The sequence below is a fragment of the Streptomyces sp. NPDC051555 genome (assembly GCF_044454405.1).
In the GTDB taxonomy this organism is placed as follows: domain Bacteria; phylum Actinomycetota; class Actinomycetes; order Streptomycetales; family Streptomycetaceae; genus Streptomyces.
In genome coordinates, this window is sequence record NZ_JBITDP010000035.1 from 1 (window position 1) to 56,393 (window position 56,393).

Annotated in this window: 56 protein-coding genes (1 of these 56 running past the window's edge); 14 read left to right on the forward strand and 42 right to left on the reverse strand. The window is 70.6% G+C overall.

Annotated features, from left to right (window positions below):
- Positions 1-1,544: TniQ family protein (locus ACIBEA_RS39600; protein ID WP_399268449.1), on the forward strand; the 1,544-nt coding region annotated here is incomplete at its 5' end.
- A gap of 258 nt (positions 1,545-1,802) precedes the next feature.
- On the opposite strand, the gene ACIBEA_RS39605 is transcribed toward ACIBEA_RS39600, so the two are convergent.
- The 3 genes from ACIBEA_RS39605 to ACIBEA_RS39615 form a co-directional block, all read right to left on the reverse strand.
- A complete protein-coding gene (locus tag ACIBEA_RS39605) occupies positions 1,803-2,741 on the reverse strand; it encodes an LD-carboxypeptidase (RefSeq protein WP_399268451.1) in 939 nt (312 codons plus the stop codon).
- A 117-nt stretch (positions 2,742-2,858) separates the two neighbouring features.
- A complete protein-coding gene (locus ACIBEA_RS39610) occupies positions 2,859-3,719 on the reverse strand; it encodes an endonuclease/exonuclease/phosphatase family protein (RefSeq protein WP_399268453.1) in 861 nt (286 codons plus the stop codon).
- Positions 3,716-4,816, reverse strand: a complete 1,101-nt coding sequence (locus ACIBEA_RS39615; protein WP_399268455.1) for an aldo/keto reductase — start codon at positions 4,814-4,816, stop codon at positions 3,716-3,718. Before ACIBEA_RS39615 ends, ACIBEA_RS39610 begins: the two co-directional genes overlap by 4 nt.
- Before the next feature lie 107 nt (positions 4,817-4,923).
- Here ACIBEA_RS39615 and ACIBEA_RS39620 point away from each other — a divergent pair, with 107 nt between their 5' ends.
- Positions 4,924-5,514 carry a hypothetical protein gene (locus ACIBEA_RS39620; protein ID WP_399268457.1) on the forward strand — a complete coding sequence of 197 codons (591 nt, stop codon included), beginning with the start codon at positions 4,924-4,926 and terminating at the stop codon, positions 5,512-5,514.
- A gap of 58 nt (positions 5,515-5,572) precedes the next feature.
- Here ACIBEA_RS39620 and ACIBEA_RS39625 read toward each other — a convergent pair whose 3' ends face one another.
- From ACIBEA_RS39625 to ACIBEA_RS39735, 23 genes are all read right to left on the reverse strand, one after another.
- Positions 5,573-7,723 (reverse strand): B12-binding domain-containing radical SAM protein, encoded by a 2,151-nt coding sequence (locus ACIBEA_RS39625; protein WP_399268459.1) that lies wholly within the window; start codon positions 7,721-7,723, stop codon positions 5,573-5,575.
- An 83-nt stretch (positions 7,724-7,806) separates the two neighbouring features.
- Positions 7,807-8,463, reverse strand: a complete 657-nt coding sequence (locus tag ACIBEA_RS39630; protein WP_399268461.1) for an HAD family hydrolase — start codon at positions 8,461-8,463, stop codon at positions 7,807-7,809.
- A 2-nt stretch (positions 8,464-8,465) separates the two neighbouring features.
- Positions 8,466-10,436: a hypothetical protein gene (locus tag ACIBEA_RS39635; protein WP_399268463.1), complete on the reverse strand. Its 1,971-nt coding sequence runs from the start codon at positions 10,434-10,436 to the stop codon at positions 8,466-8,468.
- Positions 10,433-11,224: a class I SAM-dependent methyltransferase gene (locus ACIBEA_RS39640; RefSeq protein ID WP_399268465.1), complete on the reverse strand. Its 792-nt coding sequence runs from the start codon at positions 11,222-11,224 to the stop codon at positions 10,433-10,435. Before ACIBEA_RS39640 ends, ACIBEA_RS39635 begins: the two co-directional genes overlap by 4 nt.
- On the reverse strand, positions 11,221-11,685 hold the full coding sequence (locus tag ACIBEA_RS39645) for a hypothetical protein (RefSeq protein WP_399268467.1): 465 nt from the start codon (positions 11,683-11,685) through the stop codon (positions 11,221-11,223). Before ACIBEA_RS39645 ends, ACIBEA_RS39640 begins: the two co-directional genes overlap by 4 nt.
- Positions 11,678-13,180, reverse strand: a complete 1,503-nt coding sequence (locus ACIBEA_RS39650; RefSeq protein WP_399268469.1) for a hypothetical protein — start codon at positions 13,178-13,180, stop codon at positions 11,678-11,680. Before ACIBEA_RS39650 ends, ACIBEA_RS39645 begins: the two co-directional genes overlap by 8 nt.
- Before the next feature lie 50 nt (positions 13,181-13,230).
- The gene (locus ACIBEA_RS39655; protein ID WP_399268471.1) at positions 13,231-14,109 is read right to left on the reverse strand and encodes a GNAT family N-acetyltransferase; all 879 of its coding nucleotides are present in this window, start codon (positions 14,107-14,109) and stop codon (positions 13,231-13,233) included.
- Positions 14,102-15,424: an MFS transporter gene (locus ACIBEA_RS39660; protein WP_399268473.1), complete on the reverse strand. Its 1,323-nt coding sequence runs from the start codon at positions 15,422-15,424 to the stop codon at positions 14,102-14,104. The genes ACIBEA_RS39655 and ACIBEA_RS39660 overlap by 8 nt, the downstream gene beginning before the upstream one ends.
- A gap of 47 nt (positions 15,425-15,471) precedes the next feature.
- On the reverse strand, positions 15,472-16,461 hold the full coding sequence (locus ACIBEA_RS39665) for a hypothetical protein (protein WP_399268475.1): 990 nt from the start codon (positions 16,459-16,461) through the stop codon (positions 15,472-15,474).
- Positions 16,458-17,021, reverse strand: coding sequence for a hypothetical protein (locus tag ACIBEA_RS39670; protein WP_399268477.1), 564 nt, complete (start codon positions 17,019-17,021; stop codon positions 16,458-16,460). Before ACIBEA_RS39670 ends, ACIBEA_RS39665 begins: the two co-directional genes overlap by 4 nt.
- Positions 17,018-17,368 (reverse strand): hypothetical protein, encoded by a 351-nt coding sequence (locus tag ACIBEA_RS39675; RefSeq protein ID WP_399268479.1) that lies wholly within the window; start codon positions 17,366-17,368, stop codon positions 17,018-17,020. The genes ACIBEA_RS39670 and ACIBEA_RS39675 overlap by 4 nt, the downstream gene beginning before the upstream one ends.
- Before the next feature lie 222 nt (positions 17,369-17,590).
- Entirely contained in the window at positions 17,591-17,971 is a 381-nt protein-coding gene (locus ACIBEA_RS39680; RefSeq protein ID WP_399268481.1) for a helix-turn-helix domain-containing protein, read from the reverse strand.
- On the reverse strand, positions 17,968-19,038 hold the full coding sequence (locus ACIBEA_RS39685; protein WP_399268483.1) for a hypothetical protein: 1,071 nt from the start codon (positions 19,036-19,038) through the stop codon (positions 17,968-17,970). Before ACIBEA_RS39685 ends, ACIBEA_RS39680 begins: the two co-directional genes overlap by 4 nt.
- Positions 19,032-19,376, reverse strand: coding sequence for a hypothetical protein (locus ACIBEA_RS39690; RefSeq protein ID WP_399268485.1), 345 nt, complete (start codon positions 19,374-19,376; stop codon positions 19,032-19,034). Before ACIBEA_RS39690 ends, ACIBEA_RS39685 begins: the two co-directional genes overlap by 7 nt.
- A gap of 269 nt (positions 19,377-19,645) precedes the next feature.
- Positions 19,646-20,422 carry an SAM-dependent methyltransferase gene (locus tag ACIBEA_RS39695; RefSeq protein ID WP_399268487.1) on the reverse strand — a complete coding sequence of 259 codons (777 nt, stop codon included), beginning with the start codon at positions 20,420-20,422 and terminating at the stop codon, positions 19,646-19,648.
- A 14-nt stretch (positions 20,423-20,436) separates the two neighbouring features.
- Positions 20,437-21,399, reverse strand: coding sequence for a hypothetical protein (locus tag ACIBEA_RS39700; RefSeq protein WP_399268489.1), 963 nt, complete (start codon positions 21,397-21,399; stop codon positions 20,437-20,439).
- The gene (locus ACIBEA_RS39705) at positions 21,396-22,169 is read right to left on the reverse strand and encodes a hypothetical protein (protein ID WP_399268491.1); all 774 of its coding nucleotides are present in this window, start codon (positions 22,167-22,169) and stop codon (positions 21,396-21,398) included. The genes ACIBEA_RS39700 and ACIBEA_RS39705 overlap by 4 nt, the downstream gene beginning before the upstream one ends.
- Entirely contained in the window at positions 22,166-22,486 is a 321-nt protein-coding gene (locus ACIBEA_RS39710; RefSeq protein ID WP_399268492.1) for a hypothetical protein, read from the reverse strand. Before ACIBEA_RS39710 ends, ACIBEA_RS39705 begins: the two co-directional genes overlap by 4 nt.
- 206 nt (positions 22,487-22,692) lie before the next feature.
- A complete protein-coding gene (locus tag ACIBEA_RS39715; RefSeq protein WP_399268494.1) occupies positions 22,693-23,610 on the reverse strand; it encodes an SAM-dependent methyltransferase in 918 nt (305 codons plus the stop codon).
- Positions 23,607-23,912: a helix-turn-helix domain-containing protein gene (locus tag ACIBEA_RS39720; RefSeq protein ID WP_399268496.1), complete on the reverse strand. Its 306-nt coding sequence runs from the start codon at positions 23,910-23,912 to the stop codon at positions 23,607-23,609. The genes ACIBEA_RS39715 and ACIBEA_RS39720 overlap by 4 nt, the downstream gene beginning before the upstream one ends.
- A 190-nt stretch (positions 23,913-24,102) precedes the next feature.
- Positions 24,103-24,633, reverse strand: coding sequence for a hypothetical protein (locus tag ACIBEA_RS39725; RefSeq protein ID WP_399268498.1), 531 nt, complete (start codon positions 24,631-24,633; stop codon positions 24,103-24,105).
- Between the two features lie 12 nt (positions 24,634-24,645).
- Complete coding sequence (locus ACIBEA_RS39730) at positions 24,646-25,164, reverse strand: ATP-binding protein (RefSeq protein WP_399268500.1); 519 nt, start codon at positions 25,162-25,164, stop codon at positions 24,646-24,648.
- Between the two features lie 59 nt (positions 25,165-25,223).
- Positions 25,224-25,418: a DUF5999 family protein gene (locus ACIBEA_RS39735; protein WP_399268502.1), complete on the reverse strand. Its 195-nt coding sequence runs from the start codon at positions 25,416-25,418 to the stop codon at positions 25,224-25,226.
- A gap of 223 nt (positions 25,419-25,641) precedes the next feature.
- Between ACIBEA_RS39735 and ACIBEA_RS39740 the strand changes: the two genes are divergently transcribed.
- Together ACIBEA_RS39740 and ACIBEA_RS39745 are read left to right on the forward strand one after the other, a co-directional pair.
- Entirely contained in the window at positions 25,642-27,024 is a 1,383-nt protein-coding gene (locus ACIBEA_RS39740) for a Tat pathway signal protein (RefSeq protein ID WP_399268504.1), read from the forward strand.
- A gap of 117 nt (positions 27,025-27,141) precedes the next feature.
- Entirely contained in the window at positions 27,142-27,582 is a 441-nt protein-coding gene (locus tag ACIBEA_RS39745; RefSeq protein WP_399268577.1) for an SAM-dependent methyltransferase, read from the forward strand.
- 244 nt (positions 27,583-27,826) lie between these two features.
- Here the strand turns inward: ACIBEA_RS39745 and ACIBEA_RS39750 are convergent, their stop codons facing one another.
- The 3 genes from ACIBEA_RS39750 to ACIBEA_RS39760 all read right to left on the reverse strand — a co-directional run bounded on the left by ACIBEA_RS39750 (position 27,827) and on the right by ACIBEA_RS39760 (position 30,549).
- Positions 27,827-28,444: a hypothetical protein gene (locus tag ACIBEA_RS39750; protein ID WP_399268506.1), complete on the reverse strand. Its 618-nt coding sequence runs from the start codon at positions 28,442-28,444 to the stop codon at positions 27,827-27,829.
- 80 nt (positions 28,445-28,524) lie between these two features.
- Positions 28,525-29,769, reverse strand: a complete 1,245-nt coding sequence (locus ACIBEA_RS39755; protein ID WP_399268508.1) for a helix-turn-helix domain-containing protein — start codon at positions 29,767-29,769, stop codon at positions 28,525-28,527.
- Between the two features lie 333 nt (positions 29,770-30,102).
- Positions 30,103-30,549 carry a hypothetical protein gene (locus ACIBEA_RS39760; RefSeq protein ID WP_399268510.1) on the reverse strand — a complete coding sequence of 149 codons (447 nt, stop codon included), beginning with the start codon at positions 30,547-30,549 and terminating at the stop codon, positions 30,103-30,105.
- Between the two features lie 155 nt (positions 30,550-30,704).
- Between ACIBEA_RS39760 and ACIBEA_RS39765 the strand changes: the two genes are divergently transcribed.
- The 4 genes from ACIBEA_RS39765 to ACIBEA_RS39780 all read left to right on the forward strand — a co-directional run bounded on the left by ACIBEA_RS39765 (position 30,705) and on the right by ACIBEA_RS39780 (position 34,307).
- Positions 30,705-31,808: a helix-turn-helix domain-containing protein gene (locus tag ACIBEA_RS39765; protein ID WP_399268512.1), complete on the forward strand. Its 1,104-nt coding sequence runs from the start codon at positions 30,705-30,707 to the stop codon at positions 31,806-31,808.
- Between the two features lie 16 nt (positions 31,809-31,824).
- Positions 31,825-32,490, forward strand: coding sequence for a YdcF family protein (locus ACIBEA_RS39770; protein WP_399268514.1), 666 nt, complete (start codon positions 31,825-31,827; stop codon positions 32,488-32,490).
- Positions 32,435-33,298, forward strand: coding sequence for a WbqC family protein (locus ACIBEA_RS39775; RefSeq protein WP_399268516.1), 864 nt, complete (start codon positions 32,435-32,437; stop codon positions 33,296-33,298). Before ACIBEA_RS39770 ends, ACIBEA_RS39775 begins: the two co-directional genes overlap by 56 nt.
- A 385-nt stretch (positions 33,299-33,683) precedes the next feature.
- Positions 33,684-34,307, forward strand: a complete 624-nt coding sequence (locus ACIBEA_RS39780) for a hypothetical protein (RefSeq protein WP_399268518.1) — start codon at positions 33,684-33,686, stop codon at positions 34,305-34,307.
- Positions 34,308-34,671: 364 nt separating this feature from the next.
- On the opposite strand, the gene ACIBEA_RS39785 is transcribed toward ACIBEA_RS39780, so the two are convergent.
- The 3 genes from ACIBEA_RS39785 to ACIBEA_RS39795 all read right to left on the reverse strand — a co-directional run bounded on the left by ACIBEA_RS39785 (position 34,672) and on the right by ACIBEA_RS39795 (position 36,972).
- Entirely contained in the window at positions 34,672-35,391 is a 720-nt protein-coding gene (locus ACIBEA_RS39785) for a prepilin peptidase (protein WP_399268520.1), read from the reverse strand.
- Between the two features lie 708 nt (positions 35,392-36,099).
- Positions 36,100-36,360: a hypothetical protein gene (locus tag ACIBEA_RS39790; protein ID WP_399268522.1), complete on the reverse strand. Its 261-nt coding sequence runs from the start codon at positions 36,358-36,360 to the stop codon at positions 36,100-36,102.
- Positions 36,361-36,630: 270 nt separating this feature from the next.
- Positions 36,631-36,972 (reverse strand): hypothetical protein, encoded by a 342-nt coding sequence (locus ACIBEA_RS39795; protein WP_399268524.1) that lies wholly within the window; start codon positions 36,970-36,972, stop codon positions 36,631-36,633.
- Between the two features lie 681 nt (positions 36,973-37,653).
- On the opposite strand from ACIBEA_RS39795, the gene ACIBEA_RS39800 reads away from it, so the two are divergent.
- Entirely contained in the window at positions 37,654-38,757 is a 1,104-nt protein-coding gene (locus ACIBEA_RS39800; protein WP_399268526.1) for a S8 family serine peptidase, read from the forward strand.
- A 171-nt stretch (positions 38,758-38,928) separates the two neighbouring features.
- On the opposite strand, the gene ACIBEA_RS39805 is transcribed toward ACIBEA_RS39800, so the two are convergent.
- Entirely contained in the window at positions 38,929-39,168 is a 240-nt protein-coding gene (locus ACIBEA_RS39805; RefSeq protein ID WP_399268528.1) for a hypothetical protein, read from the reverse strand.
- 638 nt (positions 39,169-39,806) lie between these two features.
- Here ACIBEA_RS39805 and ACIBEA_RS39810 point away from each other — a divergent pair.
- From ACIBEA_RS39810 to ACIBEA_RS39830, 5 genes are all read left to right on the forward strand, one after another.
- On the forward strand, positions 39,807-42,317 hold the full coding sequence (locus tag ACIBEA_RS39810; protein ID WP_399268529.1) for a hypothetical protein: 2,511 nt from the start codon (positions 39,807-39,809) through the stop codon (positions 42,315-42,317).
- Between the two features lie 744 nt (positions 42,318-43,061).
- Positions 43,062-43,289, forward strand: a complete 228-nt coding sequence (locus ACIBEA_RS39815) for a hypothetical protein (protein WP_399268531.1) — start codon at positions 43,062-43,064, stop codon at positions 43,287-43,289.
- A 392-nt stretch (positions 43,290-43,681) separates the two neighbouring features.
- Complete coding sequence (locus ACIBEA_RS39820) at positions 43,682-44,341, forward strand: expansin EXLX1 family cellulose-binding protein (protein WP_399268533.1); 660 nt, start codon at positions 43,682-43,684, stop codon at positions 44,339-44,341.
- A 638-nt stretch (positions 44,342-44,979) separates the two neighbouring features.
- Positions 44,980-45,210 (forward strand): hypothetical protein, encoded by a 231-nt coding sequence (locus ACIBEA_RS39825; protein WP_399268535.1) that lies wholly within the window; start codon positions 44,980-44,982, stop codon positions 45,208-45,210.
- A gap of 448 nt (positions 45,211-45,658) precedes the next feature.
- On the forward strand, positions 45,659-46,225 hold the full coding sequence (locus ACIBEA_RS39830) for a PP2C family protein-serine/threonine phosphatase (protein ID WP_399268537.1): 567 nt from the start codon (positions 45,659-45,661) through the stop codon (positions 46,223-46,225).
- Between the two features lie 89 nt (positions 46,226-46,314).
- On the opposite strand, the gene ACIBEA_RS39835 is transcribed toward ACIBEA_RS39830, so the two are convergent.
- The 9 genes from ACIBEA_RS39835 to ACIBEA_RS39875 all read right to left on the reverse strand — a co-directional run.
- Positions 46,315-47,613, reverse strand: coding sequence for a hypothetical protein (locus ACIBEA_RS39835; RefSeq protein WP_399268539.1), 1,299 nt, complete (start codon positions 47,611-47,613; stop codon positions 46,315-46,317).
- Positions 47,614-47,715: 102 nt separating this feature from the next.
- The gene (locus tag ACIBEA_RS39840) at positions 47,716-49,317 is read right to left on the reverse strand and encodes a DUF2637 domain-containing protein (RefSeq protein WP_399268541.1); all 1,602 of its coding nucleotides are present in this window, start codon (positions 49,315-49,317) and stop codon (positions 47,716-47,718) included.
- Between the two features lie 193 nt (positions 49,318-49,510).
- Positions 49,511-53,317, reverse strand: a complete 3,807-nt coding sequence (locus tag ACIBEA_RS39845; protein WP_399268544.1) for a LysM peptidoglycan-binding domain-containing protein — start codon at positions 53,315-53,317, stop codon at positions 49,511-49,513.
- A gap of 5 nt (positions 53,318-53,322) precedes the next feature.
- Positions 53,323-53,760, reverse strand: a complete 438-nt coding sequence (locus ACIBEA_RS39850; protein ID WP_399268546.1) for a hypothetical protein — start codon at positions 53,758-53,760, stop codon at positions 53,323-53,325.
- 12 nt (positions 53,761-53,772) lie between these two features.
- Positions 53,773-54,210 (reverse strand): TadE/TadG family type IV pilus assembly protein, encoded by a 438-nt coding sequence (locus ACIBEA_RS39855; RefSeq protein ID WP_399268548.1) that lies wholly within the window; start codon positions 54,208-54,210, stop codon positions 53,773-53,775.
- On the reverse strand, positions 54,207-54,626 hold the full coding sequence (locus ACIBEA_RS39860; protein WP_399268550.1) for a TadE family protein: 420 nt from the start codon (positions 54,624-54,626) through the stop codon (positions 54,207-54,209). Before ACIBEA_RS39860 ends, ACIBEA_RS39855 begins: the two co-directional genes overlap by 4 nt.
- Positions 54,626-54,823, reverse strand: a complete 198-nt coding sequence (locus ACIBEA_RS39865; protein ID WP_399268552.1) for a hypothetical protein — start codon at positions 54,821-54,823, stop codon at positions 54,626-54,628. Before ACIBEA_RS39865 ends, ACIBEA_RS39860 begins: the two co-directional genes overlap by 1 nt.
- 26 nt (positions 54,824-54,849) lie before the next feature.
- Entirely contained in the window at positions 54,850-55,749 is a 900-nt protein-coding gene (locus ACIBEA_RS39870) for a type II secretion system F family protein (RefSeq protein WP_399268554.1), read from the reverse strand.
- Positions 55,746-56,393: the 3' portion of a type II secretion system F family protein gene (locus ACIBEA_RS39875; RefSeq protein ID WP_399268556.1), read on the reverse strand. It continues 279 nt past the right edge of the window; the window shows 648 of its 927 coding nt (coding positions 280-927); its start codon lies beyond the right edge, outside the window — the gene reads right to left on this strand; its stop codon occupies positions 55,746-55,748. The genes ACIBEA_RS39870 and ACIBEA_RS39875 overlap by 4 nt, the downstream gene beginning before the upstream one ends.

The window sequence follows — 56,393 nt, forward strand, 5'->3', positions numbered from 1 at the left end:
GGGTCCTGTCGACGTTCACGCGCTACTGCCCCCAGTGCCTCGCCGGAGACGGGTCCGCGATCCAGCAGCGACATGGCGGACCCTGGAAAACGGAATGGCGTCTGGCCGTCAGCTTCGTCTGCCGTGACCACCGCGCCTTCCTCCGGCATCTCTGCCCCAGCTGCCGACGTCCTGCCCACAAATTCGACGCCAGGGCAGGCTCCAGGCTCCTGCCGTTCATGCAGTTCAAGGACCTCCACCCCGGCCAGTGCCGCAATCTCGCGACCGACGAAGAGGTGCTCGACCTCTTCTGCGGGGCCCGCCTCGACGCTCCTCCGGCAAGCCCGCGGCTTCCAGCTGCCCCGTCGGCCCTCCTGCACCTGCAGGACCGCATCGGGGCCCTTCTCGACGGCGCCGGCAGCTCTCAGGCGGCTCGCACATACTTCACCGACCTGCGGATCTTGTCCGCGATCGTCCTCGCGACCTGGCCACTGGCCATGGAATTCAACCCCGCACCACTCTCGAAGGCCATCGAGAGTGATCTCTCCAGGCACCACCGCAAGCTCAGCGTCATGCCCGTTGAGCGACGCAATCACACCTGGGACCGGCCTCCGGAGTCGGCCATCGCCTCAGCGGCTCTTCTCCACACCGCGGACCAGATCCTCGCACTTGACCAGAACGAGCGCGATGAAGCCATCAGATCCATGATTCGCTCAGGGCCCGCCCCGGACTCCGGGCGATGGGGACGGACGAACCTCGCCCTGGTCCAAGCATCGGCTCCCTTCCAGAAAGCGGTCAGACAGGCGCAAGAGCACCGGTCACGGAACCTGGGGCGTGGCCCCGGCCGCCGCCTCGATCCGAACCTCTACCGCCCAGAACATGTCCCTCAGTGGCTCCCAGACCACTGGCTGCAGCATCCCAATGGCGAGCGCCTCACTGCACACCTCCACCGCCCCATGCATCGTCGAGCAGCCGCCGTCCAGCTCATTCAGATGATGTCGGACATGAGCGTCCAGGAAGCAGAACTCTTTCTCGGGATCCAAGGCACATACCTTGAGCTTGGAGACGGCGACCACCGCCTGCCCGTCGCCCTGCTCCTTAACGACCGGGAGCTCGAAGTCCTGGCGAACCGGAGCAGGGAGGCAATCTGCCCAACCGACTACCGTCACCGCCGGAAAAGCCTGCCATCGTGGACGCTACCCCAGTCACACTGGGCCACAATCTGGCAGCAGATCGCACCGAGGCCCGGCACGACCCCGCCACACGACGGCCCCCGGAAGCACCAGGCCGCTTCGGAATTCGTCTGGGCACGCGTCACCGGCAGTGAGCGACCGCTCGCCCCCAGAATCCCAGTCCTCCCGCCCCAGCTAAGGCACCGCAAATCCTGGGCATCGCTCGCAGACGCCCTCGCAACCCCAGGCCCAAACACCCACTACTCCCAGCTCAGCTTGCTCCTGGCGAACTACGCCGACGAACTGGCCGCCGTCGTTGACCGGAACCCACATGGCCACATACGCGCCGACACAATGGCCAACTACGAATCGTCACAGCCGTCTGACCAGTGAGAACGGCAAGGCCGCTGGCCACCTAGCGATCGTGGTCACATCGGGGGGTGGAGGCGTTTGAACTCACACGTTGGAGCGACAGGAGTTTCAGGGCACCCGATCAGGGCCTTGCGCAGTGGTTGTTCGATGTCCACCGACAGGCCCGCACGATCGGCTGGCGTAGATGCGTGACGAGGTTCGCCCGCCTTGTGGGGGAGAGGGGACGTGAGCAAGCAGCCACCGCGGGGAGCTGAAGTTGCAGGCGCCTGAGCCAGCTCCTCACACGGCGACCCAGGGTGAGACGAAGGTGAGCGGGTGCTCGGCGGCGGAGTCCATCCGCATGGTGGCGCCGACGGGGAGGGTGTATTTGTGGGGGGTGTGCCCGTACGGGAGGTCGTGGGCGAGGGGCCAGGCGTACTCGCGGCACAGGTCCTCGACCATGTCGGTGACCGTGATGCCCGCGGTGGCCTCGCAGCCGACGCTCTGTCCGACGATCAGGCCGGCGATCTTGTCGAGGACTCCGCAGTCCCGCAGGTGAGTGAAGGTCTGGTCGAGGAGGTCTGTGGTCTTGAAGGCGTCCTCGACCGCCAGGATCGCGCCGTCCCAGCGCGGCTCCCACGGGGTGCCGAGCAGGCAGCGCAGCGAGGAAAGGCACCCCGCGATCAGGGGGCCTTCGGCGACGCCCGGTCGGGTCCAGGTCAGGGGTGCGTCGATCCGGGCGGCGGCGCTCTGGCCGGCGAGCATCGCGGTGAAGTGCTCGGCTGTCTCAGCTGGGCTGGACGGGTCGGCGACGTCCCACATCAGCGACGGACCGTGGAGGGTGACGAGGCCGGTGCGCGCGCTGATCGCGTTCAGGACGAGGCTGGGATCGCTCACGCCGACGATCAGCTTCGGGTTCATAGCGATCAGCGGGAGGTCGAGTCCCGCCAGGAGTCGGTTGGAGTTCCTCCCGCCGCCCGCGCATACCACAGCGGCGATCGACGGGTCGGCGATCATCTGGTGGAAGTCGTCCAGGAGGTCGTCGGTGGCGCCGGCGCGGTATCCGGACCGGCCGGTGGCGTGGGGGCCCACGGCTACATCGAAGCCGAGGCCGGTGAGCGCTTGGACGCCGCGGGCGAAGACGTCCGGAAGTTCGGCGGGTTCCGGGGCCGAGAGGGTGACGATGCCAATCCGATCTCCCTTGGAGACGGGTGCCGCGAGCCGGAGGGCTGTGCTCATGTGGGGGACTCCATTCGCTGGTTGCTTGGATGACGGTGGGACTCCACGGCACGCCACGCCGAAGGCGCGTGCGGGGACGGCCCACGGCGTCCTGGATGGCGGCCGGTGCGCGGTGCGTCAGCCCCGGATCTGGCCCTTGGAGGACTCCTCGGGGTCGGTCAGGCGCAGATGAAGGGTCATGACCGCATGGTCGGAGAGCCCGCTCTCCCGGGGTTCGTGCCGGTAGCCGCAGGCGAGGATCCGGGCAGTACGGGAGCTGGTGAGGTGGATGTGGTCGAAGCGGAATCCGTTGCCGCTGTGCCCGTACCAGGAGTGGGCGTTCTCCTCGGGGTGGAGGTGGCGGAACGCGTCGGTGAGGCCGGCCTTCTCGAAGGAGTCGTAGAAGTCGTACTCCCACGCGCCGAACACCTTGTGCGGCGGCTGGTGCCCGGGCTCGATGACGTTGAGGTCCCCGGCCACGATCACTGGCATCCCAGGGAAGAGGGAGTCCAGTTTCGGCAGGGCCTCGGTGACTGCGCTCTGGAACGCCTTCTTGGCCTGGTTGCGGCGCTCCACCGGCCCGCGGGAGGGCACGTACAGGCCCAGGATCCCGATGTCGCGGCCGCCGATGGTGACGCGGGCGGCCGGGGCCCGGTGGGGGGTGAGGGTGACCGGGCTCTCCACCTGCTGGGCGTCAGGGGTTCGGCAGGCGATGACGGTGCGGTAGTCGGGGGTCTTCGGCTGCGGCGCGATGACGGTGGCGTACCCGCGTTCGGTCAGTGCGGTGACGAGTGCGTCGCCGCCTTGGGTGGAGGAGACCTCGGTCAGGACGACGATGTCGGCGTCCTGCTGGCCGGCGATCCATTCGGCCTGGCGGCGGGAGCGGTCCGGGGAGGCGTGCTGGGCGTTGAACAGCACCAGGCGTGCCGTGTCGGCGGACGGCTGGTGGACGGGCGGATCGGAGTCGAGGAGGGACAGCTGCCCGGCGGGGAACGTCATCGGGTGGCGCCCTTCTCGTCGAGGAACACCTCGCCGCGGGCGTCCAGGTTTTGCTGGAGCCGACCGAGGGTGTCGCGGACGTAGCCGAGTTCGGCCTCGGTGAGGGGCGTGCCGATGGCGTTCAGGTTCTCTCGGATCTGCTCGGGCCGGGTGAAGCCGACGAGGACGGCGGCGTGCTCGGCCTGCTGGAGGCAGTACTGCAGGGCCAGGCGGGTCAACGCGGCCGGGGTGTCACCGAAGCGCCGGCGCAGCGGCTCCAGCCCGTCCTGGATGATCTTCAGCGCGCCGGGGGTGAACCACGCCTTGCGCAGCCGGTGGTCGCCGGGAGCGAAGACCGGAGGATGCGCGGGGTCGTACTTGCCGGTGAGCAGGCCCTGGGCGAGGGGCTTGTTGATCAGGACGCTCGCGCCGAGGGACGCGGCCAGGGCGAAGATGTCCGGGCGGCCGTCGGCCGGCGGCGGGGTCAGCGCGTTGAAGCGGGCCGCGAGGTAGTCCGGGCGGATCCGCTCGGCGAGGTAAGCGAAGCGCGCGTACTTGTCGCCGCGCTGCTCCTTGGCGACGGTGACCCGCTCGGTGGCGTAGCGGTGCGGGCCGCGCATCCCGATCGCGGTGATCAGGCCCTGGCGCTGGAAGTCGTGCATCTGCGCGACGGCCTCTTCCAGGTAGAGGTCGCCCGGGCCGAAGTCTGCGTTGTGGAAGAAGTAGATGTCCAGGCGGTCGGTACGCAGGTTCTCCAATGTCGTCTCGAGCTGGCGGCGCATCGCCGAGGGCAGGTAGGCGTGGGCGGCGGTGCCCCGGTGGTAGCCGACCTTGGAGGACAGCACGAGCGTGGAGCGGTCGACGGCGGCGACGAGGTCCCCGATGATCCGCTCGGAGTGGCCGTGCCCGTACACGTCGGCGGTGTCGATGAGGTTGGCGCCGAGCTCGTAGCCGGCTTCCAGGCCGCGGCGCGAGGCGGTGTCGTCCGCGGTGGACCAGCCCATGGGCAGGCCCAGGTTGTGGTCGGATCCGCCCAGCGCCCAGGCTCCGATCCCGATCGGGTGGACGGACAGGTCGCGGGCGAGGGTGCGGCGGGGCGGGGACTGCGATGCACTCACAGGAAGTACCTCTTATCTCTTAATTGATGGCAAAACATGATTTAGCGCTGTGGGGTGTGAGTATGGTGCGTCGGGTGATGACACAACCCCCTTTCACCGAACTTGACTTGGCTGCGATCAGTGAGCGCCGCTGGGTGGACCGCGGCGACTTCTCGGACGCCGAGTTCGAGCGCGCCGGCGCCTTCTACGAGCAGATGCGCGTCCACGACGACCGCCTGGAGCAGATCCGCACCGACGCCGCGGACCTGATCACCGAGTGGACCGGGCACAAGCCCCGCGACGTCGGCTCCTTCGGCACGAAGCTGAACCTGGAGACCTCCGACCTGGACCTGGGCATCGGCTACCCGGTCGAGGACCGGGAGGTGCTGCACAAGGCCCTGAAGCCCCACACGCGGTTCCTCGGCGAACGCAAGACCCGCTTCTCCACCTCCCGGCTGGTCTTCGCCTTCAGCGTCAACGGCATCGACATCGACCTGAGCGCGCTCACGGTCGAGGACTTCGCCGTCTCCTGCCGGATGCTCGACCAGATCGACGTGACGATGACCCACGATGAGCGCATCGCGCACACCTGGGTCAAGCACCTGCTGCGCACTTCGGGCCAGACGCAGGCGTACGCGGCGTGGAAGCTCGTCACGTACGCCCGGTTCTGCCCGGAGTTCAACTGGGTGCCGATCCCGGAGGAGAAGACCGGGGCGTGAGCACCCCGGTGCCCCGCCGCCCGGACGGGGGCGGGGCACTGGGGTCCGGCCGGGTGTCTCAGGCACAGGATTCCGCCGCGTTGATCAGCTCCCAGCTGGTGGCGGACTCCCACCGGCCGTGCTCGCGGGTGAGGGTGGCGGCGTGCTCGCCGGTCAGGTGGACGCCGACGTTGAGCACGGTGGCGGCCATCTGCTCGCGCAGCAGCCCGGCCCGCTCCTCCAGAGCCGTCTCGATCCGCGCGGACAGTGCGCTCTCGTCCTGGGGCCGGCCGAGGTCGTGCGGCTCGATCGCTTCGATCATGTCGCCGAGAACCTGGTATGCGGCGTCCTTCAGGACTATGCGGGCGCGCCGGACGGCGTGGCGGGGCGGCCCGTCGAGGACCTTCTCCAGGCTCTTGAAGGTGTAGTCGAGGGCGAAGTTGCGGTCCACCCACCGCTGTGCCCAGCCGCTGGCGACGCCGATACGCCAGTCCTGGTAGCGGCAGGCGACGCGGCCCATGAGCGGCTCCTCCTGCCCGGTCAGGCCCTGGGCGGATGCCTGGCGGGTGTAGGCGGCGCCGATCAGGCACTCCATGCTGACGAGCATGTAGCTGATCCCGGTGTGCAGCGGCCGTCCGGTGCTGTGTTCGGCCACCCACTGCTCGTCGCGGACCCCGCGGACGATCTCCTCCTCGCTCCGGCCGGGCTGCGGGCGCAGCAGGAGATCGGTGCGTCCTTGGAAGGCGTGGGTGGCCTTCAGCTCGTCGAAGGTCATCAGCGGGTCGAAGGTGATGTAGGTGTAGCGAGTGGGGACCGCGAGCGCGGACAGGGTGCGGATCGCCAGCGCGTTCTGCGCGGCGGCGGTCTCCTTGTTGAACCGGGTCAGGATCGAGTCGACGCCGGACTCCACGCCGAACAGCATCCGCCGCAGCCCCAGTTCGACCAGGGTGCGCCACATGCGGGCCCGCTCGATGTGCCAGTCCTGGCCCTGGTCGGGGTGGACGGTCTGGTCGATGCGGCAGCTGGATTCCCAGGCGAACCCGGCGTCGTGGAGAAGGTGGGCGAGGTGCAGGATCCGGGGGACGGCGTCGGGGCCGGCGCCGATGATCTCCTCGTCGACGAGGTAGAGGGTCCGGGAGACCTGCGGGTGGCGGTCGAAGACCTTGCGGAGTTCGGTGAGGAACCAGGGCAGCTGTTCGGGGGCGGCGCCGGCCCAGTGGCCCTTGTGGCCGCGGGGGCAGAAGGAGCAGGTGTTGGTGCAGCCTCGGCTGGTCTCGGCCTGCGCGACTCCGTGGTGGGCGAAGGTGGCCGGGAGGAGGTCGAGTTCGGGCAGGATGTCGCCGCTGGTGTCCCGGGTGACGGGTTTGGCGGTGCGGCGCCGGCCGATGGTCAGGCCGCCGCCGCGGGCGGCGCCGGTGTAGCCGATGCCGGGTATCTCCTCGCGGCGGATGTCTCCGTGCCAGTGGGCCAGGACCGCGCCGATGGTGGCCTCGCCGCCGCCGCGAGCGACGAGCAGGCCGGGGTAGCGCTCGAGGAGCAGATGTTCGTTGCGGGCGGTGAGGCTGCCGCCGGCCACCACCAGCGGCGGCTTCGACAGGGCGAACGCGGCGTCGAGGAGCTGGAGCATCAGGTCGTGCTGCCCGAACGTGGCGGAGATGCCGACGATGTCCGGGGTTTCGGTGGTGACCTGTTTGAGGAGGTCCTCCACCGTGATGCCTAACTGCATGTCGGACAGGGTGATCGTGCCGGTCAGCGTGGTGCGGGCGGCGCGGGCGACGTCGCTGATGCCGAGCGGGAAGCGGGGCAGGGGGAAGAACTCGGGGTGGTAGAGCGCCATCAGGTGCACGTCGGGCCGGGTGAAGCGCTCAATGGCGCTCTCGCTGATCTCGGCGTACGACAGCCAGGAGTCCGGGGTGTGCAGGTTCAGGTGTCCCTCGGTCCACTGCGGCCAGTTGCGGGCCGCGTGCTCGCGGCCGGACAGGTCGGCGGCGACCCATCCGCCCGAGGGGCGTTCCAGGAGCAGCAGGCGTCCGTCCAGGGTGCCGGTGACCCGCACCCGGCCCGCAGCGCCGTCCAGATGCTCCTCCAGCCAGGACCGCACGCGGTGGGGGTCGATGAGGAGCGGATCGAGCGCGGCGCGGTCGGGGTCGGTCAGCGGGCGGCTGTCGGGGTGCGCGGTGGCAAGGGCCCGGGTCAGCCGGTCCACGGCCGCGGTGTGCCTGTCGTCCATGAGCGAGTCCTTCGGGTACGGGGCCACGCCCCCGGGGGGCGGGGAGGAGTTCCCCCGGGGGCGTGACCGCATTCGTCGAGCGGTCAGGTGGTGCGGGACGCAGGGCGGGCCGAGGGCTGGGAGCGGCACCATGCGGCGAGGTCGGCGGGGGTGGCCAGCAGGTGCTCGGGGCCGGCGGCCTTGAGGTCCGCTTCGCTCGCGTAGCCGTAGGCGACGGCGACCGCGATCAGTCCGGCGGCGTGGGCGTGGCGGACATCGCTGCCGGTGTCGCCGACGTACGCGCTCGCCCCGTGCTCCTCGCGCAGGGCGCGGAGCTTGTCGGTCTTGCTGCCCGGGTCGTCGCGGGCGAGCAGGATCCGCGGCATCGCCGCGGCGCCGAGGTCACGGGCCAGGAGGGAGTGGACGGTGGTCTGGTGGCTTCCGGTGACCACCGCGTATCCCAGGCCGGCGGCCAGTTCGGCCAGCGGTGCGATGAGTTCGGTGACGAGGGTGCCCGGTTCTGCGGCCGCCCGGTGTGCGGTGAGTTCGGCGTGCCGCTGCCAGAACAGTTCGGCGACCTCGAAGTCGATCCAGCGGGTCAGCGATGCGCTGAGCACCCCCTGGTAGACGACGGGGAGCTCGTCGGGGCCGGCAAGGTCGGGAAGGTCCTGCAAGTCCATCTCGCTGCGGGCGTCCTGGTAGCAGCGCCAGGCACGCTCGCGGGAGTCGTGCAGGACCCCGTCGAAATCGAAGGCGATCATCGTCAGCCCGCCTCGCTCAGGGCGACGCAGGGCACACCGCACCAGGCGAGCAACCCGGGCCGGGGCAGCAGCTGCTCGAGCTCGACGAGCGCGCCGTCCGCGTCCGGCCAGGACGCCGGTAGGCCCAGCGGGGCCAGGAGGAGCGTGTTGCCTTCCCTCACCGGCAGGAACCGGTCCCCGGCCCACCGGGTGATGGCGTTCTGGGCCAGCACCGTCTCCTCGGCGGTCGGGCCGGGCCCGCCGTCTGGGGCGGGGGCGCCGCCGAAGGTCAGCCGGGGCTGCACGAGCGCCTCGGGCGGCCTGTGCCACAGGTGACCGATGCGCGGGCCCGGCTCCCGACCGGCCTCCCTGGTCGGGGGCCGGCCGGGGGCCGCATGGTGCAGGAGGTGCTGCACGAGGCGGGCGGCCTCGGTCATGGCGCGCTGGAGCCGGTACGCCTCCACCGCGGTCTCTGCGGCACGCTGGGGGTTGTAGGTGCGCGGGAGTTGCCCACCGCGGGCCGTCCCGTAGGCGAGCAGGGCGACGGCGAGGGGCGTGTGCCAGGGCCGGCCGTCCGGCAGGCGCCGGCCGATACTCTCGGCGACGGCTTCCAGGCCGCTGCCGAACGCGACGGTGAGCGCTGCAAGGTCGATCAGCGGGTTGAGGAGCTCGTTGTCACGGCGGTAGGCGTGGGTGAGGTGCCCGGTCTTGCGGAGCCGTCCGCCGTCGTCGAGGAACCACTTCTCGGCCTCGCACCGGTTGTCCGGCAGCGAGGGTGCGAACGCGGACACCAGACGGTGCAGCCGCAGAGCGGCCGCCTCGTTGTCCCCGCCGGTCAGGGCCCGGGCCACGCCGTGAAGAACCTCGGGAACCGGCCCGCCGGCGGGGCTGCGGACCGGGAGTTGCCGGGCGCGGTCCAGGACGTAGCCGACCGCCTCGTCCAGGTGCTCGGGCCCCGGCCTCGCGCCGCCGGGGTCGGCGGAGAGGAGGTCTTCGCCGAGGACGAGCGCCGGTGCCACGGCGAAGATGGCCGGGGGCACGGGGCTGCGCACGGCGGTAGCCACGGCGCGGGCCGCGTCGCCGAAGATCCCCGGCGGAACCCATCCCGCCACCGCCGGCCGGATCCCGTCGGCGCCCAGGAGGCGTACGGCGGCCCGGCCGGGCGAGCGGCGCCGCACCCCCGGCCACGGCGCCAGGACGGAGTTCTCCCGCCCGTCCACAAGTCCGGCCACCGTGTACGGGCCGTGCGTGCCCGGCCAGTGGGCGTGCGCCGCCAGATAGGCGGGCAGGCTGTCGGGCTGCAGGCGGCGGGTGGACTGCCACTGCTCGCGCTCCAGCACCGTGACCGCGATCCCGGCCTCGCGCAGCCCCTGCACGTCGCCGGTCTCGAACACCGGGACCAGCACCTCCACCCCACCCGGCGCGGTCTCCTCCCGGGCGAGGGCCAGCAGGGTGCTGCCGGTCAGCGGCGGGTCGTCGACGAGCAGCACCCTGCGGTCCCCGGCGCAGAGCTCCTCGCCCCGGCGGACCGCCGCCAGGCGCGTATCGACGCCCGCGGCCTCCAGCCGGGCGGCCACCAGCGGAGCCAGATACGCCCCACCGGTGCGCACCCCCGCCACGAGGACCGGCCCGTCCCACGTCCGGCCGTCCAGCCACGTCTCGGCCAGCGCGATCGCGTCCGGCCACTCCACGCCCTGGACCGCGAGCGCCGCAGGCAACCGCACCAGAGAGGCGTCCCGGGTCAGGTGGGTGGGGATGGACTCCGGGTCGGGGGCGACCACCGTGTCCTCCCCGGCCGCCAGCCGCCGGGCCGCGCGCAGGGTCTTGTCCCGCAGCACGTTCGCGCCCGGCAGGCCGGTGTCGCAGCAGCGGATCCACAGCGCGGCCAGGGACTCGTAGCAGCGCAGCGCCGGCATCGGCTGCCCCGCCCCGGTGTTCAGGTCCCGGGCGAGGCGCTGGACGGTGAGTGCTTCAAGGGCTCCTTGCCCGGTCATGCGGTGGCCTCGCGGCGGGCCAGGGCGTGAACCAGGCGTCCCAGGTCGCGGTACGGGCTGCGGGTGGACGCCTCCCACTCCACGGCGAGCGCCTCCTGGTACTCCTCCTCGCCGGGCGTCCAGTCGTCGCGGTGGTCGTGGAAGATCCGCACGCCCTGCCACGGCAACGGCGTCAGGCCGTTCGCGCGGGCGAGGTCATCGAGGTGGGCGGGGGTGTCGCCGCGGGTGGTGATGCCCAGGTTGCCGACGCTCGCGGCCTGCCCACTGACGATCTGCTCGCGGGCCGAGGCATACTGGCCGCGCAGCGCCTCCCGCATGCCGACGGCGAGCTGGTTCTTCGTCAGGATGCTGAGGACACCGCCGTCGGCGACAAGCCGGGCAAGGTGAGCGGCCGGGGCGGCGGAGTCGGGCAGGTACATCACCACGCCGTGGCAACACACCGCGTCGAACGCGCCGTCATCGAACGGAAGCGCGTAGATGTCGCCCGCCAGGAGCGTGACCCGTGCGGCCAGCTCCGGGACGTCGGCGACGCGCTTCGCCGCGGTGGTGAGCATGCCTTCGGACGGCTCGACGCCGGTGACCTGGTGCCCGGCGGCGGCCAGGCGCAGCACCATCTCGCCGTCGCCGCAGCCCACGTCCAGGATCCGCGCGGGCTGTTGGCCGACCTCGGCCATGATCCGGCGGGCGGTGATGTCGTGGCGCAGGCGTCCGCGGCCGCCGCTGGAGTAGGAGGCGTAGGCGACGCCGACGGTGGAGAAGTCCGAGGACTTGGAGAATTCGATGGTCATGGGGTGAACTCCTTGTTCAGGTCGGGCCAGTGCTCGACGAGGAAACGGAACGAGGGGTAACGGCCGGAGGCGAGATCGGCGCCGGCCTGCCCGGAGGGGGTGAAGGCGCCGGTGCGGATGGCCTGGCGGACGCGGACCAGGCGCGGTATTCGCGTGGCCAGCCGCGGCACCCGGGCCCGCGCCGGGAGGGACGGGAGCCAGGCGGCCAGCTGGTCGCGGCGCATCTCCTCCCACACCACGACGTCCTGGAGCGGTCCGCCCAGGTCCACGGCGAGGAAGTGCGGCACGGCGGTCGTTCCCTGCGCGGGCCCGCGGTGGCCCAGCACGGTGATCTTCCCGCGGTGGCCGGTGCGCAGGGCGGTCAGGTGCTCGGCGAACACCGCGCCCAGCGCGCAGGTCACGCATCCGCACACCGGCCGGGCGCCGGTGATGTCGTCGACGGTGAAGATCCGCTCAGCCACGGCCGCTCCCGGCGGCGGGACCGTAGAGGCGGTAGTAGTCCTCGACGATGCCCGACTCGGCGAGGATCTCGTCGGTGGCGGCCAGGTTGTGGCCGGGCCGCAGCCGGGCATCCCCGCCGGCCAGGGCCACAGCGCCGACCGCGAGTCCGGCCAGGACCAGGTCGACGTACCGGTTGGACAGGGACTCGGCGTAGTGGAAGTTGATCGGCATCCCGTGCCCGACCACGACGATCTCCGGGCCGTCGGCCAGCCGGTAGCCGGTGCCCAGAACCCCCCGGTCGGTGACTGCAGTACTGCCCTCGCGCAGCTCCGACAGCGCGAATTCGAAGTTGCGGCTGGTGGTGCTCACCAGGAAGGACCGCTGCGGCAGCAGGCGGGCCTCGGCCAGGCCGAAGCTGCGGCTGCCGACACAGCCGAAGACCAGCCGAGGCCGGTGCGTGCCCACGAGCTCGCCGAGGTTGCGGCCGGTCAGGAACCCTTCCTCGTGCGCGGCGACCAGGCGGGTGATGTCGGAGTCGAACACCGCGACCCGCATCCGCCGGTTCTCCAGGACGCGGGCCACTTCGTGGCCGATCCGCCCGAACCCCAGGACGAGAGCGGCCTGCCCTTCGAACTTCTCGTCCGGCAGCAGCCGCAGCGTGTTGCGGACCGCCGCGTCCGCAATGCCGTAGGACTCGATCATCCCCTTCATTGAGGACTCGGCGACGCTGAACAGAGGCAGCGGCAGATGGAGCCCCTCCACCTTGCGGATCCCCGAGGTGGTCTGCTCCACCAGCCCGACGAAGTGCCCGGCCCGCTCGGGAAGATCCCGCAGGACCACGGGCCACACATAGCCCCCGTCGTCCATGATCACGCTCTGTTTCCCGGCGGCCGTGACCCGGCCGATGTGGTCGGCGATCCCTTCGCGCAGGTCCCGGTAGCGCCACACCGCGATGCCGTACCGCTGGACCAGGTGCGCGTCCACGCGGTGGGTGTGCGCGTACGGGTACTCCTTGTCGATCACGGTCATGTGCGCCGGATCCACCCCCAGCGCGATCAGGCTGTCGACCAGGACGAGGAAGTCCCGCATGTGGTGGATCGTCAGCAGCACACCGACCGCGCCCAACGGCTTGTCCGGCCACCGTTCGGCCAGCCGGCTCGTCAGCGGCAGCTCACCGGCGGCCACCGCGATCTCGTCGGCGGTGAACGGCAGCTGCAGGACGGCCTTGAAGAACTGCTCGGCCTCGGCCGGCGTCCCCTGCTCGAAGGTCGTAATCAGGCGGCGGGTGTTCTCGGGCACCGAAGCGGGATCCGCCGGAGTGGCCAACGCGAGACGCCCACGGCCGCCGCCGGTGAGCGTGCACACCCACGCCGCGCCCGCGTCCTCCCACTTCACGCTCTTGACGCCGGGGGCCGCAGCGAGACGGTCGGCCAGCTCACCGGCCAAGTGCCGGGCCTCGTCATCGCTGGCGACGACGTCGACCGCGTGAACGAGCGGCGGTGCGAATGCGGGCATGGGAGCGCTCCTGTTGGGTGTCGGGTCGGGGACGTCCGGACGTGGCGGGGTCACCGCTGCCCGGGTGGGGTGAAGGTGTTGCAGCGGCCGGTGACGGCCATACCGCAGGCGACGAAGTCCGCCGGGTCCTGCCGGGTCACCGCGCGGACCGCCGCCACCTGCTGGCGGGCGGCCAGGGTGATAGCGGCGCCGATCAGGTGGCGCCGGACATCGGGCGCATCGGCCCACACCTCGGCCAGCAGCAGCTCACTGGCCGCCGTGTTGCGCTGGACCAGGGCCAGCAGCAGCGATCCCGTCTTGGGGTCGAGTAGCAGATTCCCGGCCCGGAACCGGGCATCGTCACGCCACCGCGCCAAGGTGGCCATCGCGAAGCCCTCTTCGTGACCGGCGTAACGGCGGGCGGCCGCCGCGACGAAGGCGTCCAGCGCACTCGCGCCTTCGGCAGTAGCTGCTTCGAGGCCGCTGTCGGTGGGCGGTGTGTGCATCACCGTGATGGTCTCCCCGGCCTCCCAGCCCGCTCGGGTGAAGAATCCGGCAGCGCCGGGGCGGTCGGCGGGCACGTCGGTGGTCACCAGCGGCCACGGGACCGCGCCCACCACGGTGTTGAGCAGCAGCCTCCCCAGCCCGCGCCCGCCGGCGGCCGGATCGACCACCGGCCCCCACAGCCGCGCCCGCGCCTCGCCGGGCTCCGGACGCCGCACGCCGCACCAGCCGATCAGCCGGCCCTCCTTGCGGGCTACCGCAAGGACGGGCGGTGTGCCCGTCAGGGCGTTCGTCAGCCGGGAGCGCACCAGCGCGACGTTGACCGGGCGGTCGTCGCTGAACCCGGCGATGCGCCGCTGGGCCAAGGCGGCGAGCTCCTCACACAGCTCCTCCTGAAGTTCGCCGGCGAAGGTGATGCGGCTGGGTGTGCGTACACGGTCATCCATGCGAGTACCCCTTGGGGCCGGTGGTGAAGGGCAGGGTGTCCGGGCTGGAGTCCGCGGGCATGACCGTCAGGTGGCGGACCGGTGAGGCCCACAGGGCCACAGCGGTTCCGGCGAGGACGAACGTGCCGGTGAGGAGCGTGGTCCAGACGCCGGCCGTGGCGGCGAGTGCGGTTGCGGCGAGCGCCGCGAGGGGGCGGCTGCCGGCGACGAGCCATGTTGATGTCTGCTGGGTGCGGGCGTGGAGCTCTGGCGGGCACAGCTGCTGGCGGACGACCCGCACGGTCGCGGTCGCGCACGCGGCCGCCGCGAGCTGCACGGCCGCGGCGACGGCCAGCGCGGCCACCCACCACGGGCCCCGGCCCGCCAGGAGGAGCGGCACTTCCATCAGCGGGTAGAGCGCCATGCTCGCGATCAGGACCCGGCCGGGCCCCAGGCGGTCGGTGAGCGGGCGGGAGGCCAGGGCGCCGACGACGTATCCGGCCCCGGACAGGCCCATGATCACGCCGAGGCCGGTGGGCCCGGTCTCCACCACGCTCAGCAAGTACCAGCTGGAGACGGCGGAGATGATGCCCGCACCGGCCCCCGTGCCGCCCAGGCATAACGCCAGCGGCCGAAGGACCGGGTGGTGGGCCACGTAGAGAGCGCCCTCCCGCACCTCGGTGCTCAGCTTCCCGTGCGGATCCTTGCGCGGGCGGGGGCGGGAGGGGATCCGGCTCGTGCACCAGGCCGACACCAGGTAGGAGACGCAGTCCAGGGTGATGGCGTGGGCGGCGCCGGTGGCGGCGATGACCGCGGTCCCCAGGAAAGTCCCTCCGGTCGAGGAGGCGCCGCTCGCCGCTTCCTGGACGGAGGTGGCCCGGTGCAGCAGGGGCGGGGCGACGAGTTGCGGCAGGATTGTGCAGGCGGCGGCCTGGCGCAGCACCGTAACAGTCCCCAGCAGCAGCGCCACACCGGCCAGCACCGGTATCGACAGCACACCGGCCGCTGCCGCGAAGGGAATCACCGCGACCAGGCAGGCCGCCGTCAGGTCCGCGCCGACCAGCAGCGGCTTCGCCGGATACCGGTCCGCAAGGGCCCCCGCTGGCAAGGTGAAGAGCAAGTTGGGGACCTGCCCGAACAGATATAGCACCGTGGCCTGGGTCGCGGAGGCGTGGAGGTAAAGGATCGCGATCACCGGGAGGCCAACGGCGTGCAGGGACGTCCCCATCAGGCTCGTGCTCTCGCCCACCAGATACGTCGCCAGCACGCGGTCGCCTCGCAACGAGAGCCAGACCGGCCCGCCACCCCCCGGGGTCTCGGCGCGCGTGCCGGTCACCGGCTCCCCACCGTCGGAGCGTGAGCGGGACATGCTCGTTCGGCCGCTCATGCCCGGTCCCCGGACGGATCAGCCGGCAGGGCCGCGGGCGGAAGAAGGACAAGGGCCGTCCGGATCGCCTCGGCCACACACGCGGTGTGCCAGGCCCTGGCCGACGGCTCATGCGGTGCAAGCGCGCCGGCGATCTCCCTGAGCATCCCAAAGGCAAACTCCTGCGGCTCGTTCTCGGCGGCGGGCAGCTCCGCGACGACCTGCGCGGCCAACGCCCGGGCACGGTGCCAGGACCCGCTGCCCGGCCGCACAGCGACCGACGTGTGGTAGAAGCCGTGGCCCAGCGGCGCGACCGCCTCGAGGACCTCCGTACGGGAGTACGGGGCCGGCGGCGGCACAGGCAGCGGCAACCGTGGCGCGGCGGCCAGGCCTACGGGGCGAACCCTGGGAAACCACGCCCACGCGCTACCCCGTACCACCTGCTCCCGCTTCAAAACCGAGAGGCACTCGGCCACCTCGTACTTCCCGATGCCCAGGGCGGCCGCGAGGGCGTCCTCGGAAATCTTCCGGCCCGGGGGATGGACACCGCCGGCGAGCTGCGCACGCAGCCGCATCAGGACCCAGTCACGTACCGTGGGCAGTTGCCCGCCGTCGTCCCGTACCCAGAACAGGCCGCCCGTGCGGACCAGGGCCCCTTCCTCGTGAAGGGCTTCCAGGGCGTGCGAGGTCAGATGCGGCGGCGTGCCGAGGTCGTCGGTGACTTGGGGGACCGTGAGGGGCTGGGTCCTGGTGTAGAGGAGATAGCCGATCGCGGCACGAAGGGTGGCTGCGATCGAGTCAACCTCGGCCTGTTCCGCAGGCGAGGAAATCCCCACCTGCGCGAGGAGCCCCCCTATCTGCCGGAGGTAGGTGAAGAAGTTCGCGAACTCGCGCCACGGCGCCTCAGACCCAGGCTCTGCATCCGCGGGGGTGACGTCACCGGTTCGGGCGCTGCCGGGGCTCGGGTTCCTGTCTGGGGCGTGCATCTGGATGTGCGGTGTGATCATCGCGGGCCCTCCGTACCCGACGTGGGACGGGACGCGGCGGCCGCCGTGTCCGCCGACACACCGGCGGACGCGGTCAAGTTGCCGGAGCCGTGGCCCCAGTTCACTATCCGGTTCCACGACTCGTTCGGGTCCATGCCGGCTGCCACGCGAAGGCGTCGGGTCCCCGCTCGTACCTCCGCCTCGCCCCGGTCCAGGAGCTCGGCGATCTCTTGCGCGGTGCGGCCGTCCACGACGAGGCGAAGGATCTCCCGTGGCAGGTCGCCCAAGTCCACGGCAGTGACCGGGGTGGGCGTCAGGGCCCCACTGGAGTACGCGTAGTCCAGGAGCTTCAGGAACTGGGTGCGGACCGAGGCGTAGCCCTTGCCCAGGGGAGCGCCGAAGGTGCGCTTGTAGGCCTCCGACAGGACGTTGGAAGCCTGGGCGTGGCGGATGCCGAGGATCCGGGCGGCCTTGTCGACCGTGTGTCCTTCACCCAGCAGCCGCAACACCGCGAGGGAGGTCTCGGTGAACTGGCCGACGTCTGCACTCGCCTGCGGCGCGGGCGCTGTGGGCGTAGTCACGACACACTCCCGGCCGACGCGATCAAGGTGCCCACGCGGGAGGCCCGGTTCTTCTCCGACACCGAGCCGTGGCCGGACCGGGCGCCGATTCCCCGCCCGGCGCCGGGGGAGAGCGACGGGCGGGGGCCGCTGGCCCCCTGTGCTTTGCAGGCTGCGGAGCGGTCACGCAGGGCGATCTCCCACTCTACGAGCTGCTCGCGGAGCCATTTCCGGGCGACCTGGTGGCGGCGGGCAAGTTGCGCGAGGCTTTCGCCGCCCTGGTAGTCCTTGATGACCGTGGCTCGGGCGGCGAGGACAGCGTCCTTCACCGCCTGCACTTCGGCCGGACTACGCCGTACGTGCGACATGCGGAAAACTCCTTAAGTTCAGTGTCGCGGGAAGCGGGGACGGGATGGCCGTTGCCTGTCAGCCGTCAGGGCGGGGCTCCCGCGGACGTGGAAGCCGGGGCCCACCGGGTCGAGGGGACGGCTCTGGAGGCGGCCTTCGCGGATGAGGCGCGTCAGGTACGGGGGAACTGGCGCAGCGACCGGCACCAGTACGGGGCGTGGAGGGAGTGCCGGGGATGTTGTTCATCGGGCTCCTCGCGACTTCTTTGGGCTGCCACGGCCACGCATGGCGATGCCGGCCTTGACCAGGTACCGGTGGATGGAGGAGTGGGAGCGGCCGGTTGCGTCCGCGATCTGCTGGATCGTCTTCGCGCCCTGGGTGTAGGCCGCCGTGATCTCCCGGATGAACTCCCTCCGGTCAACGCCGGTCAGGTGCTTGCCCTTCGGCCGTGGTTTCAGAGCGGGCGTTGCGACGGAGGACTGGCGGGCGGAGCGGTCCGCTGACGATCGGCCAGCGCGGGCAGGCGTGACGGGCTCCTGGCGCGCATCCTGTGTGTCGGACAGCCGGCGCACCGTCGCTCTGGGCCGGTCCCTGTCCCGGACTTCGATGGATGTGGCCTTCACCGGAGTTCCTCGGACAGTGCCTGATGACGGTCGGGCGGGCTGACTCGTAGCTCGAGCTGCCGGGTGAGGCCACCTGCCTCGCACCGGATTCGGACAACGTGCCAGTCCAGGAGCGTCAGTTGCCTGGCGAGGTGTCCGTCGGTGGTCGTCACGCATCCGAGGGACAGGCCGGATCGCCGTGCCTCGCGGGTGATCCAACCGGTCAGCCACACGGTGAAGTCCAGATGGAGGCCAGCGTCCAGGAGGAGCAGGCGTTCCAGAGAGAGGACCGGCGGGAGACCGGCGGGCCGTGCACGGGTCGAACCGAGCGTCGGCGGCGTCGAGGAGAGAGCGAAGACGGCGACGAGCGCCCCGTACCCCATGATCTTGCGGCCCTTGACCGGGCGACGGCCGCCGTTGAGGGGATAGTCCTGCGCGCGGCCGCCGGTCCCGGCTTCCTCCAGGCAGTGGACCAGTGCGGCGTGGTCGGTGCGGTGCAGGGCGGACACCTCGTACGGGTCCGCGGTGTCGGTGTCCGGGCGACTCGCAACGAGTTCCGGCAGCGACGGCAGCAGGGCCGGGGGCCGTACGTCGATCCGCCGGTCATAGCCGTCGATGACGACGTGCTCGCTGGTGAGTACCGCCCGGCTGGGCCTTGTGCGCAGGGCGAGCGGGCACTGGGAGTGGAAGTGGACCTCGCGGATGGACGCGGGCCGTTGCGCTGCCCGGCGCGTGCACCACGCGGACAGCAGCTCAACGGGGCGGTCGCTGGCCTGGTCCGGGTCGGCGATCAGGTGCCGCACGTGCAGGACACCGACGCCGCTGCCCAAGAGCCCGGCTTCGAGCACGGCGGCCGCGGTTGCCCGCCCGCTGGCCGCGTCCGTCATCACCCATACGCCGTCCCCGCCGGGATCCAGGGCCGCAGCACTCTCCAGGGCCTCGGCCTGCCGGCACCACTCCCCGGCCGGGCACACGCGGTAGTGCGCCGCGATCAGGTCCTGCAGGCCGCTCGTGTGGCGAGGGCGGGCCTGCTCAACTCGGTACGGGGCCGTGGTCTGGCTGTGGGCGGCCGGCCTGTCGGTCAGCACGAAGCCTCCCCGCTGGTCAGGGAGTCGGGACCGTCCGAGCGCATGACCCGCACCGCGTGCAGGGCGTCGGCGAGCGTCCACGGGTCGAGCAGGTGCGCGGAGCCGTCAGGCGCCACCGTCCACAGCCGGGTGCCTCCCGCCGCATGGTCGGGGCGGGGGCAGCGCACCACTTCTCCCGCCACGCCGGTGAGGAGCACTCCGCCGGGGATGTCCCGGCCGTCCGCCATGGAGGGAAGGACCAGGAAGGCCGAGAAGTGTCCCGCGTCCAGGAGCGGGGAACCCGGAACGTCCCAGCGGGTGAGGACGGAGGTGGCCTCGGCCGCTGTAGTCGAGGGCACGTGCACTACAGCGAGGCCACGGCCGAGCGGAATGCCGGCCAGGGGGCTCCGGGACCACGGATTCCGGCTCGCGGTGAGCCGGGAGAATCCCGCCAGCGTGGCGAGCCACCGTGTACCCGGCGAGAATCCGCCCTCGCCCACGCCCGGTACGTGCCGGACCGGTGACGGCGTGGCACGGGCGGAGGGATCCGGCCAGGTCATGCTGCCGCAACCGTGGACCTGCAGGGCGGCTGGTTGCCCCGCTGCCTGACCGCGCAGATGCGATGTGGTCATCGGATGTACCCCCAGGGCAGGGCGATGGCGGCGTAGGCGTGGGAGGCGTCCAGGCGCTCGTACGTACTGGGGCTGCGCCACTCGGCGGTGGTCACCAGCTGCGCCCCGCCGGGCAGGGCCCACCGGTTCAGGAGGGTGTGGATCTGGTCGGCGGTGCGGGGCCGGAAAGCGATGCCGGCCCGTTCGTAGATGTCGACCAGCTCCGCCATCTGCCGCTTGTGGGCGCAGTCGCCGGTGGCGTGGGTGAGGGAGAGCACGGAGCCCGCAGGCAGCCAGTCCCGCAGCGCCGCCAGGGCGGTGCTGCTCGCCTGGTCGCTGAGCCACGGCAGGACGTCGTGCAGGAGCACCCCGATGGGGCGGCCGTGGTCGAGCCGGGCGACGGCAGGCGCGGCCAGGAGGTTGCCCATGTCGGTGAGATCTGCGTTCAGGTGGCTGGTGCCGTGGCGCTCGGCCAGGATCAGGTTGGCGTGGCCGACCACGATCGGATCGCTGTCGACGTAGACGATGCGGCGTACCGCGTCCGGGAGCTGCCGATTGTCGCGGTGCGGCAGGCCGCATCCCAGGTCGAGGATCTGGTCGATGGCGTGCTCGCGGGTGAGGACGTCCATGATCCTGGGGCCGTGGGCGCGGTTGATGCGCACACTGTCCGGCAGCCAGCGGGCGGCGGCCAGGAGCTCGTCGGCCAGAGCACGGTCGGCGCGGTAGTTGTCGGTGCCGCCGTCGAGATAGTCCTGGACCCGGGCGACGCTCGGAGTCAGGTGATGGGCGGACATCCTTCGGATAGTCGTCACGGCCGAAGCACCCCGCCGTCGCCGTCCGTCCGCATGCCGGCGGCCAAAGTGTTCGTGCCCTGGTTTGACCTGCTGCGGGATCTCGTGTCGGGGAGTACGGCAACGGAGCCCGCCATAGTGCCCGCGGCCAAGGATGCTGAGATCGGGCAGGCGGTCGCGGCCCGGGCGGGCCGGTTGCTGCGGGCGGGCCAGGCCGCAGCGTGGAGGGATCGCAGGTTCGCGGTCAGTTCCAGGTCGACGGTGACGCCCTTCAGGCGCCGGTACATCTGCTGGGCCACCACCCACGCCAGTGCGTTCGTCTCGTACCGGGCGAGACGGCGGCCCGCCTCCTCCAGGACGCCGCCTCGCGGCCGGTAGCTCATGCCCCGGACCCCGTAGAGGGTCGGGTACCGCACCCACACGGCGGTGGCGAGCCCGAGGCTGGGACAGCCCGTGGCCGAAGCGGCCGCGTCGGCCAGACACACCGGAGGATTCGGCTCGAGGAAGCCTTCCCCCCAGTTCGCCGGTGCGGTCGTCAGGTCGAGGGGGCCGCTGGGGACGACGAACAGGTAGGCGCCGTCGTCGTTTCGTGCGGGGCCCTGGGCGCAGACCTGGCACAGGCGTTCGCCCATCAGGTGCCGGTGACGGTAGGGGTGCGGCAGCGCGTTCTCCACGACTCCGCCGCCCGTGAGGTCGGTCGCGACCCGTGCCCACAGGCCGCCGTCACGATCCCGGTCCTCCGGCCGCTCGTCCGCATAGCCGAGGCCGACGACGCCGTCGCCGATGCACAGGAGGTCAGGGCGGACGATCAGGGGGGCTGGCAAGGCCAGTTCGGTGGAGCGGCTGGAAATAAACGGCCACTGGGGTGTGCCGATGAGAGCGGACGTCCCCGGCCCGGCTCCTGCCGAGGCTTCGGTGCCGGCCGGGCACAGCGCCCGGGCCAGGTCGCTTGCCGACATGCTGCTGTGGAGGGCGTTCACCGGGTCTCCTCCCAGGCGGACGGGGTGAGGACGCCGTCGTGGTCCGCCGCGATCAGGCGGACCCCGTAGACGTTGAGGAACTCGCAGAACCCCGCAACGGACCACGGGCCGGCGGCTTCGTGCGGTCCGGCGGACATCAGATGGTCCAGGCCGGGCACGATCAGAACCTGGATGTCCCGGCTCTCGACAAGCTGGCGGACGGCCCACAGGCCGGGGCGGTCCTGCAGCGGAAGGAGCTCCACGTCGTGCAGCCAGTGCGTGACCCGGCCGCAGAACCGGCCGGCCGAACACTCAAGACTTCCCAGAACCTCCGCGTGGTCGGCACTGGCCGGGACGGCTGCGTAGACAGCCGCGGCCGCGTGGGCGTTGAGGTAGCCGACGATCTGGTCCGATACACCGCCCAGGACACCGATGAACCGGTCGGACGGATGGGCACGGTTCCGGGGCTCAGCCCCCATCCACCGCGACGCCAGCTCGATGAGTACACCCGTGGCCTGGGTCTGCGGCAGCGCGCACAGCCAACCGATGCTTTGCGCCAGGCGGTCTCGGAGTTCCTCGACCCGCTGCGCCCGACGGGGCTCCTCACCGGGGATTTCGATGCTGCGCAGCCCCGTCAGGACACGGTCGAGTAAGTCGCGCTCAGCTCTCGTCGGCCCGTACCCGGCCTCCGAGTGCGGGAACGGCTGCGGGGCTCTGCGGACCCGGGAAGGGCTGTGGGCCGCGATGACCTGGCCTCCGGATGCGGCGGCGGAGAGGACGGTGGTCTTCACAGGGAGGTCTCCGCCCGGACCAGCGCGAGAAATCCCGGCGTGCGATGGACCTGGTCCAGTACACACTCGTACTCGTCGTCGTAGGGGCTGAACGCGATCCGGCTCACGGCAAGGACACCATCGGCCCGCTCCTGCGCGAGCGCTTTCAGGACGCGGGCGAGCCCGGGCCGCAGTGCCGGGCTGCCCTCGCCGGTGTCGTCGGTTTCCGGGGAGAGCAGTGTCCACTGCCGCTGCGCGGCAAGACCCCGAAGCTCCGCCAGCTGCCCCGCCGCACCCTGTCCAGGGCGCAGGAGCGCGTAGGGGATGACCCTGGGCACGCTGCCGGACGTCCTTGAGGGAACGCGGAGCTGCCGCACCGTTCGCAGCCGTATGGCGGCCGCCGTGTGGAGGTCCTGCTCGCGCGGAGCACGGAACGGGCCAAAGCCACGGGAGCGAAGGCCGGCCCCGGACGCCGGACGGTGCTCTACCACGGCGGGCGGAGACCCGCTTGGCCCGGTTCGAGGAGCGGTCGTGGATGGCGGGTTCACGCCGGGGATCCCTTCACGGTGGTGCGGAAGCGGTCGAGCCGCGGGGGCTTGACGGCGATGCCGGCGTACGCTGCCCGCAATCCCGCCAGCTGGCCGGTACGGCTATGGGCTGGGTGGTAGCGGGCGGCCGGGACCAGGCACACCCGGGCCGCGCCCTTCAGGTCCGCCCACCCTCCGAAGAGGCCCCGTACCGCTTTCACGGTGCGCGGCCGGTAGGTGATCTTGTGCGCCCGGTACACGGCCTGGACGGAGCGGCGTTGCCCAGAAGGGTGCTGGGTGATTGCGTGGCTGACCGAGAGCGCGCTGCCGGCCGGGAGGAGCGCCCGGAGGTCGGCCATGAGGGCGCGGACGGGCCGGTCACCGATCCACGGCAGGACATCGTGAAGGAGCACCGCGACCGGCCGTTCGAAGTCAACGACCCCCCGCTCGGCCAACCGTTCGAGAAGGGCGGGCACGCGGGTGATGTCGGCCAGAACGGCCACGGGGTCCGGGCCCACGGTCAGCCCGGAGTACAGGACACGGGCATGCGCGATGACGTGGTAGTCGAAGTCGACATATACGATGCGGGCCTGCGGCTGGAGCTCGTGGACGATCTCGTGGGTGCTCAAACCCAGGATGCCGGGGAGCTCGTCGCGTCGGGCCGGCGGGAAGCCGCAGCCGAGGTCGAGGAACTGGTCGTGCCCGGCCTGGGCTAGCGCGCGCACGCTCAGGGCCCCGTGCTCCCGGGTGATGTCGGCCACCACCTGCTGGTGGGGGACTGCCGCGAGAACCGCGGCGGCCACGACACGGTCCGCCTCGAAGTAGTCCTTGCCCCGCGCCCAGACGTTGCCGATCCGCGCGGGCTGCGCCGTGCGGAAGTGGTCCTCGCCCGGGGCGGGGATGCCCACGGCGAAACCCTCTTCGATGAGGTTCACCGTCCCTCCCCCTTCACAGTCGTTGCCTCGACCCGGTCGGTGGCGGTCAGGTCTGATGACGGATGCCGCGGGTGGCTGCCCCTGGGGCGCTTGGGCACGCCGGCGCTGGTGATGATCGTGTGGATGGCGCCGTACGAGCAGTCGGTGGCCTCGGCGATCGCACGGATCGACTTCCCGCCCGTGGTGTACGTGTTGACGACCCGGGTGTCGAAGGCGAGGCGTTCCTCGCCGGTGAGGCCGCGAAGGTTCACCGGCTTCAGCGCGTCCGGGTGTCGCGCGGCGGTGCCGGAGGTCACTGCCATCAGAGTTCTTCCTTCCTAGCGGTTTGGGGTCGGCGTCCAGCGGTGTACGCGCGGGCGTCTTCGAGGGCCTGGAGCCGGGCCATCGGCGCGGCTCGCTGCACCTCTGGCGGCATGCCGGAGCGCAGCAGCGGGCTGAGACGCCGGGCGAGCGTGCTGGTGGCGGCCAGCCACGCGAGTGCCGGTGCGCCGGTCACGGGCCCGACAGGTTCGTGATGACGCGGCGGACGGGAAGGCGGCGAATGACGGTCGGGGGCCGGCGCGGCGGCAGAGCAATGACGTCGCGCATCGCCAGCAGCCGCAAAGCCCAGCGCACATCGTGTTCATGGACCGAGTACGCGGCGGCCAGACGCCGGTCCGAGAGCAGCTCAGTGCCGGGCGGCGACTGCGCGGCCTCCAGCTCGGCGATCAGGCGGATCAGGACCGCGCGGGCACCCGGCGTGGGCCTGAACACCCGAGTCCGCCAGTCACGCTGGGGCCGCACCGCGTAGGTTCCGTCCCGCCCGCGCACCAGGACCCCGCACGAGGTGAGCTCCGCGAGTGCGACTTCAGCAGCCTCGTGCGGTAAGCGGAGCGTCGCGGCCAAGTCCACCACGCCCGGAACCCGCTGCCCGACAAGATGGTGCCCGTAGGCGCACTTCAGCAGCAGGACGTGGGCGGGATCGCTGAGGCTGCGCCGGGCAAGCGCGGCGACGGGGATGGTCATGGCGTCCTTCGAGGTCATGGTCTGGCGTCTCTACGCGGCGGTCAGGGCGAAATGGGCGGCAACGTGCTTGCCGGTGCCGTCGGACCTGGGCCAGTAGCCCCAGCCGTCTGCGACCTCGGTCACGATGCTCAGGCCGCGTCCGTGCTCCGACCCCGGACCGACGATCCGCGGCAGGGGAAGCGTGGTGCTGCTGCGATCGGCGACGTAGACGACCAGAGCGACGTTCGGGGCGAAGCTGAGCCCGACAAGGACCTCACCTGGACATCCGTCGGACGAGGGCGCGTGAACCACAGCGTTCGTCGTCAGCTCGCTGACGGCCAAACAGGCGCGCTCCTTGATGTCTTCGCTGCACTCCCACTGCGTGAGGAGCTCGGTAACGAACCTCCGTGCCAAGCCGACGGACTGAGCGGTCTGCGGCAGCCGAGAGGACGCGGACTGGGCCAGCGGGTCGCGGTCCATCGCCCACAGCAAGGCGACAGTCCCCGGCTCCAAAGCGGGTACGGCATCCCCCGCGGAGTCGGGTTCCGGCATGTTCGTGGTCTCGGACATCGCTTCCCCACAATCGTTCGCCCGCACCGAGCGGGCCTGAGCCTCGCTGGACCGGACGTTCACGACGTCACCGTCACGATCGGCCGGCGTGCGCCGGTGCACCGGCCGTCGGGCCGGAGCTCACCACCGTCCTCGAAGACGACCACGTCGTCGCACAGCAGCCACCCCTGTTCCACACGGCTGGTCATCAGGCGCGCGGCGACGTGGCCGTCGGCCTCCGCGGCCGGATAGGCCGGCTTGTGCTTGCACTCCATATCCAGGGGTCCTTTCGCTTCGAGGCGCCGACCGGGATCCGGGAAAGCAACGGCGCTCGGTGGCCGTCGCAGGGTGAAATGGGGGGATTCCCAAGCGCATTGGCAGCCGGAGGAATACCGTCGGGACAGCGATCAAACCGCGAGGGGATGCTGACGGGAATGCCGTAGTGACGGTGAACCCCGCCAAACCCGCCAAAGATCATTTCGGACCAGGGGACAGACCATGGCGCGCACACGCAACGCCCTGCTGGCGGGGGTCATCGCGGAAACCGGCTGGTCGCAGCCGCAGGTTGCCGCCGCCTTGGTGCGGGTGGCCACCGAGAACCACGCGACCGAGCTGATGGCGGTGAGCAGGTCGCACATCTCGATGTGGGTCGGCGGGACGCATCCGGAGGGGCGGGCAGCCCATATCTTGTGCGAGACGCTCTCCCGCCGACTCCGGCGCCCCGTCACCCTGGGACAGATCGGGCTCGCCCCACTGGCCCCGGCCACGGAGCCCCGCCCCGGCTGGAGCGTCGACAGCATCAGCGAGCTGGCCGACTTCGGGGGAGACATGAGCATGAACCGGCGTGGGGTCCTGGCGGCCTCCGCATACTCGGCGGCCGGGGCTGCCCTGCCGGGCGGAAGCTGGTGGGAGCATACCCGCGAGGCCGCCAAGGCCCGGACCTCCCTGTCCCGCCTCACGGTCACCCAAGGCCACGTGAGCGCCGTCCGGGAGGCGATGCGGTACTACTCCAGGCAGGACCAGCGCCTGGGCGGCCGAGCCGGACGCACCGCGCTCACCGCCTACCTCCGCACCGACGTCGCCGCCTACATGGCCGGCCGCTTCCCCACCGGAGCCGTACGCCGCGAACTCGTCTCCGCGACGGCCGAACTCGTCTACCTCGCGGGCTGGACCGCCTTCGACTCCGGCGACCACACCACCGCCCAACGCTCCTTCGAGTTCGCACTCCGCCTCGCCGCCGAAGCCGACAACCCGCCCCTGGCCGGCCACATCCTGCGCGCAGCCGCCCACCAAGCCGTCGACCTCCACCACCCCCAGCGCGCCCTCGCCCTCGCCGAAGGCTCCCTCGCCGGTGCCCGGTACGCGCGAGCCACACCGCGGGAACGGTCCCTGCTCAGCGTTGTCCACGCCCGCGCCCTCGCCGCCACCGGCCAGCGCACGCAGGCCCTGGCCGCCCTGACCCGTGCGGATACCGACCTCGCCTCGGCCGGCAACCACACCGAGGAGCCGGAGCGGGTCTCGTTCTTCGCCGAAGCCTCCCTCGCCCACGAAACCGCCTGCACCTTGCGCGACCTCGGAGACCTCAAAGGCGCCGAAGCCGCATTCGAGCACAGCGTCCGCACCCGGGCCCTCCCCTACGCCCGCACCCACGCCGTGACACTCGGCTACCTCGGAGAAGTCCAAGCCCGCCAAGGCCACCTCGACGCGGCCTGCGCCACCTGGACCCGCGCCCTGGACACCATGGCCGGCATCCAGTCCGCCCGCACCAGGGACACCGTCATCCGAATGCGCAGCGCGCTGTCTCCACTCCGGGGCCGGGGCGGCAGTATCGCCGCCGACCTCGACCAGCGGGCCCGTACCGAACTGCGCCAAGTAGGCTGACCCGGCCATAGCGCCAAGCACCTGCGGCCAACTCACATGAAGCCGCAGGGGAGATGGGGAGCCCGCGTGCCCGCCACCCTGACCATCACACAGATCGCCACCGTCGTCGGCGGCCACATGACCGTCGCCGACGACTACCAGGGCGGAGTCGAATCGGTCATCCGCCTCGACGAAGCCTTCCCGCTGGAGACGCTGCAGGGCATCGAGGAGTTCTCCCACCTCACCGTCCTCTGGCACTTCAACAAGGCTTCGCCAGCCGATGTTCAGCTCCATGCCCGCAGCCCGCGCGGTGACTCCCGCTGGCCGGCGACCGGGACTTTCGTACATCGCAACCACCGCCGGCCCAACCAGCTCGCGACGTCCTACCCTCGCCTGCTCAAGGTCGTCGGCCGCGACCTGCACGTAACCGACCTGGACGCTGTCGAGGGCACGCCCGTGTACGACATCGCGCCCTACTTCGAACAGATGGGGCCGCGAGGGCCAGTTACTCAGCCGGCCTGGCCGGGCGAAATGCTGGACCCGACCTACTGGGCTCCGGCCGTTGACCGCATGGTCTGAGATGGACCGCACGAGCGAGCCCGGACCCGTCGCGGGGTCCGGGAGACGCGCTGGTGACGAGCGTTTCGTACGCCTCCCCGCCCGCGTGTCTGCCACGCGGAGGCAGGCCGGCCTGTTCGCTGGTGATGGGTCTGAGATCTTGGTCATCACGGCTCCACGTCAGCAAGGGACTCTTTCGGGCAGGGCTCTGCACCGCGCACAAGGTCCGCGGACGGCGGGGACGGCAGCGAGGCCGTCGGTCGGCCTACGGCAGGCCGTGGTCTGCGCTGGGCCGCACGCGGCCCAGCGCAGCCTCGAGCGCCGCTCGGATGACGGCCGCGTCGGGCAGGTCAAGTGGGTGGGTGGGCGGTGTGTCCCAACGCAGGTTCTTCGTGGGCGGCAGGGCGATCCAGTCGCCCGTGCCGCTTCGGACCTCGGCACACATTCCGGCCATCGCGAGTCCCGTTCCGGGCAAGGCCAGGATGGTGGCAGTGGTGTGGTCCCCCACCATGCAGGGCGCCCGGACAGCCACCCGCTCGAGCTCCTCCATTACGAGCAGGCCCGACTCATAGGGCAGGATCACGGCGTCGAACAGCGCGCAGTCGCAGATGACTCCCGCACCAGGCCGGCCGTCGAAGACCTCACCCACCCGGTGCGCGGGCAACGCGGCGACCGGCTCCCGCTCGGGATGAGCCCCCGGCCAGCCGCACGAGGTGTCTGCGCAAGTACACCCGCCACCACGCCTGTAGCGATGCCCTGCGGTGACGGCCCACCCGAATACGCCCGTGTACGCGACCGCGCACGCCCGGGTGTTCCGCCCGTGCAAGGCCGGGGGCACGGCCGCATCCTCATGACCGGTCGACCGGTCCTTGTTGACCTGCATGGCAACGAGCGTGGCGGGCGTTCGGGGGGGCGACCCACAATATTTTTGAAACCCACCAACTGGCATATGCCAGCGTGGAGTTAGGCCACCAAGGCCATGCTGCGGACGAGGCCGGACAGGGCCGCTGCCTGCGTGGGAACACCGGTGCGCACCAGGTCCTCCACCAAGGCCCGTGCCATCGGATGGCTGTACACGTACAGCGGCGCGTGGGACGCGGCACGCTTGAGCGTCACCACGGCCTCGGCGGACTTGCCCAGCTGCCGCAGCGCCCGGGCTTCGTCGATTCGGTAGTGCGTCAGGCGTTCGCGCGAGGGCACTGCCGCGACATCCACGTCCCTGACGAACGTCAGGCCCGCCTGGGGCTCCTCGATCTCCACCCCGACCTCGGCCGCGTGCACCTGGACGTTGGCCCGCCCGAAGACCGTGTGATGACGCAGATCGGCGAACCCATCCGGCAGCCGGCTCGAAATCTCCAGCGCACGGGAGGTGTGCACCCAGGCTTCCTGGGCCTGCCCGGAACGGGCGCACGCGATGACATACCGCAGTACGAGCGCGCCCTGAAGCGCGAGAGCCTGCTCGGCGCCTGCCTCCGCCACCGGCTCCAGGTCTCGCAGGGCGGCATCCGCGATGGCCTTCGTCTCCAGCAAGGACCCCTGGTGCAGCATCGCTCCACACCGGTCCCAGGCGACGGCAGCCTTGCTCACCGGATCGTCCAGCTCTCGCGCAGCACCAGCCGCGACCTCCGCCGCCACCCACGCCAGATCCGGGTAGCCCAGCTGGTTCAGGGTCTGACGTGCGTTCCGTGCCGCATCGACCATCAGCGCGAGAATCGCGTGCCTCTCCGGCCCGGTGTCGTGCACCAGCAGCGCCGCGTTCACTTCCTCCAGCAGCCCCGGGAGCACAGCGGCCGCATCGGTCAGCGACGCACCCTGCCGTGCGCGGTTCAAGGACGTCGCCTGTGCCCTCATCCGCCCTTGCTCCGGAAGCGAAGTCGTCGGCGCCAGACCCGGATGACCGGAAAGGATCAACCCTGAACGCCGCAACACCGCGCGCAACGCGGGGACGAACGCGTGAACGGCTGAGCCGCCCTCGCGGCTGAGACGGTACGGCTGCCCCAGCAACCAGACCACATCCACCTCGCATACCTCGGCAACTGCCGAGATCACCGAGTAGCGGTCCAGACTCATCCGGCCGGCCTCGACCTCCTCGATCCACCGGAACGACCGCCCGATGCGGTCGGCCAGCTCGATCTGTGTCAGACCTGCCGCGATCCGGGCGAAGCGAACCCTTCGCCCGATGTGTAGTTGAGACTGCTCGTGCATCATGGACTCCGTTCTGACTTCGACACTCAGAACGGTACCCACCGTTCAGCGCAACGGTGTTCAAACGGCGTCGCGGACTAAGGACGCCCGCGGAGTCGTTCGCCGTACGGACGGTTTCACAGGTGCCGAGGCGCATCTCGGGGCGCTCGACCGCCAACTGGTCGGTGGGCTGGATCTGGCCCGGGAGACCCGTACGACCTCTGCGACCGGGAGGGCGCTGGAAGTCCTGGCCAGCACCCTGAAGGCCCCAGGAGATCGATGCCGTGATGGCGGACTCGCGCACCAAACCGACCGGCTCGGGCCGCAGACCGAAGAAGCTCTGCTTCTGGTCAGGCATCACTGCTTCACCCCCCGGTGCTCGGTGTTGGGAACAGGGCCGAAGCGGCGGCGCACTGGCGCTGGCCCCGGCCCGGCCGCCCTGTGGCCGTCCGGGCGGCGCTTCCCGGGGCCTCGAACCAGTAGCAGCCGGGCGCCGACCGCCGCGATCCGAGCCTGCTTCAGTGCAGCTATCCCCCTGGGGCCCAGGTGGGAGGCGGCAGGCAAGACGACGCCGTAGGTGTCGGGCAGTTCCAGGACATCGATCAGGCCGGTGAACGCCGCCGACGGCCCGCTGCCGGCTTCCCGGTCGGTGAACACCCCTGAGAGCCTCAGCTCGTGCTGGCGGCAGTACTCGGCCAGAGCCTCGCTCAGGGCCACCTGGCGGGCCGGGGAGACCCGGACCAGCCGCAAGTAGCCATAGACGACTGGACCGCTGACGCCGCGATGCTCGGTAAGGGGTTCCATCCCGGTGTCCATCCCAAGGTCAGTCGGCTGGTGGCACTTCTCAGCCTGGACCTGGTTCGCCCCTACGGAAATGGACGCCTGTTGTACTTCCGTTGCACTTGCGTCCCCCCGCTGGTGCAGACCGTGCTTCGATGGCGGCAGGAAGGGAGCGACGTGTGGCGACCGTGCACCACTGGACCGGCCTGGAGGCCCGAGCCCTGAGATTCGCACTGCGGCTGAGCGTCCGATCATTCGCCGACCACCTCGGCGTCAGCATCAGGACGATCTCCAAGTGGGAGAAGCTCCTGGCCGCGACCGAGCCCCGCCAAGACACCCAGGCGATCTTGGATACCGCTTTGGCTCGCGCGGATACCGCCGCCCACCTCCGCTTCGAGACGTTCCTGTCCGAAGCCGGCCGAACCACGCCTGCCGCCAGTTCCCGCAGCGTGACGACGAGCGGGCCGCTGGCCTGGGAGTACGAATCGTGGACCGACGATCTCGACCGGGCTGTGGTGGCCCTCTCCCGGCAGGACTTCACCTTCGCTGACAGCCTGATCCACCGCTGGCTCGGACGGTTCAAGCCGACCACGCTCGATGACAAGGGCCTCTACCTCTTCGCCCGCTCAACCGCCCTGCTGGGCGACCTCCAACGCGACCGGGGGGCCGTGATCGGCCCGCTATCGGCCCAGCACTCCTACGCCTTGGCCAAGTCGCTGTTCGGACAGCTAGACATCCCCCGCCGGATCGCCCAGCTCGACCTGTCCCTCGCAGTCATCGCTGAGATGTCGGGAATGCTTGAGATCGCCGCCCAGCAGTACGAGTCCCTCGCCGTCGACGACCGCCTCTCACGGCGCGACCGAGCCCGGGCCCGGCTGTGGGTAGGAACTGCCCTGAGCAAGGACGGCAACCACAGCTACGCCTCCCGCGTGATGCTCGCCGCGACCCGGGAGTTCGAAGACCTCTCCGAGCCCGAGGACTGGTCGGTGGCCCACCAAAAACTCGCCCTCGCCCACCGCGGCGCTGGCGACCTGACCTCGGCTCTGCACTTCATCGGAATCGCCCGCAGCACGGCCGCCACGGACGCTCCGATGCAGCGGGTCCGCCTGGAAACCGCCCACGGCCACATCCTGCTATCGGATCCCGCCACCCGCGATGATGGCCTTCACGTCCTCGACGAAGCGGCGAAGCTGGCCGGGCAGTTCGGCCTCAGCCACCAGCTGAGCAGCATTGAGGACATCAGGGCCATGAGCGAGGGGGCCAACCGCCCCCGACGACGGTGACCAGGGAGAAGAACGCGTGACGGACAACCAGCAGACGATCACCGAGGACCAGTGGCGCAAGGCCAAGCTGATCTGGGACTACCACCAGATGGGCCACGATCTGGCCCCGGTGGACGTCGCCATCGGCCTGGGCAGCCACGACCTCGGCGTCGCCGCAGCTTCCGCCGACCTGTATCGCGCCGGCCTGTTCCCGGTCCTCGTGTTCACGGGCGGCAACAGCCCCACCACCCGAGCCCGGTTCCCCCGCGGCGAGGCCGTCCACTTCCACGAGCACGCCCTCGAACTCGGCGTCCCCGACGACGCGATCCTCGTCGAGCCGAACGCCGCCAACACCGGCCAGAACATCACCCTCAGTCGCGAACTCCTGGCCGCGAACGGCATCACCCCGAAGACCGTCCTGCTGGTCTCCAAGCCGTATATGGAGAGGCGATCGTTCGCCACCGCCCGCAAGCTGTGGCCCGAGGTCGAGATCATCTGTGCCTCAGAGCCGCTCGAGCTGGACGACTACCTCAAGAGCATCGGCGACGAGAAGCTCGTCCTCGACATGCTCGTCGGTGATCTCCAGCGGGTGATCGAGTATCCGAAGAACGGGTTCGCCATCGCCCAGGATGTCCCGGAGGACGTGCATGACGCGTACGAGTCCCTCATCCGCGACGGCTTCACCAGCCGCCTCATCTCCTGATTTCCCGGCGCCAGGCGGGCTATGTGCCATCCATCAGCCGAACCTGTTTCCCCGGTTGACGACGCTGGCCAAGCTGTTCGCGGCGGACACCTGGATTGTCCTCGACGACGTCCAGTTCACCCGCCGCGACTACCAGCACCGCACCCGGCTGGCCGCCTTGAACGACCGCGAACGGACGCAGTGGCTCTCCATCCCCACCCACCTGCCCTATGGACGCCAGACAGTCATCAGCGAGGCCCTGATCGTCGATGCCAACCTCGCCCGGCACCGGACCGAGTCGATGCTGCGACAGCACTACGGAGCCAGCCCGTACTGGGCTACCCTCGCGCAGGCCCTGAATCCGGTCTCAGCCGCGTTCGACACCGGGCGGACCGCGTCCGTCGCCGAGACCTCCACACGTAGCCTGCTAGACCTGCTGGGCTGGAAGGGCCAGATTTTTCGTAGCAGCGCGCTTCCCGCCCGGCCTGGCCGGTCCCAGCGGCTTGCCGACCTCACCGCCGCCGTCGGCGCCCGCCAGTATCTGTGCGGGACCGGCGGCATGAGCTACATGGACGAGAGCCCCTTCGCTGCCGAGGGGATCGTCGTCATCCCGTTCCTGGCACCAAGGACTGGTATCTGGCCCTCCGGTCGCCAGCTCACTGCTCTGTGGGCCTTGGCATCTCTCGGCCCAGCCGCCTTGGCCGACCAGCTTCGGGCCCTATCGGGCGCCCAGATCGCATGGGAGGCCAATTCGGAAGAGCGGAGGACACAACGGTCAGGGTGCGGGCTCCCGGTCGACACGCTGCTAGGTCCAGAATCACCCCGCTGAACGAATCCATCGAATGCGGCGCCGGACGCCTCGTCGAGGTCCCCGACCCCAAGGCCGCAGAGAAGAACCTGAGCACGCTCTGAACTCTGCGCTGTGCGGCCGCGGGCGTACGAACCGGGGGCTCGAGCCGAAGGCCTCCCGCCGCCTCAACTCTCCGGCCATCCCTCGGGGTTCCCCCGTCTGTCTGAGCTGTGGGGTAGCGTGGACGGCGGCCGTGAAACCTCCGGCCTTGCTCCCCGCCCGCTGCGGGGATTGGCCCCCGCTTGGGGGATATGGGGCCGCCTCCGTGTGCCCCTACCCCTGTCCGCGAGGATTTCGGCCCCATCGCCCGGGGCACCCCCGCGTCAATCCGGGGGACGCAGCCAATCCCGAGGGAGAGCACCACATGACCGACTGGCTCGACGAGCAGGCCCTGACCGTACGCCTCCAGACTGCCGACGGTACTTGGCCGTCGTTGGATGAACGGGGCCGGTGGCTCGCCGGCCGCCAGGTCGCCGAGTGGACGTTCGAGTGTGGTCGCGCCAAGCACGGCAAGGACTTCGACGCGATCCTCGAACGGCGCTGGCACACACCCGGCGAGGTACGCAAGCTCCTTGAGCGCTTTGCCTTGGGCATTGCGCCCGAGGGTTTGCCCGACGGCGTGGCTATGTTCCTGGCGAGCCGGTACACCGAGACCGAGCGCCAACTTGAGCGGTTCGCCGCCTGCTGGCGACAGCTCCGCGCGAACCGGCCGTACCGGCTCCAGGCGCTAACCGACGCGGAGCTCGAACAGCACGGACGTGCCTTCGGCAAGTGGTTCGCCGCCCGTTGCGCCGACGCGGGGGTCTCGCCGGCGGAAACGGCCCGGCTCCTGGAGTACGGCTCGACCGGAGGATTGCTGCAGGATCCTGACGACGACGCGGAGGGCGGGGACCCAGAGGCCCGGTGGTTCTGGGCCGTCCGGCACTGCAAGACGCCCGAGGTCGCGGTGCGTTTCCGGGCGGGCGTGTTGACGGCTCCGGAGGTGTAGATGGCGCGGCAGCACGGGCGCTTCTTCGCGGTGAAGGGGGCAAAGGATGAGCGAGGCCACGGCCAGTTGGGTCTTGGAGGTCCAGCCTCTGGCCGCCGAGCTTTCGGGTATCCCGGACTGGGCTCGGCCGGGGCCCCACGACCCGGCTCTGCGCGACGGGCTCAGCATGGCGTAGTACCTCATCAACGTGGCCCTCTTCGACGCCCGCCGCGGCGGCATGAAGGACCTGGACGACGACGTGGCCCGGTGGGTCCTGAAGTACGGCCACCGGGCACATTCCGGCAGGTCCATCCTGGAGGCAGCTGTCGGGGCTCCGCTGTTCTCCGGTCACGTGGCCGCCGAGGCGGTACGGCACGCAGGCTGCTCAGGCGGTCGCGACGGAGACTGCGAGCGCACCGATGATCATGAAGGGGCCGAAGGCGACCTGGGCGCGGCGGTCTCGTCCTGCCGCGAGGAGTGCCGTCGCGCACACCGCGCCGATGAGGAACCCGGCGACGGTGCCCCACCACAGGCTCGTCCAGCTGTGCCAGCCCAGGAGTGCGCCGGTGGCCGGGGCGAGTTTCACGTCGCCCAGGCCCATGTTCGCGATGAATGCCAAGAGGATGAAGACGGCGGTGACGACGGCGGCTGCGGCGGCGGCCCGGCCGAGGCTGCCGGGCTCTCCGGCCAGGGTGGCCCCGGTCAGCAGGAGGAGCGTTCCGGCACATGCCGGGAGGGTGAGGACGTCGGGAAGGCGTTGAACGGCGAGGTCTACCAGTGCGAGAGCTATCCCGCATGCGGCAAGCCAGTACTGGGCGGCGGCGAACCATCCGCTGGCGCCGCCCAGCGCGATCGCGGCGAACATCGCGGCGCCCGTGACCTCCGCCGCGAGCGCGGGAGGTCCGATCCGCTTCCGGCAGTCTGGGCATCGCCCGGAGAGCGGCAAGGGGCGGGTCCGGCTGAGAAGTTCGCTGTCGCAGTGCGGGCAGCTGCTGCGGGAGAAGGCGGGGGTGGGGACCGACCGGGCGAAGACCAAGGGGCGTGCTGCGGTGCCGACCAGGGCCCCGATGCCGGCGGACAGGGCGACGACGCTGAGGGCGGACATGAGGGTTCTCCTTGCACACGGCCCGGCCAGGGTGTGTCGTGGCCGGTCGTTCGACCCTAACGAATTGGTCCTCGCTCCAGGCCGGGGCCTTCGGACTCCGCTGGTGAGTGGGCGGAACTCCGCCGGGTGCTGCCCAGGTGGTGGAGTCGTCACCATGTCCCGTCCGGCGCCGGAACAGCGCGCAGGCCTCCCCGTGGGGGCGCTGGCGGGTCGGCCGGCGTGGGGAGCGGCTCGTAGGGCTGCCCCAGCACCGGGCTCTGGTGTCCGTGTCCCCAGTTCCGGGCGCCGGTCAGAGCGGCGATCCGGTGCGTGGGCACGTACGGCGGCAGTGGCGGCCGCCGGGGTTGAATGTGGTGCCCGTGGCGTCGACGGACCCCAGCGTGCCGAACAAACTCGCCCACCGGGCTCCGGTGCCGCGGCCGCACAGCACGTCCAGGCGCAGCGGACTCCAGCGCAGCCAGGACGCCATCTTCTCCAGCTCGGCCAGGGACTGCTCGCTGTCGGGGATCCAGCTGCCGTATCCGTCGCGTAGGGCGCCGGCGATGCGGAAGGCGCGTTCCTCGCCGCCTGAAGCGGAAGGCGACGACGTCCCCCTGCCCTATCCGGTCGGTCACTCGGACTGGACTGGAGAGGCAGGGCGGAATGGGTGCCCGGTCGCCACCGAGGCCCGTCCATGAGCGGAGGGGCCCCGGGACGCCGTTCAGCGCCCTACTTCGGGGTGTTCTTACCAGTCGGCGGGAGATCAAAAGTCTCGGTGTGGTCAGTCCAGTTGTAGAGCCACTCCTTGCGGACCATCACCCTGTCGGACCAGGGGAACAGGCTCTCGGCCAACCCGATGATGCGGTCGGCCATCGTGTTCAGCGCCTTGTCTACGTCGACGCCGCGGATGTTGACGCCCTTCAACGTACGAGGGACGTGGAACTCGAAGCTGATGCGAAGTACGCGAGGTGTTCCTTCGGTCTCCGACACGGACCCTCCATCGTGAGAAGTGCAACCTCTCACAGGATTGGCCTAGTCTCGTGACAAGTCAACTCCCTTGCAGAAGAAGTCGGTTAGAAGCAGAGTGTCGGTCAGGAAGTGCGTCGGCTGCCGGGCGCTACCTCCGCGGCCGGGGTGCCCAGGAACGGGAGAACGCCGGAGGAGCGATGCGGTAGGCCTCCTACGCGATCCGCGCCTCAGCGGTCGACGGACCCCGTGCGCGAGACCGTCATCGGCGCAAGGCTCCCGCGCGTAAGGCGGTCACGCGTGGCTGAGGATGACCAACAGTGCCGTGCACTCGCCGAGAACCTGGACGGCGACCGCCACCTGCCGTACCCGGACCGCGGGCGCGGCCAGGGCGACCACGAGCGCTACGACCCCGACGCCGACACCCCATTCGAACAACCATGCCGGCAGCCCAGGGGTACGCCGCTCTCCGTACGTTACGCACCGCGAGGCCGACTCCGATGCCAGGGTGAGCGCACCGGCCGTCAGCATCCCGGGCACGAACAGGAGGGCCGCGAGGGCGGCCCACAGCCGGGTGCGGTCATCCCGTTCCGTCCGGGTCGGGAGCGTGCCGTCGAGGGAGGGGGATGAGTTCATGCCTCCACCCAACCGGGGAGCCACGGCGTCGCGCAGCTGCTCGGATACTCAGGTCTGGGAGCGCACGTACTCAGAGGGCGCTTCATTCTGTTGTTCCATCCCGGATTGCCGGGTTCGATGCGGTTCACGCTCCACGCCACGTGGGAGTGGATTCGGCGGTGAGTCTGCGGGTCATGAGGTTGATCATCGCGAGGTGGATCATGGCTTCGGATCTGTCCCGTCGGCCCGGCACAGGATGCTGGTGGGCATGGTCGTAACTTCGTTGTCGCAGTTGACCTGCCTAACGGCCAGGAGCGCCCGCTGTCACCGGGTGCCAGCGTCCGGTGGAGATGCGGCCGTGGTACCGGCCGTGCAACCCCGTACGCGCGGGGACGGTCCCGTGCTCTGCTCCTGGTGTGCACCCCGTACGCGGCGCGTCTGGGTGGGATTCCCGGTCACCGGGACTGCCGAGCGTTCTGCGGGGCTTGTGTGGCCTTGGGGTCGGCTGGGGCGCCCGCGGCCGGACCGGAACGGCACGGCCGCCCACAGGGGTCGGCGGCCCGTGTGATGAGGTAGGTCCGCGCGAGATTGCAGCGCACCTACCACAAGGGGGCAGGAATGCAGGGCACCGTGCGACGAGGATCGTGGCGGAGGGCAGCGGGCGTCACCGTCGCAGCGCTGGCAGTTAGCGCAGGATCGGTGATGCCTGCGGCAGCCGACACGGACCCGCCGGACTACCTCACGCGCATGAAGGCCCAGGAGATGTGGAAGGTCGCAGACGGCCGGGGCATCACGGTGGCCGTCGTCGACAGCGGCTTCAAGGAAGTCCCGGGCGTGCCAAGTGAGTCCGTCCTTCCAGGCGTGTCGGTCATGTCACCGCCGGCCGGGAAGCCGGACACGAAATACTCGCCGCACGACGACGTCGACGGGCACGGGACCACCATGACCGCGGCGATCGTCGGCGACGGCACAGGAGGCGCCCCCAAGGGTCTGGCTCCCGGCGCCAAAATCATGCCCGTAAGAACCAGCCTCGGCACGGCCCAGGGCTTTGCCGCAGGCGGCGAGGGCGCCGAGGGGATCCGGTATGCGGCCGACAACGGCGCCAAGATCATCAACTTGAGCTGGGGCGACTACTACGCCTTCGAAGAGCTCAAGTCGGCTGTCCAGTACGCCCAGAGCAAGGGGGCACTCGTCTTCGCTGCCATGGGCAATGCCGGGGAGGGCAACAATGCGACCAACCTCATCGCCCTGGTTCCGGGAGTCATCGGCGTAGGGGCCATCGACGAGGCGGGGATGCCGCTGAAGTTGTCCTCCCACGGGCCGGACACGGACCTGGCCGCATACGGCAGCAAGACCCGGATCCGCTGCCCGGAGAATTCCGGCTGGTGCGTGGCTGACGGGGGCACCTCGTACGCCACCGCCCTGGCATCCGCCTCCGCCGCACTCGTATGGTCGGCCCACCCCGACTGGACCGCGCCCCAGGTGGCCCGCGTCCTCATCCAGACCGCTGGCGCCCCCACCGACGGCGTCAAGCGCAACGATTGGATCGGCTACGGAGTCGCCCGCCCCCGCAAAGTGCTACTCGATCGCGAGGGAGCCCCGGGGGCACCTGACGTCGACCCCCTGGCCCCGGCCCCCACGAATACCCCGACCCCCAGCCAGACAGCTGATGCGCCAGCGGAAGCTGCGGCGGCGGCCGCGGCCGCAGAACCGGGCCTGCCCTGGCAGTGGCTTGCACTCGGCGCCGTCGTCGCCGTGGGCCTCGGCCTCGGTACCACCGTGATCGTCAAGCGCCGTCGCCGGTGACCTGTCCGGGCTCGCCGCCCGGCCAGCGGCGAGCGCCCGTGGTCGGCTCCCCGGACCGCTCCATGCTGAGCGAGCCGGTGCAGCGGCTTCTCCCTAGGTGTCGGCGGGCCGCTTCTTTAGCGTGATCATGATGGCGGAGTCCGGTGGGGGCGCGGCCGTGCAGATCCGGGCTCATCGGGGGTCACTTCCGGAGGCGGGGTGGGTGCGCTGGGGCCAGCGGCCGGTGGCGCGGAAGCCGCTGATCTTCATGTTGAGCCAGCTGCGGTTTACACCGAGGGCCTCGGCCATGCCGGCCTGGGTGGCGCCGTCTTCCTGAAGGTCGAGGATCGCGCGGGCGAGATCTTCGCGGGCCAGGGTGTGCAGGACGGCGGCTTCGTCGGTGGTGATGGACCGGCGGGGGAGACCCGCCACCGCATGCCGCGGTCGTCGAGTCTGCTCTGCGTCGGGCGGGGATGGGCCGTCCGTTCTTCTTCGTTCCCGCGTGCAGGGATCGCCGAGAACGGTCTCTACGGCCCCGGCGGGCGCGCCCACTACGAATCCCGGGCGACCGATCCCCTGTGGTGGGACTGGGCCGGGTGAGACTCCCTGATCTCCGGGGGCCACCACCACGCCCGGGGGTGGGGTCAAGAGTCGGGATACGGCCGGGGCGTTAAGGGTGCACCGACGGAACTCCCGAAGCGGCACCGACGAAACGTCATCGAGGCGCACCGATCAATGAATCGGGCACTCGGTCCAGCGGGAACGGATCTCCGACAGCACGGGAGACGCTCCCGGTAGTGGGTTGAATGGCCACTGCTCGCAGCGTTCCGTCGGTGCACAACGTGCTGGACTACGCCTTCTGGCGGCCGGGCGGGCGATAGGATCGGGGCTGCGTCTCTCACCGGGCGTGCCGTGTCCGGACCCACCTCCGGGCTGTGGTGAATCCAGCTGCCGCTGGGAGCGTGATGCAGTGGTGACCGTTGGCGCTCCCGCCTTTCTTTGACCGCCCTGTATGCACTCCGGCGCCGGTCGTGGTGGGACGGCCCGGGCCGGAATGTGCAGGAGCCGTCGTGTCGCCGAAGAACAGCACGAACATCAGCAACCGCCAGGACATCGCCAGGGCTCTCAACGCCGAGACGCGGATGGGGTACCAGCGTTCCCTGGAGCGCGTAGTCGACGCCGCTGAGAAGGGCCTTCTCCCAGCCGTGCTGGACGCGGCCGGCCGTGCGGAGGCCGTCCGGATCCTCTCCGCCCCGACCGGACCCCAGCCGGCCGCCCGCAAAGCCGCGCGCATCACCCAGAGGGTCAGCGAGGCCGCCCCCGTCGCTTCGCCGGCCTTCCCGCTATGGGACGGAGCGGCGGTGACATGGCCGGACGCCGGGACTCTGGGCAGCACCGCTCCGGCGAACCACTACGTGGCCGCAGTCCGCGACCGGCTGCGCCAGGACATGGCGAAGTTCCTGATCGACCGCGCCGGAGCCCGGTGCGCCGATGCGGACCACTGCTGGGAGCTTGGCCACTGGATCCCGTCGGACCACGCCGCTCACGCCGTCCGCCAGGCCCAGCAGTACCTCGGCGACAGGGGCTGGACGCAGGTCCGCATCCTGTGGGCCCGGCCCGGCGCGCCGTTCGCCGAACCCGAGTGGATCAACGTCGACGTCACCAGCGTGCACCCGCGCAGCGCCGGCCTGCGGGACCTGCCCTGGCTGAGCGCGTACGACGGCCGGGACCACTTCGCGCTGATGTTGCCCGACATCGCCGCACTCAGCCTGCCCGGTGACGACGACGAGACCTCCCCCGTCAATCCCGACGACCGGGCGAAGGCCCTCGCCGCCAGCGTGCAGAACCCCGACCTCGAACGGGTCGATGGTGCCCGCCGCGGCGCCCTCTACCAGGCACGGAAAGACGCCGAGGCGCTGCTGCGCGCCTCGGCGCACCCCGACCGCCCCGCACTGGTGCCGCTCGGCGGCGTCGGGACGGGCGGCGGCGAGGTGGCCCTCGACCTCGACGCACCGTTCCTCGGCCGCCCGACCCGGCAGACCAGGGACCTCCTCAAGCGCGCCGGGACCTGGGGCCTGACCCTGCGCGAGGTCCGCGAACACCTCGCGATGGACGATCCCCAGGCTCTGGCCTACCTCGGCGCGATGGCCGGCCAGGGGCTGCTGATCGCACCCGGTTCCGGCACCGCCGCCGACCGGGACGGCGGACGCTGGAAGATCACAGCAGACGGTGTGCAGCTCGGCCGCGGCACCGGCCGCAAAGCGGTCAGCCGCGCCAGGGCCGACGCCCTGGCCGCCAAGGTCGTCACCGCGGCACGCGACATCAACGCCGACCCCGACTCGCTGTGGTGGGTCAAGGAAATCCGGGCCGCCGGCCCCTACTCCGACCCCAGCCGCGCGCAGCTCCTGCACGTCGACCTCGCCGTCCACCTGTCTCCGCGCCTGTCGGACCAGACCGAGCAGGCCAAGGCCGAGGCCCGGATGGAGGACGACGCCAGGGACGCGGGCATGACCGGCCTGGTCCGCGACATGGTCGGCTACGGCCACTGGCGCACCAGGCTCGCCCTGGCCGGCAAGGGCACCACCGTGCGGCTGTTCATGCTCCACCCGTACGCCGAGGAGGGAACGGTCTTGTTCCGGGAGGACCGCGACCTGACCGTCAGCCGCACCACGCCGCGGTACCGCAAGCCCGAGCCCGGCACCGTCGGCCGTTGCTCCTGGTGCCGGCGCGAGTTGCCGGCCACCCGGATCTCGCGGCCCGGCGAGCCGCGCAGGTCCTCGCCGATCGCCCTGTGCGAGGACTGCCGGGGCCTGGGCGGGGTGTCCGGCCGCGCCGACGACTACGAGGAGGTCTACCCCCACGCCAGCTACAAAGTGCTGAAGGAACTGAGGGAAGGAGGTGCGTTCCTCGGCACGGGGTGCGCGCTCTGCGGGCGCCTGCCCGCCACAGGGCACCAGTGGTGGGAGCAGTGGAGCGAAAGCGAAGAACCCGACGCAGTCCTGAGGCTGTGCCAGGTCTGTCCGGGCCTGCTGGGTCTGGCCGACCGGCGCGAGCGTGAGCAGGAGTGGAGGGAGCTCCACCAGTCCGCCTGCCTGACGGGGATGCACGCGATCCTGCGCGAAGAGGCAGGGCTCGAGCCGTTCACGGTGCCGGCGAGGAAGCGGAGGCTCCCGCGCCTGACCGAGTTCCACCAGCAGATCCTCGAAGCCATCACCGTCAACGGCGTCATCTCGGCAGCCGACATGGACCGTATCGACCACGCGCAGGAGCTCTACCGGAAGCGTGACTGGTGGCAGTCGCGCATGGGACACCTGCTGCAGCACGACCTCGTCACCCCTGCCGGAGGCGATTGGAGGCGCCCGTGGTCGCGGATGCGCGCCATGGACGACGAGGAGCGCGACCTGGTCCGCAAGATGCGGGAGCTGCACGTCCCGGGCCCGGTCTGGAACGGGACAGCCGTCGCCGAGCCCCAGCCGCCCGCGGACTGGGTCTGTTTCGCGGACCAGCTCAGGACGCTGGCCGACATGCACGACCGCCTGGCGCTGGGCCTGCGGGAAGCAGCGCAGGGTCGGCACGTCTGATCTGATCCTGGATCCTGGCACGATTCCGACCCCACATCACCGGTCCTTCCACACCACCGGCTCTGCCCGGGGAGAGCGAGGGCGCAGCCGCGCCCCGCCCTCCCGGCGGCGCACCGACGAAACCCTCCGACCGTCACCGACGAAGCGGCACGAAGGTTTGCAGGCGGCCAGTGGTGCCCCGTGTGGACGACGGAGGAGGTCACCACCCACACCCACCCCCAGAACGCCTTGGACAGCTACCGACGCCATACCCGGCCCGCCGGGAAGCCGGACTCCGGCGGAACACGGAAGCAACGACCGGGACCCGCTGAAAACGTATGCACTTCCTCACCGGGGGTCGAGTACCTGTTCCATATCCCCGTCACCACAGGTAGAGGCCAGGGTTTCAGGGAGGCCAGCCGCGAGACGCGTTCGGGGAGCGGTCACAGTGACCGCTCCCCGAACGGAAGCTCTGGTGTTGATGAGCCCGCTGTGACAGGTGCGGCGGTCGCCGCCACTGTCCCGTCTCACGAGGTCTTGCCTGCGTCGCACCCGACATTCTTCGATTCGCAGGCGAGAGACAAGGTCAAGTGAGACGGGCGGACCGCGTGGACCGGCGAAGCTCATGAGTTGCTCAATCATCGGGCTATGGAGCCAATGACCGAGGAAGATCGTGAGCACCAACGCCGAGACCAGGGGAGGCCGCAAATGCGGCGAGCGATGAAGGCTCATGTCGGAAGTCGGTTCATGGGCATGCTCGCGGCGGTGGCTACCGGGGCATTCACCTTCGTCTACCTCGCCCCTCGACTCATGCACCATGTCCACGCCCCGCAGCCCTCTCTCGGCATGCTCGCGGCGTACGGCTCGCTGGTGCTGAGCGGCGGATTTGCCACCCTGTGGTACGCCGGATGGGCCCTTATCGGTCTCGTGCGGCTACGTCGGCACTACCAACAGAGCGCGGCTTCAATGGTTCTGGCCGACAACGTCAAGTGAGACACCCTCGTGGAAGTACTGCCGAGGGGCAACATCATCTGAGACGTTGCTGACTTTCCGTCTCACTGATCCTTGCATCGTCTGTGGTCAGAAGGTTGTCCGCATGCAAGATCGAACGAGACGGGACAGCCACCACCGCGTCCCGGACTCCCCGTTGACGGCGGTCAACGGGGCCCGAAGGGCTCTGCTCCGAGGGTAGAGCCGCCGGTCTCGACCGGGGATATGGATCAGGCACTCAGTACGGCCTTCGGTTGCTGGTGGCGGTGGAGTCGTGCTCCTGGGCAGCCGTCGTCGTTGAGTCGCCGCGGACGGAAGGCGCGGCGTGACCTAGGACAGGCACCCGAGGTTGTACCGGCATGACGAGATCACCTGCGGCGGCCATGACGTTTGCCATGTTCACGATGTTCGCCGTGGCCAGCCCAACGGCGGCCGCTCCCAACTCCGGTCCGCTGCAACCTGACGTCACCTACACCGGGTTCGCCAGCTACGACACGAACCCGGGCGGGTATGGGAAGTGCAGCTATCCTGACAGGTCCAGTACGTACACGGCCGGGGTGGGACCTGGAGTCTTCGGCGGCTCTCTCGTGTGCGGTGGCTATCTTGCGGTGACCGGCCCCAAGGGGACTGTCCGGGTCGAGGTTGTCGATCAGTGCGCCGGTTGCGGCCCCGGCGACCTCAACATGGACTTGGCGGCGTTTGAGGCGATCGGGTCGCCCCTGGAGGGTCGAGCCCCCATCTCCTGGAAGCTCACCGACGCCGATCCGACCGGAGGACTGACCTACCGATCCTGGCCAGGCTCCAACAGGTGGTGGGGTGCCATGCAGCTGACCAACAGCCGGTACCCGGTCAGCAAGCTCGAGGTGTCCAGCGAGGGCAGCTGGAAGACTATGTCCCGCCGGGAGGACAACTACTTCCTTGTGTCCGGCGTGAATTCGCCGCCGTACAGGATGCGGGTGACCGACATCTACGGCGACACTGTGGTCGAGGACCAGGTGCCGATGTTCGAAAGCGGCGGGACCTACCAAGGGTCACAGCAGTTCCCCCAGCACTGAGTGCCTGATCCATATCCCCGGTCGAGACCGGCGGCTCTACCCTCGGAGCAGAGCCCTTCGGGCCCCGTTGACCGCCGTCAACGGGGAGTCCGGGACGCGGTGGTGGCGGCGACCGCCGCACCTGTCACAGCGGGCTCATCAACACCAGAGCTTCCGTTCGGGGAGCGGTCACAGTGACCGCTCCCCGAACGCGTCTCGCGGCTGGCCTCCCTGAAACCCTGGCCTCTACCTGCGGTGACGGGGATATGGAACAGGTACCGAGCCTGGCCACCACGAGTCGTCAGTCGGCAAACCGTTGATCCCGGAGCAACCCACAACGGCGCCACTGACTCGGCCTTCGTACGCACGTAGCTGAGCCAGCCGACGCACCAGCTCCGGCACCCTCGGCCCGGCCGCAGTGACATCCGAGATCCGGCCCGAGGAGGAGCCGCCTGAGGCGGTACCGAGCAAGAACCAAGATCCGGCTTCATCAGGGCCCACCCGCGGTGGGCCTTCTTGCTGTGCACGTACCCCTACCCGTGCCCGCACCCTGCGGACGGGCGGGATGAAGAGAGAAGGAGACCACCGTGGGCGACGTCAGGTCGAGATAGTTCAGGCAGTGGCTGCTGCGCCAGTGCGAAGACGCCGGGTACGACACCGTGGAGACGGAACTGAGGGCCACCGTGACAGTGCTGACGGCTCTGGCCCTGGAACGTGGACTGACACCCGACGAGACCGTGGCGGTAGCCGGGACACTCGCGGTGAGCCCGCAGGAGGTAACGGACGCCTACATCAACGAGATGAGGCAGACCTCGACGGAGGAGATCCTCCACCACCCCGGTCTCGCCAAGCTCGATACCCACCTTGACGCCATCACTCACGAGCAATGACCGGCAACCGCCCTCTGGGAGCGGGTGTTCATTTCGGAACAGAAGGCGCCGGGCGCAGCCCGACCGAACAACCACCGTCCCGGATTTACCCAGAAGACGGCCACCGCCGCTTGGCCATAATCCGCTCACGAGCTCACACCCAGCTCACACCGCACCCGGCCGCAGGCTGCTGGGGTGCGGGATGCTCGCTCTGGTCCCGGCCGGGCCGTCCAGCTACTGATCACCGAGCCAGGAGGATTCGCATGTCCGGAGAACTTTCCGTCATCCCCGTCGTTGTCGGCACCGCCACGCGTCCCGGCCTCAGGGAGATTCTGCCCGGCGACACACCCCGGTTCCGCGGACGCCCTCTGCACATGGACCGCATCGTCGATGACCACGGGCGCCGCGGTCATCGACGGCATGGGGCACAGCCCCGAACTCCACGCCCTGGTACCGGTGCTGGCGGTGATTGCCGCCCGGACCACTGCGCTACGGGGGGCGATGGCCGGCCTCCTCGGCTCCGCCCCTGCTGATCAGCGACCCCGGACCGGGCCGGGACATCCGAGAAGCACCGGACGCCGTCGGGGTCGTCGCGCAGATCAGGCAAGGCAAGGGCACGTGGGTGTGCTGGCAGGGAGACTGCCGCGCGTACGGCTGGGACCCGGACGCCGGCACGCTGACCCGGTACACCACCGACCACAACGCGACGTCCTACCTCCTGCAGTACGGCGTCGAGCCGGAGATCGCGGAGCGGTACTCGTCGCGCCTGCACATCGCCTTGGCCGACGCTACGCCCGCTACCGTGCACCAGACCCTCGTCCCCGCCGGGCACTTGGTGATCCTCACCTCCGACGGAGTCCATGACCAGGTTGACCCCCTGGTGATGGAGGTGCTGGTCCGGGAGAACCAGCACACGCCCCAGAACCTGGCCGAGGCGCTGGTGGCCGCCGCTCAGCCCGACGAGAAGGGATACCGGGACGACGCGACTGCCCTCGTCCTTGCACCGGCCCGGCCTGACCCGGGCGTCTTGAGGTAGCCCTTCATCGCACTGGGCTGTCGCAGATCGGGCAGCCCAGTGCCACCCTGGCCAGGGCTGGGCATCTTCAGCGGCTCAACGCCGTACGGTCAGCACCCGTGCTCGTCGAGTACGGTCCGGGTCGCCTGGTCCAGCGGCCGGAGCGGGTGCGTACCGCCGTTCTCGGCCGGGCCCAGGCGCAGTGTCGGCCCGCCGTTGGTGGGGTTGATGACGAGTACGCCGTCGGCGACGGCGGCCTGGACGGCGTTGTGCCGGTAGGGGGTCACTGCGAGGCAGCCGTCCGCGTACTCCCGCTCGTACCGGTCGTACGGGCCCGCGAAGAAGTGTTCGGCGAGCGGCCCCTGGCCCTGCCAGACCACGAGTGCAAGGAGTGCCGCGGCGATCCCGGGTGCGGCGGCACGAGGTCCGTGGCCCTGGATCAGCTTCGGAAGGTACCGAAGGATGATCCCGGTCCCGGTGCACGCGATGAGGGCTGCCGCCATGAACAGCCAGGTGTAATGGGACAGGAGACCAGCGTGGTGCCCGAAGGTCAGCGGAAGACCGGTGCATGCCAGCACCAGCCAGCAGGTTCCGGCCAGGGACGCGATCTGGAAGCCGGTGAGTTTGGCGGGCCACTTCGGCCGGTGCGCGACGAGTGCTTCTTCGCGGGCAATCCAGCGCCCGGCGCCGCGCAGGCGTCCTGCCGGCGGTGTGACCCCGTTCAGCCGGAGTTCGACGAGCAGGGCCAGGACCTCATCGCCGAAGGTGACGGCCCGCTGGTGCACTGCGCTTTCGTCGTCCCACAGCTGGTCGAACTCGTCGAGCCGGCCTGGCTGGATTCGAAACCCAGTGCCCTGTGGGAAGGCGCGGTTCAGCCGGTGTGCGGGGTCGGGGAACCCGGGCAGCGTGGGGGCCGACCGGCCGTTCCCGCCCAGGGGGTCGCCAGCCAGACTGCCGGCGGGGTCGGGAATGTAGGACTCGTACAAGCTGTCCCGCTGCCGGTGACCGTGAAGGCTGGCCCGCAGAGCCTCAGCCTGCTCGATCACCGCTTCCAGCCGTGGCCCGGGCGAGGCTCTGCGCATCTGGTCCAGGTCGGCGTTGTCCGGGACGGCCCGCCACAGCCCTCCACGCCGGTGCAGCACCCGGTCCCTCCACATGTCCCGGAACCCCGGCCAAATCCGGGCGGCGGGCAGCCGTCGGGGCGGGAGCCGGTCTGCGAGGTGGGAACGCAGCAGGGCCTGGGCGGAGCGCAGATAGTCGGCCTCGGCGGCGTAGCGGACCGCGATCGCGGTGTCGCGAACCCCGCGGGCGCCGTCGGCGGCGAGCGAGCCGGCACGTTCGCCGCTGGCCCGGGCGGCGTCGCCCTGGGCACGCAGCTCGGAGATCGATTGCTGCCAGCCGCTGCTCATATCCACCATCCCCCTTATACGTCCTGCGAAGTCGCCCTGAGGCTACCCGCCCGGGCTGACACGGCAGTATGCCGAGCCAGCACGAGCTGGTCCCGCGCACGGTCAGGCGGCCACTTGGGAGGGGCCGGACTCGGGCTGCGGCTCGAAGCTGTCCCAGTCCAGGTCGATCTCGGCGGCACCTTCCCGCTCCTGGATCGGTCCGTACTCCCTTTCGAGCCGCCGGTATTCGTTGCCTCCCGAGCGTGCGTTCGTGTAGCCCGCCCACTTGCCCAGGTCCGCCTTGTCGAGGGGAAGGCCGGCGACCTGGTGGGCGACGTAGATTCGCTCGGCGCGCTGACGCGGCTTTTCGTCCTGGGGAAGCGCGGACAGGTCGATCTGGAGGGTTTGACGCTGCCCCCGCGACTCGTCGTCACCTGCCCCGGAGTCGGGGTGCTCGTGCTGAGTGTCCGGTTCATCGTCTCCGGCCGTCGTCTCGGCTTCGGGCGCGGCCGTGCCGTCGTACTCCGTGTCAGGGAGGCCTTCGGGGTGTGGCGGTGTCTCATGGTTGTTGTCCGCCGTTACCTCCGGCTCCGGCTCCGGCTCCGGCTCCGGCTCCGGCTCCGGCTCCGGCTCCGGCTCCGGCTCCGGCTCCGGCTCCGGCTCCGGCTCCGGCTTGGCCGGCGCGGGCAGGAACGGCGCCGCCTGGAGGTCTTCCACTCCGACTGCTTCCCCAGGCTCGGCGGCCTCGACCTTGGCCTCGGACGTCGCGGTGAGCGGCCGCGTTGCAGGAGCAGCGAGGACTTCGATCGCCTGGGGCGCGGCGGTCTTGGATCCCGCTGCGGCGGGCGGCTGGGCGGCGGGGATGAGGACGTTTGCCGTGGGAGTGGCCGCCACCTCGCTCACGGGTGCCGGCCCGCTCGCCTGGAGCTGGGCGGGGTCGACCTTCTCCAGCGTCACCTGGGTCACAGTCGGCGCCGCAGGCGGCATCGGGGTGGGGGCGGCCGCCTGCGGGCGCGGGCGCTGGGAGCCGATGACGCGGACGTTGTCGACGGTGGCCAGGAGCTCGGCACGCCATGCCCGCCACATCCGTACCGGTGCGCCGATCGGCCACGGCAGCCACAGCAGCAGGCTGTATGCCCGCTCCCGGCTGGTCTTGAGGCGCTTCTGCCGGCCCATGATCACTTGCTCGACCTTGAAGAGCAGCATCTCGAGCTGGACCGCGTAGACGAGCGGAGGAACGACCGCGAGGAAGACACTGCCGGCACCGGCGCCCGGGGCGTGGAGCAGGTTCATGAGTGCGGAGGCGCTGACGAAGGTGAGCAGCAGGATCCGCGTGATGGCGGAAGAGCGCAGGGTGAGGGCCTCGAAGAAGCGGATCAGGGACAGCGACAGGGCTCCGGCGTCGAGGAGCAACGCGAACGCTGTGGCCGCGTCCCAGTTGCCGCCGTTGTGCGCGTGGGCGTACTCGCGCTGCGCGCCGAAGGACAGCCATGCGGCGATGGCGGCGAGGACGAACATCATCACGCAACCGACGCCGAGGGCGATGACGGCCATGCGGCGCTGCCAGGCGTGGCGCCGCCGAAGGGCGAGCTGGTCGCGTTCCTCGGCGGTGGCGCTGTGCTCGCCTGCCCGGCGCCGGTGGCCGAGCACCATGCCGACGGTGACGGCAGCGCCGATGCCCCCCACGGCGAGGCCGGCGGGCAGCGCCCACTGGGTCAGGTCCATCGCTGTCCTCCTTCCCGGACCGGGCGCGCCGGAACGGCGAGCCGGATGTACGGGACGGCGGCTTGCTGCCGGCGGCGGGTCATGCGCGCGGTCTCCTTCGTCGGATGGTCGGCCGGAAAGGCCCCTCGCTCTCTACAGGTGTCGGCGAGCGGTGCGGTGTGACAGTTCAGGGCCGGGAATCTTGCCGGGCGGGTCATGAGGCGGCGGATCCGAGCGTGGGCACGGCACGTTCGCCCTTGAGGAGGGTCCGCAGGAGGCCCACGGTCTCGGGCGAAGAATCGAACCCCTCTTCGGCATTGATGCGCGCCAGCTGATGAGCGGCACGCTCCAGGCCCTCTTGGTCGCCCATCTCGTGGCAGATGGTGAACAGGTCGCGGTAGAGCAGCTCGGACTGGCTGTCGACGACCATGCCCTTGGTGACGGCCTGGGCCGCCGCGCGGTAATCGCGTACCTGGCGGCGCCGTTCGGCGAGCTCGTGGGCGACGTCGACGATCGAGCTGATCATCTCCTGGATGTCGGCCTCCGCCCAGATGTACTTGGAGGGGTCGACGTCGGCGAAGGGTCGCCCCCTGACCAGGGACAGCGCTTCCGCGAGCGCGGTGTCGGCGTCCGGCCCGTCGTGGTGCATGCCCTGCTGGTACAGCTCCTGGAATTTCGCCCAGTCGGAAGTGACCTCGTCGCTGAAGCTGTAGACACCGCCCTTGATCGACGGGAGGTAGGCCGCCTGCGGATCGTCGGCGGGCAGGTGAGGCGCTGTGCCTACCCAGGACCGAAGCCGGCTGATCGCCGTGTTGCGGGACTCGGCGATGATGCGCATGCCGGGCCAGATGGCCTCGTCGAGGTCCTTGCGGCTCAGTCCCGGGTGCAGGACGAGCCACGCGGCGATCTCTGCGAGGCTGTTGTGGCGGTTGCGGCCCACACGGCCGCGGGTCCCGACGAACTGCACGGGACCGAGGACCTGTACCTGGGGAGCGGTCGGCGTCTCGGGGGGCGTGGCGAGCGCCGCCAGCACGGTGGAGGTTGCGGCGCTGGGCCGGGGGACGATACGCCGCTCGGCCGGACGAGAGCGGTCCACGCTCAGTCCCGTGTCCGTTCGTGTTTCCGTGCCGAGCGCGGCCGCGGACAGGCCCGACTCGTCGTCCTCGATGTCGCCGGTACCGGTGTCGGACGCCACGGCGTCCTGTTCGGCGAGTACTTCGCCGAGCGCGGTGTCGAACTCCTCGGCGGCCTCGGGACTGTTCCACACCTCTGTTCCGAGTGCGGAGGCCTCCTCGTCTTCTTCGTAGGGCGGCTCGTCCTCCGGGTCCTCTTCGTCGTACGGCGGCTCGTAGGCGTCGGGTTCAGCAGGGAAGGCGTGAAGGTCATCGCCGTCCGTGCTGTCCGTGCCGTCGGAGGCCGGCAGGTCAGGGCCCGCAGGGGGCCCGGCTACGGCGGCGGACAGTGCGCTCGCGCCGTCTTCCTCGGCCGGACGGTGGTCTTCACCATCCGTGCCGGCGATCTGCGGCGTGATGGAGGGCGTGAGGGAGGCGAAGTTCGGCAGTGCGGTGGCCATGTCCGATCCCGTGGAAGTGATGTGGGCGGGGGCGTAGGCGCCCACTGCAAACGAAGAGGTTTCGGGAGCGAGCGCGGAGGCCTCATCGGCCGGCTCGACTGCGCCTCGGGGCCCGTTGTCAGAGGGACTCGTGTGTCCGGTCCAGGCAGGCGGTGCCACGTCGTCACTCCGGCTGGAGGTGTCGAGAAGCTCGACGAGCCGCTCGTAGGAGGCATCGTCGAGGTACTGCAGCTTCACCGCCAGGCCCAGGCCGGGGAGTTCGACCATGGCGCCGGGCTGCGCAGGCAGCGTCCAGGCCCCAGGCAGGTCGAGGTCGCCGCCGGCCGCGGTGACGACCGCGACCGAGGTCCGCGGCCGCGAGGTCAGGAGGTCTTCGAGCACGGCGGTCGCCGGGCCCGTAGGCGAGGTGGCGCTGACGAGAATGCGCGGGATCCAGGAGTCCCCGGCGGTCTCGGCATCCAGGCGGGCGGACCGAAGGTGGTCGTGCCCGGTCGAGGCGAGGGCGTCGCGCTGGAGGGTGTCGTGTGCCTGGAGCTCGGCGGCGGCCTCGGCCAGGTCCGTGTGGTGCTCGACCTGGTCGGGGTAGAGGCGGTGCAGGTCGCTGCCGGCTCCGGCGAGGACGATCTGCGTGCCGGCAGCCAGCTTGGAGGAGGCCAGTTCGATGGCGAGGGCGAGCGTGACCGCGCGCACCTCGGCAGGGCTGCCGGCCAGTCGCAGCAGGCCGATGTTCTCCAGGTCGACCAGGACCACGTCGCCTTCCTCGGTTTCACCGAGGCTGACCAGGGCCGGGTAGGGCGGGCTGATGTCGGCAGCCTGTTCCTCCGAGAGGAGGGTGGTGCCCCGCTTCGGGCACCACCAGAGCGCCGGGTTGTCGTCCTGCTCGGTGAACGGGGCGACGGGCGGAGTCGCCGCGGCGAGATGGAGCTCGACCCCGCGGGCGGAGATCCGCATCGCCTCGACCTCGGGCAGCGGCCGGCCTGCCTCGCCGCAGTGGTGGGCCAGAGTGCGCAGGGCCCGGTCCGCAAAGGCAGTGCCGGTGACATCGGAGGCCGCGCGCAGCTGCTTCTCGAAGTCGGCGCTCGCGCCGGACGGCATGGGGATGCGGCGCTTGGGGCGGCGGCGTCGCTGCTGGCGGGTACGCCGGACGGCGATCACCCCGAGCACGGCGGCGGCCAGGATGCTCCCAGCCGCCGCCGCGACCGTGGTCACGCTCTGGCCGCTGTCCTCGGACACCTCCTGCTGCGCCTGCTCGGCGGGTGAACCGGTGGCGGGCTGGCCGGAGGCTTCCTCGGGCCCGTGGGTCTGCGCGGGTGGCTGGACAGAGGGTGCTTCGGGGCGGGCGGTTGCCTGCCCGGTGTCCTGCTTACCCGTGTCCTTGCCGTTCCCGTCCTGACCGGGACCTTCTGTCTTGCCGTCACCGGCGTGGCCCGGCGTCTGGGTCTGCCCGTTCTGCCCTTCGCCTGGCTGCTCACCGGCGTGGTCGTGCTCCGGCGCGGGCTGGTGTTCGGGCGCGGGAACCGCAGGGGCCGGGTCGACCTGATCGCTGGTGGCCGCGGGGATCTTCAGCTGCCAGCCGGGGTAGATGTTGTCCGGGTCGCTGAGGGCGCGTCCGTCCGCCTGGGGGACGCCCTTGTTGGCCTCGACGATCTTGGGGTAGCTGTCCGCGTCGCCGAGCTCGTTCGCGGCGATGCCGGTCAGCGTCTCGCCGGGCCGGACGGTGTGAGTTCCTTCGTGGGCGGCGGTGCCGGTCTGCGGCCGCTTGCCGCCGTCGTCGGCCGCGGGTGCGGCGTCGGCGGGCAGCCTCAGGATCCAGCCGGTCTGCAGCACGGTGGTGTCGGCGGTGATGACAGAACCGTCCGCCTGCGCGACGTTCTGGTTGGCCTCGACGATCCGGTGCCACTCGATACCGGCACCCAGGCGCTTCTCGGCGATGTCCCAGAGGGTGTCACCGTCCTGGACCTGGTGGGTCGGGCCCGTCCACGAGGCCGCAGGCGCGGTCTTCGAAGCCGTGTCCTGGCCGGCTGTCACGGAGGCTGTGGCCACCGTCGCCGACGCGACAGGGGAGGCGGTGGCCGGGGTGGCCATCGCGGTCCCCGCAGGCAGAAGGATGAGGATGCCACCCACGAGCGCTCCGGCCAGCTGCTGGGAGCCTCCCAGCATACGGATCTTCGGAACGCGGCGGTGGCGCAGCGCGGCGACCGTCTCCAGGACGACGGATACGACGAAGCTGATCCAGCCGTACCAGCCGATGAGGGTGACCGCGCCCAGGAACAGCTGGCCCGTGTCGGGGCTGGTGAGCGCGTCGGTGACCTCGGCGATGCTGGGGACGTGGTCGGGCAGGACCCCGATGCCGAAGAGCACTGCGGGGACGCCGGCCAGGATGGCGACCAGGGCGATGAGCGCGAGGAACGCACGGATGATCGTGACTGCGGTACTGCGGTTTCTCATGACTCCTACCCCCGGTAGACGAGGTTGGCGCTGCCCTTGCCGGTGACGGAGCCGCTGGCGCCACCGAGATAGAGGGCGTGGTACGTCTCGGTCACCGTTACCTGAAGGGACCCGCCGTCCTCGCTCACGGAGACGGAGCCGGTGACTCCCTCGCGGCTGAGGTAGGTCCGGGCCGCGGCCACGGCCGCGTTGCGGTCGACGGTGACGCCGCCTCCGGAGATGGCCTTGCCCGCGTCGATGGCCTGGCCGCCGGCCCGCGCGGCTTCGTGCGCGACGCCCTCGGCATGGGTCAGGGCCCGCAGCTTCCCGGCCCCGTCGTAGACGAGTGCGGCCACGGCGAAGAGCGCCACGATGGTGACGAGGACGAATACGCTCATCCCTCCGCGGTCATCGCGCAGGGCGCGCCGGATCCGGGAGGCGAGAGCGGTGCGGGCGGGTGTCATGCGGTGTTCCTGTCAGCCGCGCTGGCGGTAGGAGTCGATTGACGAAGTGAAACTGCTGGTCATGGTCTTGGCGCCGGGCAGGCCGGGCAATCCGATATCGGAGAGCCGCACGGTGCAGGTCACCGTGGCGGTGGTCGAGGCCGGGGTGCCGATCGGAGCGGAGAAGCCGTCGGTGGACACGGAGACGGACGTGGCCGTGCACTGCAGCCCCTGCTGGCTCAGCACGCTGTGCGCCATCTGCTGTCCCGCGCCGCTGGCGGAGCCGCCGGTGCGCTCCAGGGACGCGGCGCGCGCCGCGTTGCGGGCCGCGGTGTCGACGGCGTTGTGGGCGGATCCGATCCGGCCGAGAGCGACGACCAGAAGCAGCACCAGGATGATGACGGGAAACAGGATGACCGCTTCCAGCGACAGCGCACCGCGGTCGTTCCTGAGCCTGTGGGAGATGGTCACGGTGCCTCCGTGATGCGCTCGGCGGCCGCATCCGCGTGCTGGTCGATCCTGAGTTTCAGGCCGGGGATCATCGTGTCGACGTAGCCGGTGACCCGGATCGTCACCGTTGCCCCCTTGCTGCCGCTCACCGACAGGCCGGAGATGCTGCCGCCGGCCCGCCCGAGGAATTCGCGGGCCTCAGCGGTGCCGGTGCCTTCGGACGCCCCTCGGACGCGGGCCGACTCCACTCCCAGCTGGGCCGCGGACATCGCCACATTCTTGGCGTGCCACCACAGGCCGACGTGCACGACCAGCAGGATGGTCATCAGCACGACGGGAAAGACGATCAGCATCTCCAGGGACAGGCCGCCGCGGTCCCGCGCGTCGCGCTCGGCGAGCGCGCGGGACCAGCGCCTGACGGCCCTGCGGAGGCGCATCACTTGATCGTTGCCGCCTTCTCGCTGATCTTGGCGCCGATGATGGCGACGGCCACGGCGGCACCGACGACGAGTCCGGCGATGATCATCATGGTCTCGATGGAGATGGCGCCGCGGTCGTCGCGGGCGTCGCGCAGCCGCTCTATTCGCGCGGTGAAGAAGGCCTTCAGGAAGGTGAAGTTCGGGTCGATACCCATCGTGTTTTCCTTGTCTCTTGCGGGAATTAGCTGGCCATGATCCGCGAGATCGCGGGGTAGCCGATGTAGACGGTCATGATCAGGACGAGCATCGCGACGGGCATGACCATTTTTTCGCTGGCCATGTTGGCCTGGGCCTTGGCAGCGGTGACCAGGGCGCCGGAGAGCGATTTGGCCTGCGCGCCGAGGGTGTCGCCGACGGCTGCGCCTTCTTCGCCGGCGATGGCGATGATGTCGGCGGGCGCACCGAGTTCGGGGACGTCGAGTTCGAGCGAGAGCCTCTTGAGGCCCTCCCACGGGCTGACGCCTTCGAGTTCGGCGCGGGTGATGGTGTCGCGGATCTTGGCGAACACCCAGCCCTCACCGACCTCGGCGGCCCGTTTCAGGGCCTGGGTGGGAGCGGCGTCCGCGGCACGTTCGAGTTGGACGAGGCGCAGGTATGCCTTGACGGCGTACCGGAAGTCCTCCTTCGCTTCCACGGCCTGCTGCCGCAGCTGGAGGTCCGGAAGCAGCCAGAAGACGACTGCGAGCCCGATCCCGGCGATCGCCGGGATCGCCACGGGGAAGGGGTAGCCGGCCAGGTTCGCCAGGCTCACGACCAGCACGGGCAGCAGCAGCCCGTACAGGGCGAGTCCGAGCTTGCGGCCCAGGTGCGCGGCGGGGGAGCGGCCCACGAGCTCCAGCTGCTGGCGCGGCAGGCGCAGGGTGCCCTCACCGACGGTGCGCAGCAGGAAGATGCCGGCCTTCTCCATCAGGGAGTCGGGGTTGCCGTCACGGTTGCGTTCGAGGTTCTCGAGCCGGGTGGCGTCCATCCGGGAGAGGACATCGCTGAGGTCGGGGCGGCCGGGCAGGATGCCGCGGGCGGCGATCACCAGGCCGAGGCCGGTGAAGGCGCCGCCGATGACGGCGTAGGGGGAGAGGATCACGGTGCCTCCTCAGTGATCTGGCCGCCGGAGCGGTCGGCCGGAGACAGGAACCTGGGCGCGGGCTCGATGATCGCCATGCGGCGCATCCAGACCTTGACCAGGACGAATGCCGCGCCGACGAAGACGAGGACCACTTGCCCGGCGAAGGTGTTGTACGGCTCGACGTAGGTGCCGGAGAACGCTGTGATTCCGAAGATCGCCAAGCAGAAGATCGTCACCCAGCGGTCGTTGGTGCGTGGCTTCTGCCGGTCGGCCTCGACTTCACGGCGCGCGAGGACCTCGTGCTGAAGTGCTTCGGCGAGTTCGCGCAGGGCCCTGCTCAGCCCGCTGCCGCGGTCCTCGACGTGCAGGATCAAGAGCGCGGCGACCTCGTCGACCATGGCGTCGTTCAGGTCGTCGGCGAAGGCCCGGTAGGCGTCCTGGGGTACCCATCCGGCCTGCTGGCGGGAGACGAGCAGCCGGACATCCTCACGGATGGCCCTGGGAGCGGTCTCCAGACTGCGCTGGATGGTGGCCTCCAGGCTGACACCGACGGTGTGGATGTCGGACATGCGCCGCACCCACTCCTCGATCGCCTCCAGTTTGTCGATCTGCGACTTGCCGGATCCGGAGGTGTTCAGCAACCAGGGCAGGCCGATCACGAC

Coding starts and splice junctions, on each gene's coding strand:
- ACIBEA_RS39665 (WP_399268475.1), bottom strand. CDS start 16,461: ATGATCACACCGCACATCCAGATGCACGCCCCAGACAGGAACCCGAGC.
- ACIBEA_RS39795 (WP_399268524.1), bottom strand. CDS start 36,972: ATGAACTCATCCCCCTCCCTCGACGGCACGCTCCCGACCCGGACGGAA.
- ACIBEA_RS39625 (WP_399268459.1), bottom strand. CDS start 7,723: ATGGACGACAGGCACACCGCGGCCGTGGACCGGCTGACCCGGGCCCTT.
- ACIBEA_RS39650 (WP_399268469.1), bottom strand. CDS start 13,180: ATGCCCGCATTCGCACCGCCGCTCGTTCACGCGGTCGACGTCGTCGCC.
- ACIBEA_RS39745 (WP_399268577.1), top strand. CDS start 27,142: ATGACCGTCGCCGACGACTACCAGGGCGGAGTCGAATCGGTCATCCGC.
- ACIBEA_RS39750 (WP_399268506.1), bottom strand. CDS start 28,444: ATGCAGGTCAACAAGGACCGGTCGACCGGTCATGAGGATGCGGCCGTG.
- ACIBEA_RS39840 (WP_399268541.1), bottom strand. CDS start 49,317: ATGGACCTGACCCAGTGGGCGCTGCCCGCCGGCCTCGCCGTGGGGGGC.
- ACIBEA_RS39630 (WP_399268461.1), bottom strand. CDS start 8,463: ATGATCGCCTTCGATTTCGACGGGGTCCTGCACGACTCCCGCGAGCGT.
- ACIBEA_RS39785 (WP_399268520.1), bottom strand. CDS start 35,391: ATGTCCGCCCTCAGCGTCGTCGCCCTGTCCGCCGGCATCGGGGCCCTG.
- ACIBEA_RS39820 (WP_399268533.1), top strand. CDS start 43,682: ATGTTCACGATGTTCGCCGTGGCCAGCCCAACGGCGGCCGCTCCCAAC.
- ACIBEA_RS39845 (WP_399268544.1), bottom strand. CDS start 53,317: ATGAGAAACCGCAGTACCGCAGTCACGATCATCCGTGCGTTCCTCGCG.
- ACIBEA_RS39755 (WP_399268508.1), bottom strand. CDS start 29,769: ATGATGCACGAGCAGTCTCAACTACACATCGGGCGAAGGGTTCGCTTC.
- ACIBEA_RS39740 (WP_399268504.1), top strand. CDS start 25,642: ATGGCGCGCACACGCAACGCCCTGCTGGCGGGGGTCATCGCGGAAACC.
- ACIBEA_RS39860 (WP_399268550.1), bottom strand. CDS start 54,626: ATGCGCCTCCGCAGGGCCGTCAGGCGCTGGTCCCGCGCGCTCGCCGAG.
- ACIBEA_RS39610 (WP_399268453.1), bottom strand. CDS start 3,719: ATGACGTTCCCCGCCGGGCAGCTGTCCCTCCTCGACTCCGATCCGCCC.
- ACIBEA_RS39835 (WP_399268539.1), bottom strand. CDS start 47,613: ATGAGCAGCGGCTGGCAGCAATCGATCTCCGAGCTGCGTGCCCAGGGC.
- ACIBEA_RS39800 (WP_399268526.1), top strand. CDS start 37,654: ATGCCTGCGGCAGCCGACACGGACCCGCCGGACTACCTCACGCGCATG.
- ACIBEA_RS39675 (WP_399268479.1), bottom strand. CDS start 17,368: ATGTCGCACGTACGGCGTAGTCCGGCCGAAGTGCAGGCGGTGAAGGAC.
- ACIBEA_RS39635 (WP_399268463.1), bottom strand. CDS start 10,436: ATGACCGGGCAAGGAGCCCTTGAAGCACTCACCGTCCAGCGCCTCGCC.
- ACIBEA_RS39655 (WP_399268471.1), bottom strand. CDS start 14,109: ATGGATGACCGTGTACGCACACCCAGCCGCATCACCTTCGCCGGCGAA.
- ACIBEA_RS39605 (WP_399268451.1), bottom strand. CDS start 2,741: ATGAGCACAGCCCTCCGGCTCGCGGCACCCGTCTCCAAGGGAGATCGG.
- ACIBEA_RS39850 (WP_399268546.1), bottom strand. CDS start 53,760: ATGACACCCGCCCGCACCGCTCTCGCCTCCCGGATCCGGCGCGCCCTG.
- ACIBEA_RS39735 (WP_399268502.1), bottom strand. CDS start 25,418: ATGGAGTGCAAGCACAAGCCGGCCTATCCGGCCGCGGAGGCCGACGGC.
- ACIBEA_RS39730 (WP_399268500.1), bottom strand. CDS start 25,164: ATGTCCGAGACCACGAACATGCCGGAACCCGACTCCGCGGGGGATGCC.
- ACIBEA_RS39775 (WP_399268516.1), top strand. CDS start 32,435: ATGACGCGTACGAGTCCCTCATCCGCGACGGCTTCACCAGCCGCCTCA.
- ACIBEA_RS39640 (WP_399268465.1), bottom strand. CDS start 11,224: ATGACCATCGAATTCTCCAAGTCCTCGGACTTCTCCACCGTCGGCGTC.
- ACIBEA_RS39695 (WP_399268487.1), bottom strand. CDS start 20,422: ATGTCCGCCCATCACCTGACTCCGAGCGTCGCCCGGGTCCAGGACTAT.
- ACIBEA_RS39760 (WP_399268510.1), bottom strand. CDS start 30,549: ATGGAACCCCTTACCGAGCATCGCGGCGTCAGCGGTCCAGTCGTCTAT.
- ACIBEA_RS39780 (WP_399268518.1), top strand. CDS start 33,684: ATGACCGACTGGCTCGACGAGCAGGCCCTGACCGTACGCCTCCAGACT.
- ACIBEA_RS39720 (WP_399268496.1), bottom strand. CDS start 23,912: ATGGCAGTGACCTCCGGCACCGCCGCGCGACACCCGGACGCGCTGAAG.
- ACIBEA_RS39725 (WP_399268498.1), bottom strand. CDS start 24,633: ATGACCTCGAAGGACGCCATGACCATCCCCGTCGCCGCGCTTGCCCGG.
- ACIBEA_RS39865 (WP_399268552.1), bottom strand. CDS start 54,823: ATGGGTATCGACCCGAACTTCACCTTCCTGAAGGCCTTCTTCACCGCG.